The organism is Neobacillus drentensis, assembly GCF_036962125.1.
Lineage (GTDB): Bacteria > Bacillota > Bacilli > Bacillales > Cytobacillaceae > Neobacillus > Neobacillus drentensis_B.
Map to the genome: position 1 here is coordinate 86,699 of NZ_JBALOA010000001.1, position 45,911 is coordinate 132,609.

The 45,911-nt window shown below is 35.8% G+C and carries 39 protein-coding genes and 1 pseudogene (1 of these 40 cut by a window edge); 13 read left to right on the plus strand and 27 right to left on the minus strand.

Annotated elements, in window-relative coordinates; translation table 11 throughout:
* The 9 genes and pseudogenes from V7121_RS00415 to V7121_RS00450 form a co-directional block, all read right to left on the minus strand.
* Positions 1–457 carry the beginning of a phospholipase D family protein gene (locus tag V7121_RS00415; RefSeq protein ID WP_335545342.1) on the minus strand. It extends 767 nt beyond the left edge of the window, so 457 of the gene's 1,224 nt are visible here — the first part of the coding sequence; its start codon is at positions 455–457; the stop codon falls past the left edge of the window.
* Between the two features lie 1,109 nt (positions 458–1,566).
* Positions 1,567–3,276: an AAA family ATPase gene (locus V7121_RS00420; RefSeq protein ID WP_420490691.1), complete on the minus strand. Its 1,710-nt coding sequence runs from the start codon at positions 3,274–3,276 to the stop codon at positions 1,567–1,569.
* 69 nt (positions 3,277–3,345) lie between these two features.
* Positions 3,346–3,441 (minus strand): annotated as a pseudogene (locus V7121_RS24875) (AAA family ATPase); the annotation flags it as partial.
* A 134-nt stretch (positions 3,442–3,575) separates the two neighbouring features.
* Positions 3,576–4,499: an HNH endonuclease gene (locus V7121_RS00425; protein WP_335545346.1), complete on the minus strand. Its 924-nt coding sequence runs from the start codon at positions 4,497–4,499 to the stop codon at positions 3,576–3,578.
* Positions 4,500–5,026: 527 nt separating this feature from the next.
* Positions 5,027–6,064, minus strand: a complete 1,038-nt coding sequence (locus V7121_RS00430) for a hypothetical protein (RefSeq protein ID WP_335545348.1) — start codon at positions 6,062–6,064, stop codon at positions 5,027–5,029.
* Between the two features lie 22 nt (positions 6,065–6,086).
* Positions 6,087–8,954: a TrlF family AAA-like ATPase gene (locus tag V7121_RS00435; RefSeq protein WP_335545350.1), complete on the minus strand. Its 2,868-nt coding sequence runs from the start codon at positions 8,952–8,954 to the stop codon at positions 6,087–6,089.
* 14 nt (positions 8,955–8,968) lie between these two features.
* A complete protein-coding gene (locus tag V7121_RS00440; protein WP_335545352.1) occupies positions 8,969–9,112 on the minus strand; it encodes a hypothetical protein in 144 nt (47 codons plus the stop codon).
* 438 nt (positions 9,113–9,550) lie between these two features.
* A complete protein-coding gene (locus V7121_RS00445; RefSeq protein WP_335545354.1) occupies positions 9,551–11,557 on the minus strand; it encodes a hypothetical protein in 2,007 nt (668 codons plus the stop codon).
* 598 nt (positions 11,558–12,155) lie between these two features.
* Positions 12,156–12,413: a histidine phosphatase family protein gene (locus V7121_RS00450; protein ID WP_335545355.1), complete on the minus strand. Its 258-nt coding sequence runs from the start codon at positions 12,411–12,413 to the stop codon at positions 12,156–12,158.
* A 321-nt stretch (positions 12,414–12,734) separates the two neighbouring features.
* Between V7121_RS00450 and V7121_RS00455 the strand changes: the two genes are divergently transcribed.
* On the plus strand, positions 12,735–14,570 hold the full coding sequence (locus V7121_RS00455; protein ID WP_335545357.1) for an AAA family ATPase: 1,836 nt from the start codon (positions 12,735–12,737) through the stop codon (positions 14,568–14,570).
* 289 nt (positions 14,571–14,859) lie between these two features.
* Here V7121_RS00455 and V7121_RS00460 read toward each other — a convergent pair whose 3' ends face one another.
* Together V7121_RS00460 and V7121_RS00465 are read right to left on the minus strand one after the other, a co-directional pair.
* Positions 14,860–15,387, minus strand: coding sequence for a hypothetical protein (locus V7121_RS00460; RefSeq protein WP_335545359.1), 528 nt, complete (start codon positions 15,385–15,387; stop codon positions 14,860–14,862).
* A gap of 57 nt (positions 15,388–15,444) precedes the next feature.
* Positions 15,445–16,620: a helicase-related protein gene (locus V7121_RS00465; protein WP_335545361.1), complete on the minus strand. Its 1,176-nt coding sequence runs from the start codon at positions 16,618–16,620 to the stop codon at positions 15,445–15,447.
* 404 nt (positions 16,621–17,024) lie between these two features.
* Between V7121_RS00465 and V7121_RS00470 the strand changes: the two genes are divergently transcribed.
* Positions 17,025–17,378, plus strand: coding sequence for a recombinase family protein (locus V7121_RS00470; RefSeq protein ID WP_335545363.1), 354 nt, complete (start codon positions 17,025–17,027; stop codon positions 17,376–17,378).
* The gene (locus tag V7121_RS00475; protein WP_335545365.1) at positions 17,365–18,990 is read left to right on the plus strand and encodes a recombinase family protein; all 1,626 of its coding nucleotides are present in this window, start codon (positions 17,365–17,367) and stop codon (positions 18,988–18,990) included. The genes V7121_RS00470 and V7121_RS00475 overlap by 14 nt, the downstream gene beginning before the upstream one ends.
* A gap of 131 nt (positions 18,991–19,121) precedes the next feature.
* On the opposite strand, the gene V7121_RS00480 is transcribed toward V7121_RS00475, so the two are convergent.
* From V7121_RS00480 to V7121_RS00495, 4 genes are all read right to left on the minus strand, one after another.
* On the minus strand, positions 19,122–19,841 hold the full coding sequence (locus tag V7121_RS00480) for a DUF5131 family protein (protein ID WP_335545366.1): 720 nt from the start codon (positions 19,839–19,841) through the stop codon (positions 19,122–19,124).
* A gap of 54 nt (positions 19,842–19,895) precedes the next feature.
* Positions 19,896–21,059: a three-Cys-motif partner protein TcmP gene (gene tcmP, locus V7121_RS00485; protein WP_335545368.1), complete on the minus strand. Its 1,164-nt coding sequence runs from the start codon at positions 21,057–21,059 to the stop codon at positions 19,896–19,898.
* A 1,100-nt stretch (positions 21,060–22,159) separates the two neighbouring features.
* Positions 22,160–23,530, minus strand: coding sequence for a DUF4367 domain-containing protein (locus V7121_RS00490; RefSeq protein ID WP_335545370.1), 1,371 nt, complete (start codon positions 23,528–23,530; stop codon positions 22,160–22,162).
* Positions 23,505–24,053 (minus strand): sigma-70 family RNA polymerase sigma factor, encoded by a 549-nt coding sequence (locus V7121_RS00495; protein WP_335545371.1) that lies wholly within the window; start codon positions 24,051–24,053, stop codon positions 23,505–23,507. Before V7121_RS00495 ends, V7121_RS00490 begins: the two co-directional genes overlap by 26 nt.
* Before the next feature lie 633 nt (positions 24,054–24,686).
* Here V7121_RS00495 and V7121_RS00500 point away from each other — a divergent pair.
* From V7121_RS00500 to V7121_RS00530, 7 genes are all read left to right on the plus strand, one after another.
* Positions 24,687–24,827, plus strand: a complete 141-nt coding sequence (locus tag V7121_RS00500; RefSeq protein WP_335545373.1) for a hypothetical protein — start codon at positions 24,687–24,689, stop codon at positions 24,825–24,827.
* A 52-nt stretch (positions 24,828–24,879) separates the two neighbouring features.
* Complete coding sequence (locus V7121_RS00505) at positions 24,880–25,047, plus strand: hypothetical protein (RefSeq protein WP_335545375.1); 168 nt, start codon at positions 24,880–24,882, stop codon at positions 25,045–25,047.
* Positions 25,048–26,463 (plus strand): recombinase family protein, encoded by a 1,416-nt coding sequence (locus V7121_RS00510; RefSeq protein ID WP_335545377.1) that lies wholly within the window; start codon positions 25,048–25,050, stop codon positions 26,461–26,463.
* Entirely contained in the window at positions 26,460–27,935 is a 1,476-nt protein-coding gene (locus V7121_RS00515; RefSeq protein ID WP_335545378.1) for a recombinase family protein, read from the plus strand. The genes V7121_RS00510 and V7121_RS00515 overlap by 4 nt, the downstream gene beginning before the upstream one ends.
* Before the next feature lie 221 nt (positions 27,936–28,156).
* Positions 28,157–28,318 (plus strand): hypothetical protein, encoded by a 162-nt coding sequence (locus tag V7121_RS00520; protein WP_335545380.1) that lies wholly within the window; start codon positions 28,157–28,159, stop codon positions 28,316–28,318.
* The gene (locus tag V7121_RS00525) at positions 28,315–29,469 is read left to right on the plus strand and encodes a recombinase family protein (RefSeq protein ID WP_335545382.1); all 1,155 of its coding nucleotides are present in this window, start codon (positions 28,315–28,317) and stop codon (positions 29,467–29,469) included. Before V7121_RS00520 ends, V7121_RS00525 begins: the two co-directional genes overlap by 4 nt.
* Positions 29,470–29,537: 68 nt before the next feature.
* Positions 29,538–29,792, plus strand: coding sequence for a hypothetical protein (locus tag V7121_RS00530; protein ID WP_335545384.1), 255 nt, complete (start codon positions 29,538–29,540; stop codon positions 29,790–29,792).
* Positions 29,793–29,811: 19 nt separating this feature from the next.
* Here the strand turns inward: V7121_RS00530 and rlmD are convergent, their stop codons facing one another.
* The 10 genes from rlmD to cax form a co-directional block, all read right to left on the minus strand.
* The gene (rlmD, locus tag V7121_RS00535) at positions 29,812–31,200 is read right to left on the minus strand and encodes a 23S rRNA (uracil(1939)-C(5))-methyltransferase RlmD (RefSeq protein WP_335545385.1); all 1,389 of its coding nucleotides are present in this window, start codon (positions 31,198–31,200) and stop codon (positions 29,812–29,814) included.
* Positions 31,201–31,296: 96 nt separating this feature from the next.
* On the minus strand, positions 31,297–31,728 hold the full coding sequence (locus V7121_RS00540) for a hypothetical protein (RefSeq protein ID WP_335545387.1): 432 nt from the start codon (positions 31,726–31,728) through the stop codon (positions 31,297–31,299).
* A 65-nt stretch (positions 31,729–31,793) separates the two neighbouring features.
* Positions 31,794–33,161 carry a sulfurtransferase gene (locus V7121_RS00545; RefSeq protein ID WP_335545388.1) on the minus strand — a complete coding sequence of 456 codons (1,368 nt, stop codon included), beginning with the start codon at positions 33,159–33,161 and terminating at the stop codon, positions 31,794–31,796.
* A 188-nt stretch (positions 33,162–33,349) separates the two neighbouring features.
* A complete protein-coding gene (gene pdaA, locus V7121_RS00550; RefSeq protein WP_335545390.1) occupies positions 33,350–34,117 on the minus strand; it encodes a delta-lactam-biosynthetic de-N-acetylase in 768 nt (255 codons plus the stop codon).
* Between the two features lie 63 nt (positions 34,118–34,180).
* Entirely contained in the window at positions 34,181–35,146 is a 966-nt protein-coding gene (locus tag V7121_RS00555; protein WP_335545392.1) for a nuclease-related domain-containing protein, read from the minus strand.
* A 388-nt stretch (positions 35,147–35,534) separates the two neighbouring features.
* Positions 35,535–37,079, minus strand: a complete 1,545-nt coding sequence (locus V7121_RS00560; protein ID WP_335545434.1) for a fumarate hydratase — start codon at positions 37,077–37,079, stop codon at positions 35,535–35,537.
* Between the two features lie 172 nt (positions 37,080–37,251).
* Positions 37,252–37,449, minus strand: coding sequence for an SE1561 family protein (locus V7121_RS00565; RefSeq protein ID WP_335500606.1), 198 nt, complete (start codon positions 37,447–37,449; stop codon positions 37,252–37,254).
* A 123-nt stretch (positions 37,450–37,572) separates the two neighbouring features.
* Positions 37,573–38,343 (minus strand): YfkD famly protein, encoded by a 771-nt coding sequence (locus V7121_RS00570; RefSeq protein WP_420490692.1) that lies wholly within the window; start codon positions 38,341–38,343, stop codon positions 37,573–37,575.
* A gap of 127 nt (positions 38,344–38,470) precedes the next feature.
* Positions 38,471–39,088: a YczE/YyaS/YitT family protein gene (locus V7121_RS00575; protein WP_335500602.1), complete on the minus strand. Its 618-nt coding sequence runs from the start codon at positions 39,086–39,088 to the stop codon at positions 38,471–38,473.
* Between the two features lie 384 nt (positions 39,089–39,472).
* The gene (gene cax / locus V7121_RS00580) at positions 39,473–40,516 is read right to left on the minus strand and encodes a calcium/proton exchanger (protein WP_335500611.1); all 1,044 of its coding nucleotides are present in this window, start codon (positions 40,514–40,516) and stop codon (positions 39,473–39,475) included.
* A gap of 214 nt (positions 40,517–40,730) precedes the next feature.
* On the opposite strand from cax, the gene V7121_RS00585 reads away from it, so the two are divergent.
* A complete protein-coding gene (locus V7121_RS00585; protein WP_335545396.1) occupies positions 40,731–41,909 on the plus strand; it encodes an MFS transporter in 1,179 nt (392 codons plus the stop codon).
* Between the two features lie 173 nt (positions 41,910–42,082).
* Positions 42,083–43,996 (plus strand): heavy metal translocating P-type ATPase, encoded by a 1,914-nt coding sequence (locus V7121_RS00590; protein ID WP_335500598.1) that lies wholly within the window; start codon positions 42,083–42,085, stop codon positions 43,994–43,996.
* A gap of 246 nt (positions 43,997–44,242) precedes the next feature.
* Here the strand turns inward: V7121_RS00590 and V7121_RS00595 are convergent, their stop codons facing one another.
* Together V7121_RS00595 and V7121_RS00600 are read right to left on the minus strand one after the other, a co-directional pair.
* The gene (locus V7121_RS00595) at positions 44,243–45,079 is read right to left on the minus strand and encodes a YihY/virulence factor BrkB family protein (RefSeq protein ID WP_335500596.1); all 837 of its coding nucleotides are present in this window, start codon (positions 45,077–45,079) and stop codon (positions 44,243–44,245) included.
* 27 nt (positions 45,080–45,106) lie between these two features.
* Positions 45,107–45,463 carry a YtxH domain-containing protein gene (locus V7121_RS00600; protein ID WP_335500594.1) on the minus strand — a complete coding sequence of 119 codons (357 nt, stop codon included), beginning with the start codon at positions 45,461–45,463 and terminating at the stop codon, positions 45,107–45,109.
* A 190-nt stretch (positions 45,464–45,653) separates the two neighbouring features.
* On the opposite strand from V7121_RS00600, the gene V7121_RS00605 reads away from it, so the two are divergent.
* Complete coding sequence (locus tag V7121_RS00605) at positions 45,654–45,878, plus strand: DUF1128 domain-containing protein (protein WP_335545397.1); 225 nt, start codon at positions 45,654–45,656, stop codon at positions 45,876–45,878.
* The last annotated feature ends 33 nt before the right edge of the window (positions 45,879–45,911 follow it).

A 45,911-nucleotide genomic window follows, 5' to 3' on the forward strand; every position in this document is an offset into this window, starting at 1 on the left:
TTTCCCAATCACCAGAGTTTTGGATCTCATTGAGTAACCCCTCAAAGTAATGATTGCACTCTAAAGAGAACACAGGCTCATTTTCCATGAAGATACCAAATTCGTGATTCTTATAGAACCCATTAAAGGTAAAATTAGCAGACCCCATAATCAACGACTTTCCATCAAATAAGTAGAGTTTAGTATGAAGATCCTGTAAGGCATACATTTTTACCCCAGCTTTAATAAGTCTTTCTAAACCAGCAAGACTACTAACACCTTTTATAAAATCCTCCCTATCAAATCGTGTTATTAATACACACTCGATTTCGACTTCTGCTTCTTCAATAAAATTCACCAATGCCAATGCTGTTTTGTAGCCTATAAATGGTGAGATAATACGAATTTGCTTCTTAGTTGAGTCTAAAAGAGAAAAGAAAGTACTTCCAAAATTCTTATCTAAAAAGCTAATAGGCAATTCTTCCACATCCCTTAAAATAAAAATTATCCTTTTATTCAGTATAAATCAAATATTAGATTAATGAAGAAATAAAAAAGACTGGCAGATTAGGTTCCATTTGTCCTTTTAAGTCCACAACTTTTTTCGATATATTTTAGGAACTTAAGAAATATTTGCTTAGCCAACCGCTGAATATCTCAGATGGATAAGTTATTTCATATTTGTTCACCTACTCTCATATATCAAAACAAGTAAAAAAGGAGAAGAGAAATCATCATTGGATGATTTCCCCTCTCCCTTTTCAAAAAAATGTCTAATAATAATTTTTTTTGTATCGTATTTACTTTTTTTGTTTTCTGATTTGGTAATTTGTTATTAGCATTTGAAAAGGCTGTTTCTTTTGTTCAGTGGTTAACCTCGTTTTATAGTTCTTTACAAAATTGCCCATAATCCCTTTTACCAATCCAAAAGTAATTCCTTGCCCATTTATATTTGTTAGTTGAAATGGCTAATATGGGAAAAACCTCATTTACTTATGATACGGTTCACCGCGCTTAAAGTTAAAAAATTTTATCTCAATTTAATTCATATACAGAACAATACATTAATATAAAAAAAAGACCACCTAATGAAATGCTCTACTGAAAAGATTAACTCTTTTTGCTCATTTCTCAATTCGATTTTAGCAACCGCTTCACAATGTGTGGAGTTGATAGTACATACAGAAGTGGCATTAGTTCTAATTTGACACGTGGAGATATTTCACATCGAAATGGCATCTTTTGAATATTAGAATCACCACAAAATCCATTTTATGGTAAAAAATTAGTATCACACCATATAGGTGTTTACTATTTTTTTCTAAAGTTTAAATAGATTTACTACAAACACACAAGAGGATGCTCTGTGCAACAGAAAACTCGAAGAATAATATAATACATTTAAAGATTACCCGATTATCTGATTGTATTGGATAGCGAGTTAAATTGTTCAAAAAATTGAGGGTCGAAACCACTCAATTTTTTATTACTATGAAAAGAGTTGTGAAACGCTCTCCACATCCATTGTATGTAATTGGCACATGCGTGCTGTTTGTGAGTTTACCAATACTATTAATATCTATTCTTTTACCTCTCTCGACCCTCGAGCAAATTCTTTAATTTACCAATGACCTGCTCGTGTGTAAGGTTACTATAAAACTGTCTGATATTATTTACCAATTCTAGCTCTTCCGCAAGTACATCGGAAACACTATTGAACTTCCGAATGAACCTTTCTTCCAATTTTTTCCGAAGAATAGGTTCTCCTATTTCATTTAGAATCAGCTTAATCCGCCTTTTCTCCATCACATCCATAGGAGAATCCACATTGGACCTATCAATAATTTCCTTAATTTTCCTTTGAGCAAACACCCCATAGCAATCCTTGATAAAGAACTCATTATTCATCACGCGTTGAATGTTTTGCGCGAATGCTTTTATGTCACCTTTCTTTCTCACCTTCCCATCTCCCAATTCCAACGCGATGATTGAACTCCTATTCAGATCAGATAAAAGAAAAGGCGAATGTGTCGTTGCAATCAACTGAACATGCATCCCTAAATCGGAATACCTATAACTCTTGCCGCCCAAATTCACGGTCAAGCCATTTATATAAGTCAGTATATAGTCCAGTAGATTCCTAGACCACTCTAAGTGCATGGTCGCTTCGATTTCATCAACTAAGACGATATAGTTTTTTCTAATCATTTTATTAATCGCTTCGATGGGCTGTATTTCAATAGATGCTTTCAATTCGTAGATAATTTTGCTAAATAGCTGCAGTATTTTCTTCTCACCAGTTGAAATTTTTATTCTTTCGACTTCGAATGGCAAAACTATCGATAAGCTACTACCCGTATATCTTTCGCCTTGTATATCACTTATATCCCAATCTTCATTATTATGATTGTGTTGGAAGTTATACCAGACGAACTCCTGGAGTTCCGAATAGTGCCTAAAAACTTTTGCTATGTTTTCATCATATTCCGAACCGGGAATAAGTAATTGAAATCCATCGATGTCCGGAATAATTCGGTTTTGTACTTCATAAAGCGCATCAAAGAAACTACTAACAATTTCTATATATTTTCTAATTAATCTAATTTCCGTTTTTTCAAACTCATAGCAATTAAATATGGAAATACATTTTTGAAACAACATTTGGTATTCTTTTTGAGTTAGGTCAACCTTATCAACATACTCGTTCTTAAAATCGTTCAACTTTGGGAGAATCCCTGAAGGAGACTCGTTTTTGCTTAGAAAAATTAAATAATCCACAAAAACTGATATGAATCGAGAAAAGAGATCATCCATACATTCTTTCGTAATCAATAACACACCACCTAATGTTTGATATTCATCATTCATTTTAGGTGAGACTATGGGTTTTTGATTCGTATTTTGAAGTTTATTGTGAGTCTTTAACATAATCTGAACGCTCGAACTTTGAATCATCCCCCTCTTGTACATATCTAAATATACTTCGTACCAATCCGACCAAGAATATCGATCGCCCGATACCCTAGGAATGAAACAAATTTCATTCGAAGTCAAATAAGTCAGATAACTACTCGAGTTCGTTATTACATCGTCCCTAAGGTAAATAATTCGATCCCTTAACTTGTTATCATATGAATTATTGATATGATGCCTCCCCTGATCGTCTTTACGAAAATAAAAACTACGGGCTAAGGCTTTACTTCCCTCTAATATACTATCGTAGCCAGAAATATTTCCGATTTCGACGATTCCAACTCCTTCGAAATAATACGTATCGTCATCCGCAAGGAAAATCATAAAATATTTGTCTATCAGGTTCCCATCGACTACATTAGCTTGCTCCAACCGATCTTTCAGCGTTCTTCCAATTAATTCCAATATTGTTGTTTTCCCTGAACCATTCTTCCCGACGATAGCAGTGATATCAGAGATGCCGTCTCCGTAAAACCCGTCGAGGTATAACTCGTTCCTCTCGAGAGTAAGAGTTTTATGGGTCTTGTCATAACAAACTTTATATTCGTTAGAAAAGTCAAAAGAAATATCCTGAAACAAATCCCCGAATGATTCGATATACATATAAAGCAATTTCATTTCGGTTACTCCCCCTTAATAAGCCCCAGTTCTTTACTAATATCAGTGATCATTTTAGACAAGGGGCGCCTACCGTAACTCTCTGAATCGGTGTATGCTCCAGTAATCAATCTTTCGAAATCCTCCTTCGAACCAAGTAAACCTTCAAATTTTCTGTACAACTGATTCCGGTAAACTTCCGTATAGATTTCTTTCTTCATTAGTAACTCTTGAACACTGTCTGTATGTATCTGATACAGATCTTCTAACTTCAGAATATTGAGATTATCTTTCAACTTATTACTTGATCCTGGTTTAAGCCGTAACTTCAACTGCCTACTGTCTGACAAATACTTCTCCCCTATGATTTCAAAGGTAAAAGTGACCATTTCATCCGTTTGAACAGTGTCGTCGTAAGGGGAATACGAGAGGTCCCACTTGTCCTTAACATGATTGCAGCTTGAGCATACAGGGACTAGATTGTAAAATGACACTGCCAAAATCGGGAAGTCACTTTTATTAATAAAATGATCGAAATGACAGGTGGTTCTATCTTCCATGGAGTTGATGAAATTACGATTACAATAAGGGCATACGGTAACGCCTAGTGATTGAACGAACAAAAGTCGCTCGATGTTGCTTTTATATACTGTATTAAGCAGGTATTTCTTCAACGATTCTTGCATTACAATGCTTTTGGAGGAGGAAATATAATCTCGTATTGAAAGCAATGTTTCTAAATCAGCCGTTACAACTTGCTCAAAAGACTTCATTGAAGATTGTAAATTCGTCTTCGGGAACAATGTAGCCATATCTAGGTTACTATCACACCAAGCATTCAATTCTTCGATCCTTTTTTTGTTGCACTTTGACGATATCCGTTCATAATACTTACTCACTTCCTTCTGCTGAATAAGTTTGTCTTTACTTATAAAATCAAGACGAATCAATCTCAATCACCACCTTGGTTAAAATTTATTTAGGTTCTAATCGACATAAAACAACAATTCTCCCGTAATTTCACAACACTTCCCCATAGGTTGGAATATGAAAATATGATAAATAAACCTTTATTCTGAATTTCAAAAGTATGAAAAAAATGCTGAAGTGTAATATATCGTACTAAATTTTTTCTTATAGATTCATTAAAAAGACTCAACCTAAGTAGAGTTAGAATGAGCTTTCACCATTAATTAACAACTAATAGTGTAAACAGGAGTCCCGTTAGTTCAAAAAAGAGCGAGCAATATAACTATGCTCACTCTTTTTCAATTTGATTTATCAAATGGAGTATCAGCACTATTAAACTAACTTAATCATCGTTACTTACTGAAAAAAAAACATATCTCCCTTTTTTGAGCCCTTTTGTAAAAGCAATATGATTACATTTTTGAATTTCAGATGGTAATTCTTTATTTTCTACACCTTATTAGTTATTTTAATTTGGTAGAGGGAGATATAGTTATCTCCCTCTTTATTAAGCATCTCTTCTTATAGCATTTAACCAATCGGTATCTAATTCTAGTACCAAATTCCTATTTATGCCGTTTAAGTTAATCGAAAGGTGTATGGTTTTTAACAATTCTTCTTTCGCATCGAGTAATGCACTTGCACCAAAATAAGCTGCATTTCTTAATGCCATTGGTGGAGTAAAATAAAACTTTCTCTCTTCAACATCTTCTACAAAAGTTAAATAATAAGCAGTTCCGCCAAAGGGATTAGTATCTATGTAAACCCTACAACTTCCTTTATCGGTCCTCTGAAATAAATGACTTGGAAAGGAGTCATTACTTAAAAAATGTAGAAACGCCCCTCCACTAGTATTTGCTATGAAACTACTATTAATATTATTAAAGAATTCTAGTAGCATATAAATAATAAAATCAAACCCGTTAGAGGGATTAAATCTATGAGAAAATCTTCTAATATCTCCTTGATTAAGCAGTTCACTAAACATATTTTGGAAGTCATTTAAATTACCCCTTGATATACAATTTACAGATAAGTAATTTGCTTCAAGTTGCTCAATAATTGTTTTAATTTGTTCTATTATATAATTATTTTTATACGAAATTGTTTTTATATTATGTGCATATGCTAACCTTTCAGCTTCAATTTGAAAACCATTTGCAGCAAAAAATACGCCAATTTCTGTATACCTATGAAAACTTCCATGATAATTATCTGGGACAAAATAATTTTCTTGAATATCTTTAATTACTCCAATAAACTCTCGAATATGGTCTTTTGAAATTGGATCAGCGTAATATTTGACCTCACCTAAAAGCCTTAAAGGATTCATAAAAGGAATGATATTTTCATAATCACATGGGCAATCTATTTGATGCCACCCTCCCCTCCCTCTAAACTCAATAAATCTATTTCTATCTTCTCGAATTTTCTGATCAAAAATATTAATAAATCTAAATCCATTGGATTCTATCAGTTTTAAGATAACAACCTCAAACATATATCCTTTTAATTTCCTTCTGCTATCTGAGCGTTCACCAATCATTACTTTACCTCGATTTTTGTAATTAACTACTTTTCACAAAGTATTTTGAACTTCTGTTATCAAACGCTGGCCAAGTTCCTTCAAGTATATCAACAATTTTCTTGTTTATTTCATCATTTTCGATAGCGCCAGTGATGTACGAAATCTTATTATTTTCTATCTTGTTCATATGAGAATATATTATCTGCTCAGAATCACAAACTGTTGCTAAATTGGGATTATGAGTAACTATTATTATTTGCCTTCTAAGTTTGGCCTCTTTAATACATGGTACTAACAATTCATAAACTGATTGATTATCCAAATTCTCCTCAGGCTGATCAATTATTAATGGCTTATCATCCTTGTCGACCAATAAGTAAAACATTAGTAATAAAGATCCTTTTTCACCTGGAGAAAGTTGTTCTAAATCCTTGTTTCCTAGTTTAAGTTCATATATTGGAGCTAAATATTCCAACGAGAATATCAAGTTATACAAGTCTAACGTCGTTGTTTCTTTTTTGAATAATGATTCTAAATCAACCATTGATCCATTTCTCTGGTCAATTTTAAGACTACTTATTATCTCATCAATAAAACCAATCACATCTTCGACACTATTGAAATTATACTTTAGTATAATATCATTTAATCTTTGATTTCCTTCTACAGCGCCATGAAATGTTCCACGAGTATGAGCCACTAACTTAAAAAATTGATTATTGAAGTTTTGAATTAGAATGGAAGCTTCAAAATTAAGCTCATAATTTTCTTTAACCAACTTATGTTCCTTGATAGAATTTTGAACAGGTTCATAAAGTTTTTTATAAACATCGGTTATTTTTTGAATATGTTTAAATATTAACTTAACAAGTTCTATTCTTTGATTTTCCATTTCCAATAACTCTTCTGGAATAGCATTCTCAATTTCCAATAAATGTTTATTATAGTACTCTAAACTTCCTATAATATCAGTTGTACCAATTATTAATTTTCTTTTTTCCTCCCACTCTTCTATGTTTTTAAGGTATTCTTGGTACAATTTATTGGGAAAATCAAGTTTTGCGTCTAGTTCAATAGTTTTAACATTAATTTGTTGTAATTGATCTTCTATTCCTTTATCTCCTATTAGTTGATCCTGGATATCTCTTATCTTTTTCTGGGTTTCAATTAAGTATTCATTTAATTTATTTTTATTTATACTAACATTAAGAATATCTTCTAATTTAAAATTGATGACTTCAAGATCTTTTATGCTTTCATTTTTGAATTTATCAAATAATAGAGATAAATTGTCAATTCGAGTGATCAATTTCTTAGCAGATTCAACCTCATTTTTTCTAGTTAACAGTTCATTTTCTAATAAAGTCTTATTTTCTGATAATTGATCTTTTTGTTTGCGCAACTTTTTTATTTCATTATCAATTTGGTTTGATTCCTCGGATATGTTAGAGTCCTCTTCTGGTTTCTCTACAATTATTGGTTTAATTTTATTATGAGTTTCAAGTTCGTTTTGTTTTTCTTTTAGCTTTTCTTGGATATTAGTTTTATAGTCTAGACTTATTAATTTTTCATGATTAACAATTTTTTCATTTATTTTAGTAACCTTATCTCTATATATAGTTATAGTATCTTGAAGTTCTTTAGTTTTATATTCAATTAATTCATCTAATGTAGAATAACCATGTTTATCTGCATTATCTACATGTGAATAAATAACCTTCTTTAACTCACTATCAAAGTTTTTATTACTATTTGTTTCATTACATATAGATTCTATAAATCTTTGCGGTAAATATTTTACTCTTTCTACTTTTTTTATATCTATTGTTTCTGAAAGCTTTTTCGTGATTTCTTCACCACTTGCCCATTTTAGTGTTGCTTCAAAATTATTTGACTTGTTACTTTTTGGATTTTTAAATTTTTCCTTATTTAAAAATTCAAAGGTTCCGTGATGACTGTTGCCCAATAGGCCAATAATATCTGCTAATGCACTTTTGCCATTCCCTTTATTTCCAATAATAGAGATTAACCCTGGGTTCAGATTAATTTTCTTATTATCCGCCCAAAATTCATCTGGTAATGAACTATTACTTTTACATATTTCAATAGAATCAATGTATTTTGTCTTCTTAGTTCCATAGTTTTTGATTTGCTCAGGTTTAAAACCTATCTTAACTCTTTCAAACGGTTCTCTTATTACTTGTAATAAACCAGAAAATGAAAGATCCGATTTAATCCACAAGTCACTTTTTATTTTATAATCCATAATATTGTGATTGTCACTACTAATAATAATTGGGAAATCTTTTTTCAAATGAGGAAATACTATTTCTATATATTCCTTAATATCTTTCTCTTGTCCAACCTCAAATATATCAATATAGCCTACTGCAAGATCTTTTTTTAATGCTTGTTTAAATTTTTGAACATTACTAATTGATTCTATTCCATTCTCCTTACTACCAGCATGAACCGTTATTATTCCTCCAAGTTCATGTATTACCTTAGACGATTCTTTAAAATCGCTATATACAAAATCGTTTCCAATTTTCTTTACATCTTTTGGAACAATTTTTAATGGAACTTGTAATTTTGTCCAAAGTGTTTTTAAATCTGCAGTTTCAGGGAATATTCCTATAAAGTGTACTGATTCACTCCCACCATATTCAGACCTTAACTCTATGCCAGGAAAGACCACAATACCTTCTTTTTGCCCTAATCTTTGTAATTCAGCTATCCTATCTATATCCATTACATGATGGTCAGTAATTGCAACAGCAGATATTCCAGCTAATTTTAGGTTATTTATTATATCCTGATTACTAACGCCCTTGTTCTTATAGTCATAGGAACTAGGTGTATGGAAGTGTAGATCCCATTTTCGCCAAATAGACCCTCTATTCTCCATTTTTGTTACTCCTTTCATTCTTGAGAAATAATTACATTATATAACATTATATTACATTTTTCTTCAAATGGGAAAAACCGCTCATAATTGCTGTTACGAGCCATGTTTTTACCACCCTTGCCATCTTTTGTACCACTCTTTGACAAAGAATTCACCATCCGTTGACATCCCATCTATCGCTTATGTCACTACCACAAAACAGAATCAAGATTGAGACAAAGGGTTACGGTAGAACACTGCTTTACCTCTGTCTGACTATTTACTACGCAAAAAGACCGAAGGTCTTTCATGATCTTCGGTCAGTCTTTCGTGTGATTGGTCTCGTTTTTTCTTGCTTTTTCTCCCGCATTCGGAAAACTTTTTTATGACTTGCAAAAGGTTAATTATGAATGCGGTTTATTGCGAGGCTACAACTTCAATTCCAAACCCGTCACGACTTCTATATGGCTAGAATGTATGTGACAACACAAGAGTGCTGGTGGGTTTATTATAAAGGCTAGTGTTCAACTCTCACTAGCAATTTTAACAAACCGTAATTAGTAAAAAAACATCACTCGTAGCAACCAGTGATGTTTATCGATAAAAAGTAGCAAACACTATCCCGCTACAAAAAACTTCCTAGTAGCAATTTCAACGCCTTCAATCAATTCAGACTCGTCTATCTTCGAACGTTGTCTAATTATTTGTTCTACTGTATCTTCCACTATTTTTTCTCTTGCATATCTGCGACTGCCTAAATCGTTGCTTGCTTTATACATATCTTTTAATTTAGATTCCAAAGACTTATTAAACACGAATTCTTGAATTTCAGTAAATTCAGCATCCGTCAAACTAATTGACATTACTATATCAATAAACTCTTCTTTTAATTGAGCGAACATTTCAATTCTGTCATCTTGAATGAAGTGGTCAAGGACTTTCTTAGAACCAATTGTTCCAGCAATTCCACCAGCAACTCCGGCAACTGCACCCACTACAGTACCGACAACTTTTCCCGCACCAGGAATTTTAGAGCCTAACAAAGCGCCCGCACCTGCACTTGCACCAATTGCTGCCAGAAAACCACCTCCTGCCACTAGAGTGTTCTTTAATAACTGTTGACTTGAAATTCTTCCTGTCAGGGAATTGAAGATATTAGGCACCATAACTATACCGAATGAAATAACCATACCGGAATGTTTAGCCACTGTTTCCGCCATGATTTTCTTACCCGTTTGTGAAGCGATCCTAGCAGTCATAATTTTTGCAATCTGCTGCGAACCCGCATAAACTACCGTTCCCATTACTAAAGTTTTAACTCCAGCTTTTGCTGCCATAACAGCAGCATCTTTTGTTTCAGCACCAGACCATTTTGCTTGTGCGAACAAAATAGCAAAACTTATACCTGCAACTGGCAAGGTTTGAACAACTCCGTCAAGTGCATCGTATTTTAATGAAGTAAGATTGCCACCCTTAGCAATCAGTTTAGATTCAGTCCAAGTAACATGTCCTTTTCTAATTATCTTGTATGCATCTTTTGGATTTGAATGTCCTGGAACCTTCCCATCAGCTATTTTCCTTTTCATTAGCTCAATCGCTTCATTATATTGTTCCTTAGGAACTTCTAGTTGCATACCGCCATATCTGTATTCTCCTCCATCAGCTTTTGACTTAAACGCAAAGTTTACAGAGTTTTTCGCGCTAGATAAATATTTTGTTTGAATTTTTGTTGAACCAACAACACGATCAGCACCATCCTTGGCATTGTCTTGCCCTACTCTTTGTACTTTCAAAAACGGATGCTTAACTTTGTCCATTAAATCATTAGCATATTCAGCAGCAAATCCATGTCCTTGAGGATTGTTAACAACCCCATTTAAAACTTCCCCATGAAAGTGTGGATCAACGTTAGCAAAAACCGCCCCCATAGCACCTATTGATTGCGCAATAACACCTGGTGTCATCAAGTCCTTTTCATATTTATCAAAATCAGCTTGCATTTTTTCTTTGATGAAGCCTGTTTCAATATCATTTGTATATCCAGTATTAATAAGCGAGGTGATAGTTAGCACTAAAGCTTGAGCGTATTGTTCATTACCATCAACGTGAAGATTTTGAATCTTCCTTCTGGAATAGTAGAACTTAATTACCTTTTGTTCTGGAATATACTTAACTTTCCAAAGACCTGCAAATGGTAAGACTTTTAAAATTGTTATACTTTTTTCCTTTTTCCCTTTTTTCTTATCCGTCTCAACTGCTTGATAGCTTGCAAAAATCCCCTCTTGAGTTAGTAAGATACCATACTCTTTAAATTCCAGTTCTTCAATGCTTCTGATTGGGGAGTATCCGTAAAATTCAAGATCGTCGGCATCAATAATTTTCCTGAGAGTAGAATTACTATTTACAAACCATTTTGCACGACCGTAAGGTAGTTTTTCTCCAGAAAGAGAAAAAGACTGATGGGCAATATTATTGAGGTTCTCACGAACAACATCAGAATCATAATTGTGAATACCCTCAATTTTCTTTTTCCATCTTCTAAACTGAATTTCAGTTATTATCTTTTCATAATTTATTGCACCAACAACTGCTAATGCAATAAGTCCTATTATTACTATTGACATATCAACACCTCTAGAGCAAAGAATAATATATTCTATCTTTATACATTCAATAAAAAGAGAACGAACTCCTCTATTCGGACTCCGTTCTTAAATCATATTATGCCGTGCATTCAAATAAACTACCTATCCTTTTTTACACTCCTCAAACCCGCATTCTACCGTTCGCCGTTAAAATAAAGTGCACTCTTTTCCACGCTTTTTCCCCAGTTTTTCATAAAAACGACCACGTTATTCGGGCTTTTTTCCGAGTTAAATATAGATTTCCCCCTCCGCTTTTTTCACGAAGTTTATTTAATAGGAAAATTTCTATTTTTTAGTTACATGCTAACTGCAGCCAAGCGACCGCCTCATTACATCATGCCGGCAGTAGGTTGCTAGAGAGTACTATTATTCACATTGAGTGCAAAAAGTGCGGTGAATTAACCTTTTGAATGTTCTAGGCGCTCTTGTTTCCATAGTCTCTTTAAATCAACTAAATTATATTCATTATCAATTGTTAGTTTGTATATATCCGGTTTTGTAGTTTTGTACCAAAACTCAAAATCATACTTTTCATCAACATATTTAAGTGTGCAAGTCATGATATTACCAAGTATCCCTATGGCCACTCTTTTTCCCTTATATTTGAAACAACATCTCTTAACCCATTTATCCCACATTCTTGAACTTCGCTATTGGATTCCCCACCGGGATATTTAAGTGCTGCTAAATCTCTTTCTCTAAAACGTGTATCTAATTCTATTGCCTTATGAATATTCTTTGATAAACCTTCTACTGTCTGTCTTGCTCTTACATATAAACTAGAAACAATGTGTTCAATGTTCTCTTTTACAAGTATTTCGATAACCCTTTCCACATTACGCAACCTTTTTCAGATAACTCTCTCGTTTTTCTAATGTGAAAACAGAATGAGCGTGTCTAACAAGATATATCTCAGTATCCATCTATCCACCTCTTAATTCCTAACTATCAACATTTTAGATGTGATATATTCCTAAACATATAGTGTTGAGACTATTTTATATGAAACCTATTTCCAAATTATCATGATAATATCGTAAAGTATTTTTTGTTTCTTTTCCAATTCATTAGGGCCGAATTAGGAAATTTGAAGGAAATTGTAGGTAGTTGTCGAATTATCTAAAATAAATAAATTAATGGGAAAGGGAGCAACATTATGAAATTAAAAAGTATTAAAATTAAAAACTTCAGAGGATTTAGCGATGAAAGAACTATTAACTTTGAGAATCTAACCGCCTTTATTGGTAAAAATGATGCAGGTAAGTCTACCGTATTAGAAGCTCTTGAAATATTCTTTAATAATAGTATCGTAACTTGTGAAAGGGAAGACCTAAGTATAAATTCTGTTGGAGATACCATTGAAATTACTTGTATTTTTAATAATCTACCAGACATTATAACTCTCGATAGTTCTTCTCCAACTAATTTAGCAAATGAATTTCTTCTTAATCCACAAGGTGATTTAGAAATCAAGAAATGTTTTAAAGCCACTTCTTCTAAGCCTAAACCAACTACTTTTATAGTATGTAACCACCCAAGTGTACAAGGGTACCATAACTTATTAGATTTGAAAAACACAGATTTAAAAGCATTAGCCCGTAGGCTTAATTTGCCATCTGATATTTATCAAGCAAACTCAAATCCAAGTATTCGCGCTGCTATCTGGCATAGTATTGATAATCTCCAGCTAGAGCTGACTGATCTTCAAGTTGATAAGGAGAACGCAAAGAAAATATACGATTCACTAGAGAAATACCTCCCGATATATGCTTTATTTCAATCAGACCGACCTAGTAAGGATGATGACAAGGAAGTTACTGACCCAATGAAACTAGCCGTACAACAAGCATTACTGGAATTGAACGCTGAATTAGAAAGAATAAAAGAAGAAGTAAAGCAAAAGGCAATTAGTACCGCTGAAAGAACTCTAGAAAAACTTAAAGAGATGGACAGCGAACTTGCTTCCTCATTAATACCTGAATTCAAAACCGAACCAAAATTCGATTCACTTTTTAAGTTATCTATTAACTCCGATGATAATATTCCTATAAACAAGCGTGGGAGCGGTGTTCGTAGACTGATTTTACTCAACTTCTTTAGAGCTGAGGTTGAGCGTAAGTTAAGCGAAAGTAGTTCACAAAGTGTTATTTACGCATTTGAGGAACCGGAGACATCACAACATCCTAAACATCAAGAAATTCTAATGCAGGCATTTATGGATTTAGCTTATAACACCAATTCTCAAGTTATTTTAACAACCCATACTCCTGCTCTTGGTAGTCTACTTCCACTAGAGAGTTTAAGATTTATTACCAAGGATAATGGAAATAGAGTTGTAAAATGTGGAGAGGAAAGTGTGTTTAAGGAAATAGTTGACACTTTAGGGATCTTACCTGATCCTATTACTTTAAACACTAAAGCATTATTACTTCTTGAAGGACAAGGAGATGTAGTCTTTATAAGACACCTATGTGAAAAGCTTAAAGAAGGTGGAGTCATACCATACACTTTAAATGAAGCAGGATTTGCATTAGTACCAACAGGAGGCTGTGGTAACTTAAAAGCATGGTCAACCTTAAAATTAGCTGAACAATTTGAAATTCCTTGGTGTGTTCTATTAGACTCTGATTTAGGAACTCCAGAAGCAATTAAGAATACTGAGACAAAAGAGGAATTAGAACGACAAGGTATAAAGATATACTTAACGCGTAAACGAGAGCCAGAGAATTACCTACATAATGATTGCTTCTCAAGTTATGGGCTAAGCATCAACTTCTCTGACACAGAGGATGCAAAAGTGACAATTAACCAACACACAAGAATAAGTAAAACAAAAGCATTAGAGCATTTTTGGCCAATGATGACTTTTGAAAACATTAGACAATCTGAAAGATATCTTACGGAAAGTGGAGAAGAGAAATTTGAATTTACGGAAATGATTCTAGACTTCCTAACACTAGTTAATGAAAGATCAGTTGTTACATCACATTAATTTCTTTCTGTAAGCATTTAAGGCAGTTTAAGAAAACATAAGATTACAATCTTTACTAGTAGATAATTGAAAACTATTTGAACAATACAAAGCTAGCGTTCTATAAATCAAGTACCTTTATAAATATAAAGCAGATGAAAAGACCATCTGCTTTATATTTTATGGATTAGTTCTTTTATCAAGTTTTGTTAAACAGTTTTGCATCTATATTCTTTGTAAAAAAATCTCGACATAGAAATTAATACACCCCAGATGAATCTGTGTATATGGTACTTTACAATTTTATATATTATAATATGTTCAGTTTTATTTCCTCAATAATGTCCTCGTGAATTACATATACATATGTCTTGTTGATAATATTATTCAAGTCCTCTAGGTGGGATTCACTAATTAAAAAGTCTTGCTTATCAGTTAAGATGATAAACCGTTCTTCACCATTAAAACGTTCACTATAAAAATCAACTAATCCTAAGTTATCGTACATGGTTATTAGCTTACGACCATTTGCTTTCTCATGGGCTGCAACTAAATTGTAATAATCAGATGCTATAACACGATAGGATGAACCATTAGGAATTAATTCAAACTGAGCTATCTTTTTAGGTGGCTGTAGAATAATTGTTAGCTGCTTATTTAAAGTATCTATCCGCTTTTTCTTCTGTTCTTCAATATCTATTAGCTGCGCATTCATTTGATTGATAAGTGCTGAATTTTTATTGTCTAGATTATCAGATTGATATTGTAAAAGACGATCATATACCTCATTATATTGTTGCTGAAATGTCTCCACCAAGTAATCATGCATTCGATTCAACTGACTAGTTCGCTTTTTCTCTAGTAGGTTCTTTTCCGCGATTGCTATTTGTAAAATTTATTTCTGCAAAATGTGTTGTTCTATGAATGGTAATTCCGTTACAGTATCCGAGAAATTCTCAAGTGCCAACCAATATAAGTTTAATTTTATAACAGACCCATCCTTACGTTTTGCGATAAACAGCAGTTGATTCTTCAATTCCTTTCCAATACCATCTTTATATACTAGACGATACAAATCAACTTCTAAATGCTCCGGGACGTTATACGTAAATAAATAACGTTTGAATACAAACTGATCGTTTGTTTTATGAAGTATTTTTTTTGCTAAAGAATATAAAGGATAGGATTTTGTTACATATTGAATGTCTTCATTACTTTCTTCAACAAATCCTGTATAACGATACGAATCAGTTAAACTAGTTTCTTTGGCAAATTGATCACGAAGAAGTTTTGGGAATCGCTCAATTCGTTTAATACGATTTTCTTGACTACTGAATACTTTTACATTGGATTCCGCAAATGCATAATCCATAAGATCTACGTACATTCGATTTGGCACTCGGTTAATTTTAATATCGATTTGTGAGCTTTTCATTACATTAATATCTACAGTATCCGTATCAAATTGCATTTTGTTCATTGTTTGTAATAACTCTTTATGTTCTTCGCTTATCCCTTTATCCATTTTTGAGATTACTTCATCTAATTTTTCACGGGTTAAAATGGCTTCTTTCATTAACTCCGCTAGATTGATATCACCCTCAAGTAATTCTCCCATAAAGTTATAGACTAAATCATTTCCTAAATCCTCTTTCATTGTTTCTAACTTAGCAAGTAAACGAGTCATAACGTAACCTTCACGCGTATTGGCCGCTACAAGATTAAATACAAATACTTCATTTTTTTGTCCAATACGATGAATCCGGCCCATTCGTTGCTCTAAACGATTAGGATTCCACGGGATATCATAGTTAATCATCTGATTACAGAACTGTAGGTTAATAGATTCTCCACCTGCATCTGTTGCTAGCATGATTTGAGCTTTTTGACGGAATAAATCGACCTGCTTTCTTCGTTCGTCCATCGAATAACTACCGATAATCTTTGCTATTTGCCCAACCCTTGTCGAAAGCTTTTCCTCCAAGTATTTAAGTGTATCAACAGATTCAGTAAAGATTAAGATCTTCTCTCCTGTATAGATAAGCCCTTCTTTTGAGGCTATTTTAACCACTAGCTTCTCAAGATTATCAAGAAATAGGAAGCTGCTTAATAAACTTAGTGAAAAATGCGAGATTAATGGAATTCAAATCATTACATTGGAAGAACCACGAACTTATGCGAGGTAATCAGTTAAATAAAGGAGGTAAATTAAATTGTTTCATTCACTATTTAGACCTAGACCTTTCAGACCTATAATTTATATTAGGGTAGCTTCTAAATCTCAATTAACACCTAAGCATTCAAACTTACAAAATGAACAGATTCTACCAAATGTAATGATCGGAAATACACCCTATATCTTGCCTAAACAACTTATGAAACCTATTTACGAATATAAAAGTCATTCTAATGCTCATAGTGTTTTGATGACTATCACTGATACATCACATATTGAATTAAAGGAGCTTAAATAGTATGAAACTGGTCTCAAGTAAAAATAATCAAACTGTGTTTTATATTCGTTCAAATGACCGGGAATCCTTAAACTCCCAGAATTTAAAAGGCGAAAAATATGCTAGACAAAATTCTCTTTCATTTAGTTTCATTGTGGATGCTAAGACATCTGGCTTAAAACCATTTAGTGAACGTCCAGGCATGCGAAAAATCCTCCAAATGGTGGAAGACGGAATAGTTGAAACTGTTATTGTAGATTCTCTCAACAGAATTAGTCGAGATGTAGAGCAGCTTCTCTACTTCATCGAATTCTTAAGTAAATACCACACTAAATTAGTTCTTCTTGATGGAGGTTTTAAAAATGCTTGCAAATAGAACTAACATTGTTGAGCATGATCTCATTAACAAAAACTGCATCAATGTAATAAACCCACAGAAGGTTGTTAATAATGTAAAACAGGTAAACACTGCTACATCTCAAATTACTCATGAAGGAATTGATGTAAGTATGAGATGTGCAATATATATTCGAGTTTCGACAGACAAAGAAGAGCAAAAAGCTTTGTTAAAATATCAGCAAGAACTGTTTTTCAGATATGTTCAGGAGCAAGGTTGGGACATTTTCCATATTTATATTGATGTTCAAAGTGGGACAACTGCAAAAAGAAAAAATCTTCAAAAGATGATTCAAGATGCCGAAGAAAAAAAGTTTGATGTAATCTTAGCTAAAGAACTTTCCCGCCTTGCACGCAATGGTGAATTATCCTACAAAATCAAGAACCTTTGCGAAACTAAAGGAGTCCATATCATTACTTTAGATAATGCGATTAATACTCTAACCGGTAACACGAACATGTTCGGCCTGTACGCGTGGATGTATGAACAGGAGTCACAAAACACTAGTAATCGGGTAAAAGAGACATTACGAACTAGAGCAAAAAAAGGACTTTATAAAGGATCCAACGCCCCGTTTGGTTATGAAGTTAAAGAAGGAAAACTCTATATTAGGGATGATAACACACCAAACATTGTTAAGAGGATTTTTGAGGAGTACTTGGCTGGAAGTGGTCGTGATAGTATCGCAAAGCGATTATACAATGAGGGCATCCCTACACCTGCTGATGTAGCTGGCAAAAAGAATGCAAGTGATAAATGGAATGACTCAACAATTAAGCTTATTCTTACCAACCCTCACTACGTAGGTGACTTAGTACAGAATCGTTCAACTACAGTAAGTGTGACAAGTAAAAAGAGGAAAAAGGTTGAATCAGAAAAACAAATAATTGTTAGCGAAGCTCATGAAGCAATAATTCCACGCGATATGTTTGATGCCGTTCAGCAGCAAATGAAGATTAGAACAAAGTATATTACAGCTCCTAAGAAGCACCTATTTACCAACATCCTTTTTTGCAGAGACTGCGGTACAGGAATGTGGTATAGGAGTAATCGAGAAGGATATATTTGCGGAAGCTATGCCCGATATGGTAAAAAGGCTTGCAGTAATCATGTCATTCGAGAGGACTTACTCAAAATTACAGTTCTAACTGACATCCAAGAGTTATTGAAACAAATTGATAAAGAGCAGTATTTAAAGAAGCTAGAAGCTCAATCAAAAAAATCGAAGCAAAGCCTTCAAAAACAACTTGAGCAAATAGACAAGCAACTCGAGATCATTAAGGGCCGAAAAAGAAAATACATCAATTTGTTAGCCGAAGAGATCATTACTCAAGAGGAATACCGTGAAAATGTAGAAGCTAATAATATTGAAATTAACGAGTTAGCGAAAAAGAAGAACGAACTTTTAACAGCAATGGAAAGTGAACAAACGGCGGATAACATCGAGAAGTTAAAACAAGAATTGCTTCAATTTTTAAACTTTGAAGAATTAACACCCGAGATCTTACATCGATTAATCAATCGAATTGAAGTAACCGCTGATGGAATTCCTGTCATTCATTATCGCTTTTCAGCTCCAATAATGGAATAAATTGCAGCAGAATCCCCTATTTGGGGTCTGCTGCTTCTTTTAAAACTATCTGCGAGACGCACTCAACGTGTGCGGAGTGTATGTGGCAACACACTTGGTGTTGGTGAGTTTACAATTTCTTAGTAGGAAAGTCAAATATGGGATGGATTAGGAAATTCATCGTAAGTTTCATTATCTAACTCTCTACCAAAACGGTGTTTTTGTACTCCACCCCATTGTTTAAAAAAGAAAGCTACTTTCTGTTCCTTACACTGGTCACGAATTATTCTTACCCATTCACTTTCCATAGGCCTCGAGCCTGGACCAGACTCTCCACCTACTATCACCCAATGAATATCCCTAAGATTGAGAGAGTTTAATGGACCGATAAGAGGTTCACAAGAAAGAAAACGTATGTGTGCAGGTACATTTCTTAAATCATTAATGCGAAACGCAGTTTCTTCATTCTCAACACTAGTTCCAATCCATAAATTTGGGGGCCACGGCAAGTATTTTGCCAACTCTTTAAGTCGTTTGGATCTTTTAGTTAATATTTGATAGGTATGCTGCGGTGTCTCAACTATTGTTTTAAATATTTCTGTAATAAAATCTAATGGAACATCTTCATGGAACAAGTCAGACATTGAGTTCACAAAGACTTTTCTTGGCTTTTTCCACTTATAAGGAAGTTTAAGTAAATCAGGATGAAGTGTAACATTAAATCCATTTTTATATCTAGGATTTCCCATGGCAACTAACCGTTTCGCCATTCGTTCAGCATAGCAATTTTTGCAACCTTGAGATACCTTATTACAACCGGTTATTGGATTCCAGGTGACTTCGGTCCATTCAATGCTAGAATTTCCAGCCATTTTCATACCTCCTTTGGTTAAGTATACCAATACGGCTGATATAGAACAAGTGTTCTATGAAAAATCCATTAAAGTACCCGGCGGATAAGATTTTGCTTTGGATCGTCCCTTAAAATTATTAATTACACCTTTTTCTTCTAAAATCTTTAGTGCTGGCCTTGTAAAATTAGTAATTGGATATATAGATTCCACTAAGGTAAATGCCTCAATTTCTTCAATTGATATATTTTTCAATCCAGTATAATTATTAAAAATTTGCTTACTAAGGAGCTTTATATGCGCTTCTTTATCATTTGATAAAATGGTATCAAAATCAAGCTGTACCATTTGTTCTTTATCATTGTATACATATTGACCAGTTTCATCATGCTTCCACATTGTTTCCTTCATTAATTTTAAGCCATTAATATTTTTTGTTACGTGGAATAGAATCATCTTAGTTTTACCATTCTTCTTTATATCAAAGTGTCTTACATATATAGCTTCTGTCTCATTTAAAATATTGCTTGTGTAAGTTTCAATAATAATTTGTTTTCGTTCGATAGATGATAAATTAGCTACTTTTTCAGATAGTTGATCTAAACTGACTAAACCCATATGATCAGATATCTGGTCTCTAATTTTCTCATTTGGATGCCTGATAAATCTGTTTGTATGCTCATATATAAAGTTTATTAATAGTTCTGAATTCTCATTTTCTAAGTACTTTTTGAACAGACGGAAAGGAGTGGAACTAAACCCAAATGGGTCTACAAAACAAAAACTAGGAATTAGGGAATTACCGGATTTGATTCCTTTTAATATGTCTGTAAGGAATTCTTCGAAGGTCTTATTCTCAACAACTATAGTAATAGTTTTATAATCTGACGACGAAAACAAGTTATTATCCATTGTTTCAAAACCTAATCTCTCAATATTTGAAATCAAGGACTTTTGGTTTTCCGGATCCCATTCATTAAGAAAGATAAAAATTCCTGGTTCACTCCATTTATTTTGAACCGATTGATTATAAAAATCCATAGCTGCTTCTATCATTATTAGAGGAGAGCCTTTTTTACCGTTATCATATATTCCTTTACCCGCAAATCCATCTATTAACAAACATCTCCTTGGCCCGAATCTATTTAAAATAATTTTCCTCATCCAGGGTATAGTATATTTCTCTAGAATAGATAATTTAACTTCGCTATGATCCTGTAATTCGGTAAAAAAGCCCATTCAAAAACCCCCATCAATCATTTATAAGTAAATTTTACCATTACTTACAAAGTGTTACAATATTCCCCTTAATTAAACAAAAAAGCAGTCTCATCTTTTACTCCTACCTGGAGCGTAAGATGAGGTTGCTTTTTATCATGCTTATCAGTTTCAACTGGGAGCCGCTGCTCTCTTTGTAAAATAATTCTTCTTTTTACTTCTGTTAATCATCAAAATTATTCTCTTAGCTAAATCTTGCACTTTGATCTTCAATAGGTTGTATTAACATCACAATGATAAATCCCATCTGGGTCAGAGAAGCCACCTCTGCCAAAATGCTGTTACTTGCTGGTACCGACATGAGCGAAACCGGAGAAAAGAATAACCAAAATTGTGGGTAGCCCTTAAGCCACATTAAACAAGAGGTCAGGTGAGCTGAGCCAATGCGACAAAGAAAATCAGCGTAGCAATCATCAGTCAAGGTCTTTTCTGCTGTTTCAGACCGGATTGCTAGACTTAGAGGAGCGGGAACGGCTTCTTGCAGTAACGGTTCGGTTGGAGTTTCGATTGGTCAAGGCCAATGGTACTTGTCATGAAGTAAGTGGGCGAAACACTTACGCTAGTAATAGCTATGGGCAAGTTGAAGAAATTCAGGTATTAAACAGCAGCAACATCGGTTCCCTAGCTTTGCACTAAAGTATATTGTCCCTTGATAAAATACCACTTCCTCTGTTCTAGAACCCTCTGTTCTAGAGACAGGGATGGGTATTATTCATATCAATAGCCCGCATTACCTAAAAGCATATATGCCATCCCGCCACTCCCTATTAATCTGTTAGCAAAATACCTACAAGAGAAAAAACGTGACACATCAACCGAAGTACCTGCTTGCAAGTAAATGATTGATATACTTTCTTACTACATATTCGAAGTTTGCTACAGAGGCTTGTCCTCTTCGGATTTAGGTTCCCTTTTTGGCGGATAACCAAGTTCCGGTGTACTATCCTAATAGAGGGCTATAGACATATACATATTTTTCAAGTTTAAGGCTATTGTTTGAAAAGATTCTTCGCAATAAAAAAAGCTGCTAAATAAGCAACTTTTTCCATTTTTTGTTTTTACTATTGACGAATATCAATCCACCAACGATTTTTCGCATTCATGTCTTCAGTGGCACCACTGTAATGGAAAGCATCAAGGAAGATTGAATCTAGTTTATCCTCATCTACAAAATAACCTAGGTTAACCTTTATTGTTTGTCCAGGCTGGATACTGCCAATATTGTAAAAGCTTTTTCCGTTTCCGTGAGGTTCTAGATAGTCAACTTCGCCCGTCATAATACTATCTTCGGCGATTCCAACTTTTCCAGCATAGCTCCATGCATTCTTTTCGGATTTAAGCACTTCTAAAGATGGATGCATATAGATTTCTTCTATTTCCTGTTTGCCAATATTTTTCACTGTTGTTGTCAAGTAGACAAATTTCAGATTAACTAATCTCGATTCTATTAATTCGTCAACAGAATCTTTACCATTTCCTACTTTATATACATCCCGTTTGTACGGTAACAATTTATTTGTCTGATCTAAAGCCTTATTCCCGCTTAGTATTTCTAGTCCCAATTCATTAAAGTTCTCTTGTTTAAAATCATTGATTGAATTAAAGACTTCAACTTTTTCAATCACATATTCAAGCTTGTCTCCCTCATCTATGGTTACTGGAACTGTTTGACCTACGCTAAATAGTTGTTTGCTGTCTTTTTTCAAAGGAATAACCCTTGATTCTGTTGGTTCCTTCTCTTTACTAAAAAGGGATCCATCATAATCCACTGTGTATGTTGCCTTTTCCTCCGTTGTGGGTTCAAGTGAAATGCTCTCTATGACTTTCAACATTTGTTCATCACTTACATCAGTTCCAACATAACTTTGTAACATCATCCCCTCCTCTTTAAATAAGAGAAAGACCTGTCTATCAAACATTACATTTTTGTTTCCAGTATCTTTAGTAACAATTACTGCCTTCCTACCATTGATCTCCTTTTCTTCGTAGCCGTTTGCATACAAAGTTTGAAAATCAGAATTTTTCCCTAATCTCCATAGAATGAATGAAAATCCACCATTTGCATAGTTATCTTTAAAGGAATATTTCATATCATTAGTCTTTTCGCTTACTTCCATATTTTCTGGTAAATAGCCGATTTTCATCTTATACCAACTGTCCTTTTTGAAAATCTTATTTGCCACTGAAATATTCACTCCATAATTTTGTTTTTGGACAATCATATCATATGCTTTTACAGCACCGAAAGCGGTCGTCGGTATGCCAATTAATAAGCAGGCAGCGACAACTAAAATACGATTCCTTTTACGCTTGACCTGCTGTTTTCTTGTATCAGAGTCCAATGAAAAGTTCGATATAATCGTATTAAGCTTATCAGTCGGAACATCAATCATGTCAATGTCTTCCTTAAACGATGGAATTTTGTCTGTCATCACTGTAAACCCCCTTCATTTTCTCCTTAAGTTTGTCTAACCCACGCCGGATATTCGTTTTCACCGTTCCCTCTGGACATTTAAGCATCGAGGCGATCTGTTTAACTGAATAATCTTGATAATACCTTAACAGTAAGACCGTTTTATATTTTTCCTCAATTTCATCCATTGCTTTAAGAAGATCAATATGTACATCAGAATTGAAAGATGAGGTATCACTAGTGTTTTCCAACACTTCTTGATTGATTGGAACTACTCTCTTTTTCTTTCTTAATAAATCAATCGCTGTATTAATCAAGATACGCGTCATCCATGTGGAGAAATATTCGTCATTTTTTAGTTTTGACAGCGATGCAAAAGCTTTATAAATCGTTTCTTGAAACACTTCTAATGCATCATCTTCATTCCGCATATACACATATGCCATCTTGTACAATTTTTCCTTCTCAATATGAATTAATGTCTGAAATGCATTTATATCACCTTTTTTAGCTTTGGATATTAAGTTCAACTTAGTTTCCAATATGGCACCTCCTTTTCGTTTTCGTATATTAGATAAAACAGACACAAAAAACGATTCAAATAAAGCATAACTTTTTAAAAAACTAGGAAAGATTTGGAGATTATATGAACGCATCGCCCTTTGGGAGAATTCAATAATTACTCATTTTATGGATAAATACTAACAATCCTCTTCTATTAAATAAAGTAGAATTCGCCATAAAATGAGAAAACCCTACTTCAAGAAAACTGCCCCGGTGTTTACGAAGCCACCAAACCTTAAGAAATCTCTCTGACTGTTTAAGGAGGATTTCTTTTCGGTTCCGTACACTTAATTAAATCCAGAAAATTGATTTTCTCTATTGACATTTAATATGAAATGGTTATGTTCCTTTTGCGGGTGGATAAACTACCGAACAAATTTATTAAATGGAGGAAGCAAACCATGAAAAAAGCTCAGAGAAATACTACTAAAAAAAAAATTCGAAACAATACACAAACTGCCATGCAGCGCCTAAGAGATAGAGGGATGCTTTCATGAGTGCCAATCACTCCCCTTTTATTAACAAACTAAAAAAGCCTTTGGAAAATGGAACTTTATCACCGTTTCTCTACGATAGCTTTAAAGATTACCAGAGTCAAAGGAGGGATAGGAATGAAACCCCAGCAAATTGCAATTAGCAATTTCCCTGGCCGAAATCATGGATATATTACGATCTTGAAGAAAAAGGCAGGACAGGAAGGTTATGTCCAGCTCTCATTTGACCTTTCCAATAAGGCTCCATCAAAGAAATAAGAGAATAATTTCCACCTCTGCCTGAGAAAGATAACGGGTGGAGGTGATTTTAATGAGAAGGCGCGTGCAATTGCGTTCAATACCGGAATTAAGCCCGGTTTCAAATGTGTGGATTCAACACTTGATAGGCAGACTTCTAATCGGAGAACTAAATATCCCACACAGACTGCAGGCAAAATTGCTATATGAATTATCCAGAGAAAGAAAGGATGTAAATTAAATGAATTCTATTAACAGCCAGAAAAAGCATGTTTTCTTCCGACGAGTGAGTACAGCAGGACAAGATATCATAACACAGGAAGCCGCAGACCTGCCCTTCCGAGAGAAACTTTCGGATGACGAAATTTTGATTATTGATGAAATAGCCACTTCCGCAAACAAAAAATCGATCAATGAAAGGCCAGAGATGCAAAGGCTCATTTCATTGGTAAAGGATAAGAAGGTACACAGTATCTATGCCTTTGACCGCAGCCGCTTGTTCCGTGATTTTTACGAAGGAATGGAATTTAATGACTTACGCGCCAAGTATGATGTCCAAGTGATTTACACATCTGTGGGGAACGGAAACATGCCAGCAAGTGATGATGTTTTCGTAGAAGGTTTACTGAGCATGTTCAGTGACATTGAGGGGAAAAACATCGCTCGCAGAAGCCGGGAGGCAAGATTAAGATATCCGGCTAAAAAATTTGGTTACCAAAAACAAAAAGAGACAAAGCGTTTTTTACATGACTCTTCTATGAGTGAAGGCATACAACAATACTTTGCGGCTCTTAAGGAAATTCGTTCCCTTGATGATTTGTATAAGGTCACGAAGGAATATCGGAAAAAATTCAAAAAGACTGACGAACAATTAATTTCCATGGCTACGGATCCATTTTACGCCGGATATGACCTGGAAAAGGGGACAAATAGGCTCCAGCATGTTACTCCTTTTATTTCTATTGAGGAATTTTTACAACTTCAGAGAGCCAAAGGAGAATTTTTCAAAGCAATTCTTGAACGAAAAAAGTCGCTTAAGTGTCAAAACATTTACACTCCCTGTTGCGGTTACTGCCGGAAACCTCTTTTTTACAAGATTGAAGAAGAAACCAACAGCTCATATTATTCTTGTTCTTCAAAACTGCACCCCAAGGTCACTGTATCATTTTCAGATCTCTCTAAAATAATCCGGGGCATTTTGAGTGAGATAATTCAAAACTTCAATGCAGATAAACTAATTAATCAATCTATCAATTGTTATAGGACAATTAAAAAGCACCTAGAAGCGGAAATGGATAGCATTGACCAAAACCTTAATGGAATCATAGAGGAATTGGTCCTTGGATCTGATGATTATTCTGCCGACTGGAAACAAAACCCTATGTATAAACGAAAACAGCTTTTAAAACAGGAATATCATAACTGTCTGGAACAAATCAAAGAAAATCAAAACGCACTCCAAAAAAACAAATCTGTGATAAAGGTGATTGAAGGGGCATTAATAAACCAGTCTAATATGAATCCCTCTATGCTCTGTGACATGCTCATAAATGAAATTTGGATTTATGGGGATAACATTCAGGTAGATGTTTTCTATTTTGATTATCTACAGGAAATGGAGAAGGAAATTATTTTTGAAGGAGAAGATATAGCATGACTTTAGCATTCGGTTATATCCGCCGTTCCTCATATAAACAGCAGGAAAACAATAGTGTAGAAATACAGAAAGCACACATCCTGGAGTATGCCCGTAGGAAAGGACTGAGTGTCCCTGAAGAATTTATCATTATCGAGGATGTTACGAGCGCTTATAACAAACGAGCTAATCAACGAAAAGAGCTTATGCGACTAAAGGAAATGATGGTAGAAACAATGATTCCCGCCGTGATCTTTTATGAAGAATCTCGGATGGACCGAACAGCTTATACATTTGTTTTGGACTTCTATCGGCCATTGAAGGAAGTTATCCCGGACATATTAATATATACAACCAATTCCGAAAATCCCTTCAATCCAGATAATGAACAAAACAAAATTGCTCTTTTACTGTACCGCCAAGAATCAGAAATTAAATCACACCGTGCTGTTGGAAATTTGATTGCTCATTTAGAAGCCGAGGATAAGACCAGGCCAGGCTCGAAAGTACCTTTCGGATATAAGCAAGTTAAAAAAATGCTTACTCCTAATGAAGATGCTGAGATTGTCACTTTTATCTATTACCTTCATAGCTGGGGTGTATCAATGGGAAAAATAGCCTCTATACTTAACGAAGCTGTAATTCCTTCACCATCCGGCAAAACATGGAGACCTAGTACCATAGAAAACATTTTAAATAACCCTGTTTATACCGGCATGCTAATATGGGATATCCAAAAATCAAAGACTGAAAGGAAATACCAATTCCCGGATTTCCATGAACCCTTAATTGAAAGCTCCCTTAAACAAATAAGTGATATTAATATTCAGCTTCAAAAGGATTTCGGCCGACTGGATACTCCCTTTCTCTTTTTAAATAAACTCACCTGCGCTGATTGTGGTGATAAACTAGCGAACCAAAACGGTTCAACCAAAAGGAACGGCATTTCATATCTATACCAATATTATGTTTGCCGAAACTGCGACTACAAACTAGCTATCGATGAATTACATGAAAAGCTCTTGCCCCAAACTTTCAAACATGTTCAATCATTTATAACTGCACAAACAATGAAAGCAACATCGGAAGTATACCTTTCAAAATTCCAAAATGCCATCAAAAAAAATATAGCCAATTTAAAAAACTCTATTGACAAAGCTCATTCAAAGGGTTGTATTGCAAAAGAACAAGGTGACAAGGAGATGGAAGAAGCAGCAACCTTCTTACAGTTAAAGTACCAAGCCTCAATTAATAACCTTGTTTCCTACTCAAAGTCAGTAGACGACTTGAAAGGAGCGCTAGACTCAGATGCCTTTTTCCATCGTTTCAACCAGCTTCTAGATTCTTCTCTGGCTATTACAGAGAAAAGGCTAATAATTCTATACTTTGTGGATGAAATATTAATATCGCCGGAAAAGCCCCCAAAGCTTATCTTTTGCGATAACTTTTTTGAACAATTACTTCCATTGGATAAACTCCAGAAACAAGGGTGAATTCATATGGACAAACTACCGAACCATATCGAACTCGCCGGCATACAGAATACCGACATTACCTAAGGGCCCTGTCTACAGGGCTTCTCTTTAAGAAATGTTCGGTATTTCATCCGAATTGGTATACCAATTTGGATAAAGTACAGAAAGATATTACTAGTATGGATAAACAACCGAAAAATATACAACAAATAGAAATAACTCAAAGGGAGAGGCAATCTATGAAGGTCATTCGTTCTTATGCAGAACCAAACAAAGCGGTTAATGTAAAAAACCTAATTCAACAACTAGTAAATATAGAATTGGAAAAAGTGGTTAATACTATGTCCGTAAACTCACCAGCATCTCATGAAAAAATTACTCTAGGCGGTGATTGTGCATGAGATGTGCAGTATATGCTCGTGTTTCAACAGAAATGGATTCGCAAAGGACATCGATTGACAACCAAATAGGCATATTCGAAAATTACGCCGCTGAGCGTGATTGGGAAATCGTAAAAATTTATACGGACAAACAATCTGGTACGAAAGGAAATCGGCCGGGTTTAAAAGCTCTGATTGAAAACGGAAAAGCCGGTATGTATGATGTTATATTGGCGAAAGAATTATCCCGCTTGGCGCGTAATGGCCGACTATCATATGAGCTTCGTGATATTTGCCAATTCAATAACATTCATATTGTTTGCTTGGACAATTCCATTAACTCTATTGAAGGGAATGTTCAGAACTTCGGTTTATTTGCTTGGCTATATGAGAACGAATCAGCCAACAGCAGCCGCCGTAACAAACAAGCTAAAAAAGTAAAGGCGCAACGTGGATTATTTGTCGGCTCTAACCCTCCATACGGTTACGATTGTGAAAATGGAGTCCTTAAAATTAGAAATGACAATTCTCCAAACATCGTCCGCCGAATTTTTCAAGAGTATTTAGACGGTACTGGGATGGAGACGATTGCGAAAACATTAACAACAGAAGGTGTTCCAACCCCATCACAAATAGCAAATAAGGCAAATGCTTCGAACCTATGGCATGCTTCCAGTATAAAATTAATCTTGAATAATCCTCATTACTGTGGGGATCTCGCTCAGGGTCGAACAGAAACAATCTCCGTTACCTCTTCGAAAAGAAGAGAGTTGAGTGAAGAAGATACTGTGATTATTGAAAATACTCATGGAGCCATTATTCAGAGAGAGACGTTTAATGCCGTACAAAGTATGATGCAAAGTCGGACAAGAACAACGACAGCGCCGAAGAAGCACCTTTTTACCAACATCCTTTATTGTGAGGAATGTCAAAAAGGCATGTGGTTTAAAGCCAATCAAAAGGGCTATCGCTGCGGCGGAAACATTAGACATGGTAATACTTTTTGTCTCAATAAGGTGGCCGTTCGTGAAAAAGAGCTTATGCATGTAATTATGGAGGATCTACAAACGCTTTTTAACTCCTTAAAAGAAGAGTCCTTTTTGAATGCTCTAATGAATAAGCTAAATATCAAAAAACGCAATGTTCTCAAAGAGCTAGAAAATCTGAAATAGAGACCTTACGAAATAAAAAGCTCGAATATGTAGACCTCTATACTGAAAATGTCATTTCAAAAGAAGATTTGGTTGAATATCGCGAATTAACGGACAGCAAGATTAAGGACCTTCAAACCAAAAGGGCCGAACTTAATGATAAACTACAGGAATGCGACAACGAGGATTACGCCATTAATATTGGAAAAAGGCTAAAAGATGTCATTAACCTGAAGGAATTAACGCCGCAGGTACTTCATTCCCTGGTGGAGAAAATCACATGTAAGAATGATGGCACCGTCCACATTCAATACAGCTTTGTTAATCCGCTGCAAGAAACGTAATAAGGCAACGCCCGAAGGGTTAGTTGCCTTTCTTTAAAATGAGTTGCGAGATACATTCCACGTGCGCCGTATGCGGAAACATATCAACTGGCTGAATAAATTTCACATCATATTTACCGCTTAAGGCCTGAATATCCTTCGCTAAGGTTGACGGATTACATGAGATGTAAATAAGTTTTTTTGGTTCGGCCTGGAGGATGGTTTGGATTAACTGAGCCTCGAGGCCAGTTCTTGGTGGATCTACTACAATTACATCGGGCTTCCAACCCTTTTTGACCCATTTTGGAAGAACTTCTTCTGCCTTCCCAGGTACATATTTGGTATTGGTTAATCCGTGCCGTTTTGCATTTTTCTTCGCATCCTCTATCGATTCAGTAATGACGTCCATGCCTCGGACTTCTCCAGCTTGGTCCGCGAGCCATAGCCCAATGGTACCCACTCCACAATAAGCATCAACCACTTTTTCTTGGCCAGTCAGAGCAGCAGCTTTTTTGACTTCATTATAAAGCTTTACCGTCTGAACAGGATTAAGCTGGAAGAAGGTCCTCGCTGAAAGCTCGAATTGGAGGTCTCCTAGTGTTTCTTGGATAAAATCCTCACCCGCCAATGACAAGGTTTCCTCACCAAAAATGAGGGAAGTCTTTTGACCATTGATATTCTGAACAATTGATTTCACATTCGGCAGTCGTTTTTGGATTTCCTCAATGATCAGATCTACCTGTGGCAATTCCTTTTGTGTTGTGATCAGGACTACTTGCAGCTCCCCTGTTTGAACCCCAACCCGAGTAACAATCGTTCGAACAATCCCTTTTCTAGATTTTTCATTATAAATAGGGATTTTTAATTCCTCTAAAATCCGTTTAATTGCTGCTGTTGCTTCATTTGTTTGGGCGTGTTGCACCGCACATTCGTCAATGTTAATCAACTGATGGGAATTAAGGCCATAAAGTCCAGCCAGCACCTTGCCATCGATTGCCTTCACTTGAAAACTGCTCTTGTTTCGGTAACCCCACGGCTCTTCCATTCCAATCGTTTCGCGGATATCAAGCTTGTTGATGTCTACTTTTGTATGGCGTTCCAGTGATTGGATGATAATATCACGTTTTTCCTTTAACTGTTGATCATACTTTAAATGCTGCAGTTGACATCCACCACATTGATCATAGACCGGGCAAAGCGGTTGGACACGATGTGGGGATTTAATGCGGATTTTTTTGATTTTTGCCTCAGCAAATTTAGGGTTAATTTTTGTTGCTTCAACGACGACTTCTTCTCCCGGAAGAGCACCTGGCACAAAGACGACCTGCTTTTTAAAATAGCCCACACCTTCCCCATTGATTCCAAGTCTTTTAATCGTAAGCGGAAAGGTTTGATTCAGTTCAATTTTTATATTTTGTTCTGTTTTCATCTATTTCACTCCAAGTTATTCCATATATTATCTGGATAAGTTCATTTTAATTTTCCCCGTATTATAGCATGTTTCACACAGAAAAACCGAATTCCATTAGAAATTCGGTTTTTCTCGGTATTCTTTATCCCTGTGCTTGTTTATATAGTAAAAATATATCATCCAGCCGTATTGAACGATTATCATGATAAAGAGTCCAATAAGAAAAAAATGATAAGCATGCAGTTCTAGTTTTAACTGAATAAACAGAAGTCCTACCATATTGATAAGCGCCGCAAATAGAATTGCCATAAATCTTCCTTTTTTTATAAGGAGAGCAATACATATAATTGCCCCTGCTGCCATTATGAAGGTGAAGATTTGCACATTTAAAGGAGTAAATAGTCCCAGTTCAAACTCTTGTTTTTTAAAAGTTAGATATCTAGCAACTCCCATTTTTTCAGAGGAAAGTTCTTCAAGAACGATTGCAAAAATTATACCCGAAAATTGAAGGAGCAGAACTTGGAATAAAAATATTCTTTTGATCATAATAAAATCTCCTATTAAAGGTAGAAAAAGACAATACCAAACGGATCGTCTTTTCCTCAAATAAATTATTTCTTGTTAGGCTCACCTTTTTCAACAGGGTTAGAAGAATTCATACTCCATTCATTCCATCCACCGTCATAAAGTGCAATATTCTTTAAGCCTAAAACGTCAGCATAAAACAGGACTTCCGCAGCTCGCCAACCTGTTCCGCAATAAAAGGCTAGTTTATTTTCAGGCTTTATTCCATCTTTTTCCCACATAGCTAAAATATCAGCTCCGCTGCGCATGGTGTTATCGATATTTCTGAAATCTTCAAGATTGCCTGAATCAGAGCCAGCATGTCCCCAAACTGCTCCAGCTAGACGCCCTTTTGCTTTTATATAATCATACCCAGAAATTTTCCCAATATATTCATCCCAACTTCTAATATCCACTAGCGTGCTAGTATCTTTATTGGCTAGAATTTCTTTGGCTTCTGGCAAGTCAATAATATAACCTGGATTTGCAGGAACTACAGCTCCAAATGCTGGAACAGATTCTTTTGAATTTGCCTTTGTTTCTACATCGTAACTTGCATTTTTCCAAGCGGTGAATCCACCATTTACAACTCTAACATCTTTAACACCCATATATTTTAAAATTACCGCAACCCGGAAAGCCGGCATTGAATCACTGCCATATAATACAACGGTTGTGTCTGTTGTAATACCATTTTTTAATGCAAATTTTTCAAGTTCTTTATCTTTAAGACGATTCCATACAGGTCCTTCCTCAACTTCATCGGTATTAATATGAACCGCACCTGGAATATGCCCAGCTTTATAATCCTTGGCCTCATCGCCCCAGCTTGCTTCAAAGATTTTATAAGGCTTTCCATTGTTGTTATTCTTCGATAAGTCATTAACCCATGAAACAGGAACTAGCATTTCGTAATTTGGATAGTTTTCCATTGCCAAGTTTTGATTGGCTGCCCAATCTTTCACATCATATGTAAATAGTTTTTTAAAACCTTCCTTATTAAGAAAATCTGCAACTGTTTGTGCATCTTTCCCGTTGGCATCATATAGAATGACATTTTTATCGGAAGTGATACCTTTACTTTTTAGCGTATCTGTTAATTTTTTTTCCTTTTGGTCAACCACTACCTTTAGCCAGTTTGCAGAAAAATCAACCGCCCCTTTAATATGGCCACCTCTTTGGACACCATCTAAAGGCCAGCCATTGAATGCATCATTTGATCTAGTATCAACGATTACCCAATCATTTTTTCCAATTTTCGTTTTTAAGTCTTCTGTTTTCATTGATTGAACTTGATTAGTTGATTCTTTTTTCTTACCTTTTTGATTACTTGCTTTTGAAACATTTGAGCAAGCTGATAATACTAGTAAACAGCTTAGCAACAAAAATAAGATTGCTTTTCTACGAAGTACCACTACATTTTTCCCCCTAAAAATATTCACTTTTGATTACATTGCTATTATAAATAAATAAAACTTTTTAAGAAATTCATCCTATCTATCAGTTAAATGATTATTAATCGGTTTTCTGATTAGCACTATAGTTGAATTGTTTTGAGTGCAAAAAAACCGAATTTCATTTAGAAATTCGGTAGGTGGTATTTTTATTTTTTCTTCGGAAAGTCATCAAGGCTTTTGAACTTGTAACCTTTTTTCTTTAAGTCCTGAATCGCCTTTTCAAGGGCATCTGCGTTGTCTTTTGAGACGGTGTGTAAAAGGAGGATACAGCCGGGATGGACCTGCTTCATGATATTGTCGTAGGAATACTGCCAGCCCCTTTGCGAATTCACATTCCAATCGACGAATGCAAGTGACCAGAAAACATGCGTGAATCCCTCTTCCTTAGCAATCTGCATTGTTCTTTCACTAAATACCCCGCGTGGCGGACGAAGGTATTTCATTTCTTTTTGACCCGTCAATTCCTTCGTTTTGACACGGACTTTTTCAAGCTCTTCACGAATTCTTTCGTCACTTACAGTCGTCAAATCGGGATGATGCCAAGAATGGTTGCCGATAATATGCCCTTCTTTTACCATCCTTTTCACGATATCCCCTGCCGAAAGCAAATAATGCCCCGTTACAAAGAAAGTTGCGGGTACCTTTTCCTTTTTTAAGACATCCAAAATCTGTGGGGTATAGCCTTGTTCATATCCGTTATCAAAAGTTAGGTAAAGCGTCTTCGAATCGGGACTACTTTTATAAAAAGCACCGTATTTTTCAATCAACTGATCAAGCTGGGCTCCTGCTTCTGCTTGCTGTTCATTTGCCCCTTTTTTAAAACCCCAATGAACCGGCTGATTGGATACAGCCGCATATGTACTCTGAGGGATTATTAAAAACAGCAAACAAAAGATGCAAATTAATCTTTTCATCCATGTTCCCCCTATTTTTGTTTATCTTAGTGTTTGTATAAAGGAGGAAAAGATTATTAGTATTTATAGGAAATTTTGAGGCTGATGGTAGACGCGGCTTTTCGTAGTTCCTGTGAACGGGAAGCTTAATGAAGACATAAAGTACGTGGTTATTCTTGTAGATGGAAGATGAAGGAAAGTACGTATCTCCTTGTTTGTAAATGATGAATGATTTAGTAAGAAGTAATCCTTAATTGCATCTATATGCGCATCTTGCGATATAAAATGACAAAAAGGACAAATCCAATTTTTCCTATTATATATCATTGCAAATTGAAAGCAATAAGGGCATTGAACACCTGTAATTAGTTCAAAAGGGTGTATACTAAATTTCTCTAGTATATCTGTTAGTAATGGGGTATGGCTCTTTAAAAGGAGCCTTTTAATTTTCTCAATTGTTCTATGATCAAGAATAGCTTTATTAAGGTGATGATAAAATACATCTATTTTTCCAAGTAATTCACTCACTCGGCAAATCTTTTTTTCCGCAATTGCGTAACCAGGGCTAATACATAATTCGGTAGAGGATTTACAAATAGCTACTAGCGAGTCAATTGGCATTGGAGGGATTTTGTGTTTTTCAAAAAAGTACGTCAGTAATAGGTTATGGCGCTGGGCTTGTGCAATTGGATTATCATAAACGATTCGTTTGTCCATAAACTCTTGTATCATTTGATTTTTTTCGATAATTAATTTTCCTGAGTTGTTCTTTCCATCAATCATAAGAATTCCGCTGGGGGATAGAAGGAGTGCATCAATTTGAAAGTAGCCTTCACCATATGGGAGGCGCAAGTCGTGGAAAATGTAGAACCTTTTATGCGGAATTTGTCCTAAATAGTAATGCATTTTCCTTTCTCCATTATATCCTGATCGTAAATTTTTAATAAAAGTCCTTAACTCTAATAGAATGGGATGATTTTGTGATATTCTTTTTTCCAATGTCTCGGCTTTCCTTAAATTAAGGGGAACAGAAAGGTCTTTAACAAACAAATTAATACCTCCTTGGTATCTTTTGGGATTAGGTTTCGCTTATTTATAACATGTTTCCTTAAAAGCTAGTATGAATTTTATATGAATTTTGATCATTTTGTTATTTTGGGGGATATATTAGTGGGGAATTTTACAATTTAGGAGATAATTAAACAATTCGTAAGGTTTATTTTACAATACCTCAATTTATTTTACATAAATAGCAGTTAATTGAACACTATTTGGAAATTAATTCCTAATCCCAAGAAAACCTGTTAATAATTTTTCAAAGTTAAGGATATTTTTACAAAATAGAGTATTATTTATACAAAAACGGAAATAATTCCCACCTCCTGTATTTAGACAAAAAAATAGACGCACCCGACTGTGCGCCTATCCCACTACACCTTTATTTAAAAACCGCTTCCTTAAACTGAGCCAATTTTTCTAATGAGCTCTTATCAACGTCAGCATGCAGGCTGTTTCCGTGTGAGTCCATTGTAACTACCGCCGTGAAGCCCTCGACACGCAGATGCCACATTGCTTCCGGGATACCAAATTGCATTAGGTCGACGCCCTCAACACCTTTGATACAGTCTGCATAATACTGTGCCGCACCGCCAATCGCATTTAAGTACACGCCGCCGTGCTCTTTCAATGCAGCCAACGTTTTTGGTCCCATACCGCCTTTACCGATAACGGCACGGATCCCAAATTTCTTCATGATGTCACCTTGATATGGCTCCTCACGGATACTTGTTGTCGGGCCGGCTGCCTTTACGTGCCACGCTCCAGCTTCATCCTTCAACATAACTGGACCGCAATGATAAATCACTTGTCCATTTAAATCAACTGGCGCATCATGGTCGCTTAAATATTTATGAATGGCATCGCGGCCAGTGTACATCATACCGTTAATCTGAACAACATCGCCAACCTTTAGTGAACGAATCTGTTCTTCAGAAATAGGCGCCTGAAGAGAAATTACTCCTTCAGATGTAGCGGCAGTTTCCTTCACAGCGGCCTCTCCCTCAGCAAAATCAATGAATTCGCCGTCTTGGTACATCCATTCATTAATTTCACCTGAAACAGGGTCTACTGCGACTCCCAAACGGCGGAATGCCCAGCAATTATAGGCAACAGACACATAAAAGCTGGCAGGAATACGATTCATCACACCAACTTTACAGCCTAAAAGGGTCGCTTCCCCACCAAAGCCCATGGTGCCGATTCCTAATTTATTCGCATTTTCCATCACATACTCTTCTAATTTACGAAGATCCTCGTTTGGATTCACATCATCAACTGAACGGAATAATTGTTCTTTCGCTAAATCGTATCCAGAAGAACGGTCGCCGCCAATCCCCACGCCGATAAAACCAGCGCTGCAGCCTTGTCCTTGCGCTTGATAAACTGAATGCATAACACACTTCCGAATTCCATCAAGATCACGGCCGGCACGGCCTAATCCGTCTAATTCACATGGAAGACTGTATTGGATGTTTTTATTTTCACAACCGCCGCCTTTTAAAATTAGACGAACGTCGATGTAATCCTTTTCCCATTGATCGAATTTAATTACAGGCACCCCTGCACCAAGATTATCCCCACTATTTTCACCAGTTAGCGAATCAACCGAGTTCGGGCGCAGTTTGCCTTCTTTGGTTGCCAGCACAATCGCATGGCGGATAGCTTCTTTTATTTCTAACTGATTTACATCCACAGGCGTCTTAATTTTAAAAGTGGGTAACCCCGTGTCCTGGCAGATTGGTGAAACTTGGTCATCCGCCATTTTGATATTGTTGGTGATCGTTGCTAAGCTCATCGCCGCACTTGTGCCAGCGTTTTCAATTTCCTTCGCCCGTTTCACGGCCCGGCGGACATCCTTAGGAAGTTTTGTTGAAGTTTCAACAACAAGCTTGTACATACTTTCTTGTAATTTAAAAATATTCAATTCGAGTACCCCTCTCCCATGTTCCCCAGTAATCTTTTTCAATATTACAATTTTTTGCACGCTTATATTATACTCCTATAACCACTAGAATTAAAGTGCAAGCGCTCCCAGGCTAATAAAGCAAAATCGCATACTAATTTTGGCTAAACCCCATAAAAAAAGAGCCTGTTGGTTAAACAGACTCACCCACTTCACGGTTATTAAATTCTCTGCACTTTGATTCCATATCATCTAGCATCGAAATTAAGCGATCAATATCTTCAAGATCTGTATCTTCCGGATCAATGGCATCGAGTACATCAATAAACATGTTTAATCGTTGTTTAAGAAAATTCACTTGTGTATTCTTATCTTCAATCGGGCTACCCAAGCTGGTTCACTCCTTTCGCTAACGTTTTCATCCTACCGAAAAATTGCTGTTTTGACAATCGATTAATAGTATTTTGCCCAATTTTATAAAAAAATTAGACTCCTGCAACCAGGAGTCTGCTTTTTAGCGTGGTCGTTCAGATGCCGCAAATCCAAAGGAAACATAATCTTGAACAGGAATCCAAGCACCGATTCCTTGGGAAGTGACATTTTTAATCACTATGAACTTTTTACTTCCTTTTAGCATCAAATAAACTTCGCCATAGGTTACTTTGCCCTTTTCATTCACGCCCGGTGCATATGCATATAAGTATCCTAAACGGTTCGGCGGGATGTTATAAATATGGTCATTCTTCGTGCCGGCACCAATAATTGTATCGAATGCAAGTGGGAGATGCGTTTTTTCCATTGCCTTTAAAAGCATCATTTTTTTCACCGCTTCTGCACTCGCAATTTTAGCAGTCAACCCGCCTCTGATAATCTTTTGTGACTCCTGAACATACTTGATTTGATAGGGTACTTTTCCGCCGCGATTATCAAAATAATTGGTGTTAATCTTTTGGAACTCCCAGTTTGGAGAAGTTTCCGATGATTCGTAATTTAAGGGCCACTGACCTAAATAGACGATGGCACGATAGCCAATCGCAAAAGGTGTACTATTAATACTCGATTCGTTCAGCATCCGGATTAAATCAGGATTTTCAATCTTTACCCTTGAAGAATTGATCAACTTCTTTGTTAAATCACTTGGTTGTAATAAGGGCAGATCCTGAGTTGAATTCGGATAGGTATTTTCCTTGGTTATGTTCCGGACCGAAGGAGGGACCTGATATTTTACAGATACTTTTTGGGCAGCGCCCTTTTCAGCGAAGGCTGAAGGAATAAAGGAGAACATTAATAGCATTGTCATTAGTACAGCGACATTTTTCTTCACTGGTTTAACTCCTTTCACAAATAGCATTAATCAGTCTGCTACTAGTTTTTTCGGAGTTGATATTTTTTATCCATACAAGTAAGTAATTTCAATATTTAGCCTGAAGCCGTCCCATTAATTTTTCAAAAAATGGGAAAAACAATTGAATGGCAGGGCCGACAGTAAACGTAATAATAATCGTTCCATAAGAAATAGGACCATGTAGAAAGAATGCCGGAATCAATGCAGTGATTTCCCCAATTGTTTTTGCAACCATTAGATTGACCCGAAAACGTTCTTTTATCGCTAACATAAAGTTATCAATTGGACTCTGCGGAAATTTCGCTTGGATGTAAATGGCCGCACCAAATCCAATAATTAATATTCCTGCCAACAGCATTACTAATTTAGGAAAAAGCTGGTTAACTTCAAATAATGTAAATACGGTTCCCAGCCAAAAATCAACTAACGAGCCAATGACAATAATAGTAAATAATGAAAGAAGATTAGGCCGTTTTTTTAATAATAATGAAACCACAACGACTAAAAAAGCACCATCAATCATGACCCATTTTCCCACTGATAGCCCTACCTTTTCAGTTAGAGCTACATTAAGAGCATCCCATGCCCCTACACCTATATCGGCTACTTTAATGGTCATACATACACCAAAAGTCATGATACTAAGGCCAAAAATAAAAAATAATAGACGGATGATAAATTTCATTGGTCACTCCTTTAAAATCGGAAAAAAGTCACAGAAATGTAATATTCAGAACATTTACAAAACTAAAATTTCATACTATAATAGGCTTAACCTATTAAAAAAGGAGGGCCGTAATCAATCTGCTGACTATTTACCTATAATCATTAAGGAGGTTGGGATTCCCGTCTTATATGAGATGCAACACTCGTGTTCATGTATTTAAATAAACATGAAGGTTGGTGATTGATGTCCCAAACAATAGCGATTGATTTTTAACCCTACTAATTGGATTGTTTTATTATTATAGCACAAGCAAGTCGATTTACCCCGTACATTAATGAATAGAAAATACAATAATAAAGACTCTATGCCATTAGGCTTAGAGTCTTTATTTGTTACTAGGAATTAGAGTAGGAAAAAGCCAATTCCCATTATTATATAGGCTGCAATCAACGTTAAACCCTCAAACCAATTCGATTCTCCGTCGTTGGTGATAACAACCATTAGAAGAACCGATGATACCATCGCAATTAATTCCTGCCAACTAAACAGCAGTGGCATCGTCGTTTCAAAGAAAAGAGAGACAAGCACCAGCACAGGTAAGACGAACATTGCAACTTGTAAGGTAGATCCAATTGCAATTTCCACCGCAATATCCATTTTGTTTTTAAATGCCATTACCACCGCAGAAGCATGTTCTGCTGCATTTCCCACAATTGCCACGATAATTACCCCGATAAACAATTCAGACCAACCGAGGGTCTCTCCTACATATTCAAAGGTATGTACAAGGTGCTCAGAAATGTAGGCTACAGCTAAGGTAGCGATAAAAAGGACCGCAATTGCTTTTCCTTTGCTCCATTCAGGCACTTCCTCATCCTGATGCGCCTCCGTCTCTGGACCAGGCTGATATACTCCTCGGTGGGTAACCAACTTAAAGAATAGTGCAGCTAAATAAAGGACAATCAAAATAACTGATATGCCAACACTTAAAGAAAGAGTTTTCGTATCGCTCATGTTTATTGAAAAAACCTCTGGAATGACAAACGCAATAATAACAGCAAACATGAGCAATCCTGAATTATGTCTGGCATCATAGACATTAAAGGTTTGCCGTTTAAATTTAATTCCACCGATAAAGAACGAAAGCCCTGCAACAAGCAGTAGGTTACCTAATACAGAACCTGTTAACGAAGCTAGAACGATACCAATAAGGCCGGCTTTTAATGAAAAAATGGAAATAATCAGTTCGACGGCATTTCCAAAGGTGGCATTTAACAGGCCGCCAATTCGTGGTCCTGCAACAATTGCAAGACTTTCCGTTGCCCTCCCCATAAAACTCGCTAAAGCAATGATTGTTAAACAGTAAATTATAAATAAGATGATATTTGACCAATGCATTAATGAGCCAATAACAGAAAGCGGCACCCCAATGAAGGTCATGATCATAAAAATTCTGTTCACTGTATTCCCTCCTAATTCTTTTCTTTCTCACAAAGATTTGTAGTCTAAATCTTTTTTCCTTTTGTTCCTTAATTTACCTAATTTTATTTCAAAAGTCTAGGTGAGTTTTTTTCACTTGCAAATGGATGACTTTCTCGTTACCATCAATTACGAACTAGGTAAATTATTTGAGTGATGAAAGTAGAATTGAGGGCGTTCTATGAAGAAAGATAATTTTCGCTTTTGGATTCTTGTTAGTATCGTGGCAATATCAGGTTTTTCGCAAGGCATGCTACTCCCCTTGATTGCCGTAATTTTTGAGAAAAACGGCGTTTCGCCTTCGTTAAATGGCTTAAACGCAACGGCATTATATATTGGAATTCTATTAGTATCCCCTTTTATGGAAATGCCCCTAAGAAAATATGGGTATAAACCAGTGATTATCTATGGCGGCGGACTCGTCATTCTCTCACTCGCCTTATTTCCTATTTGGGAGACGTTTTGGTTTTGGTTTACCCTCCGACTACTGATTGGAATAGGTGATCATTCTCTTCATTTTGCAACGCAGACCTGGATTACATCATCTTCTCCAGCAACAAAACGGGGAAGGAATATTTCACTATATGGATTATTTTTTGGGATTGGCTTCGCCTCGGGGCCCTTAATGACAACTTTAGTTAATGTAAATCAATCATTTCCTTTTATTGTCTCCTCAATCTTATGTTTTATTGGCTGGATTTTTGTCTTTTCCCTTAAAAATGAACTTCCTGAGCAAGATGTAGGCATTAATTCGTTTCTTGCTACCATTAAACAATTTAGAAAAGCATTAAAATATGGATGGGTTGCATTTTTGCCACCTTTCTCTTACGGCTTTTTGGAATCCTCCTTAAACGGAAGCTTTCCTGTCTATGCCCTGCGAAAGGATATAGACGTATCAAGTGTTTCCATGATATTATCTGCCTTTGCAATCGGCAGCATTATTACCCAGCTTCCATTAGGAATTTTAAGTGACAAATATGGGCGGAGAAATATATTAATGACAATTCTTTTCCTTGGATTTTTTAGCTTCACCGCTGCGATATTCCTTGAACATTCCTTTATTGGTTTGTTTGTTGTTTTCCTCATTTCGGGAATGATTGTCGGTTCAACTTTTTCGCTTGGAATCAGCTATATGACCGATTTAGTACCAAAGAGTTTATTACCGACAGGCAATTTGTTATGCGGTATCTTTTTCAGTCTCGGCAGTTTAAGTGGTCCCATTATCGGAGGCTTGTTTATTAAATTCATAGAAAATGTGAGTTTCTTCTATATCATTAGTTTAATGCTTTTGACTTTATCGATTATTATTTTCGCTTTTGGTAAAAAGACTTATTTAGTGTTTGAACAACAAGAGTCTTAACTTAATAATTGTGAAGCAAATTCATATCTAGTGCATAGAATATGTGGTAAGATAATATTAAATAGAGAACTTATAAGACCATGCTGTCATCCCTTTGATGACAGCTTTCGTGCTTTTTAAGGGGATTGACTTTGATTATTCTTATCAATTAGAACCATTGAGGGGGGAGAAAGATGAGTTCCGAAGCAAAGGCGTTAACAAAGAGTGTTCACAGATTTCGGTTCTTCGAAAAAATCAAACCGCATGCAGAACTAATTGCAGCGGGTTTAAGTGGTGTTTTAATTGCAGCTGGCTGGATTTATGATAAGTATGGAAATGGCGCTGATTCTATTATTGCTTATCTGTTAGCCTTTCTCATCGGCGGATTTGCAAAGGCAAAAGAAGGTATCGAAGCCACCTATGAAAATAAAGAACTAAATGTAGAAATGTTAATGATTTTTGCTGCGATTGGTTCGGCAATTATTGGTTATTGGACAGAGGGTGCGGTATTAATTTTTATCTTTGCTGTCAGTGGTGCCTTAGAAACTTATACAATGAATAAGAGTCATAAGGAAATTTCCTCGTTAATGAAACTGCAGCCTGAAGAAGCATTGCTCATCACGAATGGTACTGAAAAAAAGGTTCCTGTATCGGTGTTACGTGTAGATGATTTAATATTAATTAAGCCAGGGGAGCGCATTCCAGCTGACGGGATTATCGCCAAAGGACAAACCAATATCGACGAGGCAACCATCACAGGCGAATCCATGCCTGTTTCAAAAGGCAATATGGATGATGTTTTTGCTGGGACAGTTAATATGACAGGGTCGATTACGGTTCAAGTAAAAAAAGCAAGCCATGATACTCTTTTTCAAAAAATTATTCAGCTTGTCCAATCAGCCCAGAGCGAAAAATCACCTTCTCAACTGTTTATTGAACGCTTTGAAGGAACCTATGTTAAAGTTGTCCTTTCTGTAGTTCTATTGATGTTTTTCCTGCCTCATTTTATTTTGGGCTGGAGCTGGCAAGAATCCTTTTACAGGGCGATGATCTTATTGGTTGTTGCATCCCCATGTGCCCTTGTGGCATCGATCATGCCGGCAACATTATCAGCAATTTCAAATGGAGCAAGACATGGAATCCTCGTAAAAGGCGGAGTACATCTAGAAAATTTAAGCCATTTGGGTGCGATTGCCTTTGATAAAACCGGTACACTTACAAAAGGGAAACCTGAAGTAACAGAAGTGATTGTTAAGGATGGTCTTGATAAGGATTCCCTTATATGGAAAGCTGCATCAATTGAAAGCCATTCTAACCATCCACTTGCAAATGCGATCGTTAAATATGTAAAATCCAACATCAACAAAGAACTTCTTCAGCCGGACAGTCTTGAAGATGTACCAGGCTGGGGCGTAAAAGCCACTATTACCGGGGAACAGTGGAAAATTGGCAAGGCTGCCTTTGTCGGTAAAGAAGACGTCGATCAATTTGCAGAGGGGAAAGCAAAAGAACTTGCCAGCTTAGGTAATACCCTTGTATTTATTGAAATCAATGGGGAACTAAGTGCGATTATTGCCATGAAGGATGTCGTTCGCGAAGAAACAAAACTTGCCATTGACCACTTAAAAAAGCAGGGTATCCGAACTGTTATGTTGACTGGTGATAGTGAGAAAACCGCTCGTGCCATTGCCTCTGAAAGCCATGTCGATGAATTTTTCGCTGAATGCTTACCAGAGGTTAAAGTAGAAAAACTTAAGAGTCTGAAAACAAAATATAAAACCGTGGCCATGGTCGGGGACGGCATTAATGATGCACCAGCATTAGCTATCGCCAATGTCGGTATTGCTATGGGTGGTGGAACAGATGTGGCCCTTGAAACGGCTGATATCGTTTTAATGAAAAATGATCTGCCGCGAATTGCAGAGGCGATTGATCTGTCAAAACGAATGAATAGAATCATTAAGCAGAATGTTGTCTTTTCAATTACCGTTATCATGATCTTAATTTCATCGAATTTCTTTCAATTACTCGATTTGCCATATGGAGTAATCGGACATGAAGGCAGTACGATCCTCGTTATCCTAAACAGCTTGCGATTACTAAAATAAATCATATAAAAAAACCGGATGAAATTTTTCATCCGGTTTTCGTTTTAAATGAGGATGTTTTGCTCATTAGTGATAGCCATTTGAACCGTTTGCAGACCCGGAAGTTTTATTCCCTTTACTTCCTTTACCTTTTTGCTTTGTACCGCCGTCTTTTTTGGTCTTCTTTGTCATAATAGGAACCTCCTGAATGTTTGTTAGCTTTCTATCTTAGTTTGAACAGATAGGCTGCTTTCATGAAGGTAACTATTAGCAATTCTTACGATTCCTGTCACTATAAAAAGCATTTATTTCGCCGCCCAAAATAATGATAAATGCCGAAATGTACAGCCAAATCATTAGGACAATAATGGCCCCAATACTTCCATAGGTAAGCGAATAATTACTGATATTCCCAACGTAAAAGGTTAATCCCAAAGAGGAAACAATCCAACCTACAGTAGCAAAAGCTGCCCCAGGGAAGGCACTGCGGCATTTTATTTTTACATTGGGTGCAATCCAATACAATCCTGTAAAAATAAGGAACAGAATAATGGCACTTACCAGCCAACTTAAGGCATTCCAAAGCTTAATAAATTCTGTCGTATAACCTAATTGGGAAAATAGAAAAATTCCGATTTCCCTGCCAAAGACAGGGAGAACAATAGCGAGTATTAAAACAAAGATCATCCCAAAGGTTAAAAGAATGGCCATTCCTCTTGAGACAATAAATGAACGGCTTTCCTTGACATTGTAGGCCTGATTAAATGCCTTTACAATCGCATTAATACCATTTGATGCTGACCAGATCGTGCCGATAATCCCGAACGAAAGCAAACCGCCATTCCGATTGTTCATGATTTCATGAACATTTTTTTCAATAAGGTCCATCGCCTCTACTGGTGCAAAATCTCTTACAACACCCAGCATGTCCTGATGTGGAATTGGAAAATATGGAAGAAGAGTAAATAAAACAATTAGGAGTGGAAACAGGGACAGCAAAAAATAATAAGCGAGCTGTGCACTCAAGCCTGGAAGGTCATCTTCATCGACCCTATGCCAGAGCAATCGAAGTAGAGATGAACGAACATTCCCCGCCTTTTCCATGACCATCCTCCTTTACTAGGATATTTTTTATTCTCCTACTACTTCTTTTAATAGTAGCTCCTCATCACTTTTTGAGAAGGAATCCTTCGTTTCTTTTATCATGTCAGTAACTTGTGGTGTTAATTCCCGTAATTCTTCTACCTTATCTGTAAGGTAGGATATATCTTCACTGACCTGTTTCACGGTTGTCTTTACCTTTTCAGCTGTTTCCTTCACTTTCTCTGCAACCTCACCCGGATTTCTTAAAACATAAGACACCTTTGATGTGGTTTTTTGTACATTTGCTTTCATCACATCGCGTGTTGGTTTATCTAAAAGGCTAATGGCCCCGCCAGCAATTGCCCCAAGTATCATTCCGCGCCAAAATTGATTTTTCTGTGTCATGTTAACGTCTCCTTTAATCCTTGTTATTATCAATAGTACCCCATCTAAAAAATACCAAAACCTACATATTTTTATTTTCCTTGATAGATGGAGTCCGCGCAAGTCCAGATTTACTTTTACTGATTTTTTTATTGACATATAATTTCTTACATGAAAAGATGAACTTATTAATTCGGAAAGGATGACCCTAATGAATTTATCTGAGAAGTCGATTGAAAATGTCGAATATATGATTGAACAAATAAAAGAAAAACTAAAAGTATTAAACCTAGGTGCGATTAAACCTTCCCACTTCGATGAAGAAATGTATGAGGAACTAAAAGAGATTTATGAAATGGTCCTTAGAAAAAATTCATTTAGTCCTAATGAAATGCAAGCACTAGTTGAAGAACTAGGAAGTCTTCGTAAAAAATAAGAAAAGCGCAAGCTCCCTGGTCAGCGGCGTATG

Coding starts and splice junctions, on each gene's coding strand:
- V7121_RS00420 (WP_420490691.1), bottom strand. CDS start 3,276: ATGATTTTCCTTGCGGATGACGATACGTATTATTTCGAAGGAGTTGGA.
- V7121_RS00430 (WP_335545348.1), bottom strand. CDS start 6,064: ATGATTGGTGAACGCTCAGATAGCAGAAGGAAATTAAAAGGATATATG.
- V7121_RS00435 (WP_335545350.1), bottom strand. CDS start 8,954: ATGGAGAATAGAGGGTCTATTTGGCGAAAATGGGATCTACACTTCCAT.
- V7121_RS00440 (WP_335545352.1), bottom strand. CDS start 9,112: ATGGTGAATTCTTTGTCAAAGAGTGGTACAAAAGATGGCAAGGGTGGT.
- V7121_RS00445 (WP_335545354.1), bottom strand. CDS start 11,557: ATGTCAATAGTAATAATAGGACTTATTGCATTAGCAGTTGTTGGTGCA.
- V7121_RS00455 (WP_335545357.1), top strand. CDS start 12,735: ATGAAATTAAAAAGTATTAAAATTAAAAACTTCAGAGGATTTAGCGAT.
- V7121_RS00470 (WP_335545363.1), top strand. CDS start 17,025: ATGAAACTGGTCTCAAGTAAAAATAATCAAACTGTGTTTTATATTCGT.
- V7121_RS00475 (WP_335545365.1), top strand. CDS start 17,365: ATGCTTGCAAATAGAACTAACATTGTTGAGCATGATCTCATTAACAAA.
- V7121_RS00480 (WP_335545366.1), bottom strand. CDS start 19,841: ATGGCTGGAAATTCTAGCATTGAATGGACCGAAGTCACCTGGAATCCA.
- tcmP (WP_335545368.1), bottom strand. CDS start 21,059: ATGGGCTTTTTTACCGAATTACAGGATCATAGCGAAGTTAAATTATCT.
- V7121_RS00490 (WP_335545370.1), bottom strand. CDS start 23,530: ATGACAGACAAAATTCCATCGTTTAAGGAAGACATTGACATGATTGAT.
- V7121_RS00500 (WP_335545373.1), top strand. CDS start 24,687: ATGAAACCCCAGCAAATTGCAATTAGCAATTTCCCTGGCCGAAATCAT.
- V7121_RS00505 (WP_335545375.1), top strand. CDS start 24,880: ATGAGAAGGCGCGTGCAATTGCGTTCAATACCGGAATTAAGCCCGGTT.
- V7121_RS00510 (WP_335545377.1), top strand. CDS start 25,048: ATGAATTCTATTAACAGCCAGAAAAAGCATGTTTTCTTCCGACGAGTG.
- V7121_RS00515 (WP_335545378.1), top strand. CDS start 26,460: ATGACTTTAGCATTCGGTTATATCCGCCGTTCCTCATATAAACAGCAG.
- V7121_RS00520 (WP_335545380.1), top strand. CDS start 28,157: ATGAAGGTCATTCGTTCTTATGCAGAACCAAACAAAGCGGTTAATGTA.
- V7121_RS00525 (WP_335545382.1), top strand. CDS start 28,315: ATGAGATGTGCAGTATATGCTCGTGTTTCAACAGAAATGGATTCGCAA.
- rlmD (WP_335545385.1), bottom strand. CDS start 31,200: ATGAAAACAGAACAAAATATAAAAATTGAACTGAATCAAACCTTTCCG.
- V7121_RS00540 (WP_335545387.1), bottom strand. CDS start 31,728: ATGATCAAAAGAATATTTTTATTCCAAGTTCTGCTCCTTCAATTTTCG.
- pdaA (WP_335545390.1), bottom strand. CDS start 34,117: ATGAAAAGATTAATTTGCATCTTTTGTTTGCTGTTTTTAATAATCCCT.
- V7121_RS00570 (WP_420490692.1), bottom strand. CDS start 38,343: ATGTTCTCCTTTATTCCTTCAGCCTTCGCTGAAAAGGGCGCTGCCCAA.
- V7121_RS00575 (WP_335500602.1), bottom strand. CDS start 39,088: ATGAAATTTATCATCCGTCTATTATTTTTTATTTTTGGCCTTAGTATC.
- cax (WP_335500611.1), bottom strand. CDS start 40,516: ATGATCATGACCTTCATTGGGGTGCCGCTTTCTGTTATTGGCTCATTA.
- V7121_RS00585 (WP_335545396.1), top strand. CDS start 40,731: ATGAAGAAAGATAATTTTCGCTTTTGGATTCTTGTTAGTATCGTGGCA.
- V7121_RS00590 (WP_335500598.1), top strand. CDS start 42,083: ATGAGTTCCGAAGCAAAGGCGTTAACAAAGAGTGTTCACAGATTTCGG.
- V7121_RS00595 (WP_335500596.1), bottom strand. CDS start 45,079: ATGGAAAAGGCGGGGAATGTTCGTTCATCTCTACTTCGATTGCTCTGG.
- V7121_RS00600 (WP_335500594.1), bottom strand. CDS start 45,463: ATGACACAGAAAAATCAATTTTGGCGCGGAATGATACTTGGGGCAATT.
- V7121_RS00605 (WP_335545397.1), top strand. CDS start 45,654: ATGAATTTATCTGAGAAGTCGATTGAAAATGTCGAATATATGATTGAA.